Raw genomic sequence first — 54,913 nt, forward strand, 5'->3', positions numbered from 1 at the left:
TGGGGGGTGTTCGTTTGGCCCGGGCTGGGGGGCGGCTCGGCGGCGGGGGCGACCCCCACGCCGATCACGTCAGGACGCGCTGGGGGTCCAGTCCCCCAGCCAGTCCGCGACCTCCTGGTTGGCGGCCTGCGCGTCGGTGAGCTGAGGGCGGTCGGTGCTCGCGGCGCCGGCCCCCGCGCCCTTGTTCCGGTACTCGGCGAACCGGTCGTCCTTCCAGGAGAAGCCGCTCATGTCGGTCCAGGGCGCGGTCCTGATCGCGGCGCTCAGGGTGGTGTTGCGGACGGTGGCCTGCGGGTCGAGGCTCGCGTCGCCGCCGGCGTGCCAGGGGCGGCCGAGGTAGAAACTGCGGTCGGAGACGTCGCCGTTCACCGTGGAGTTGGCGATCAGGATGCCCTTGCGGTTCGCGGCGGTGCTGGGGGCCGTGACATAACCGGCCGAGGTGCCGTTCCAGCGCTTCTTCAGCGTGATGACCGACTTGTCGATCACCGCGGTCGCGCGGCCGAAGATGAAGTCGACGTTGCCGACGACGTAGGAGTCGGAGATGTAGACGCGGCCCAGCTTGTCCTTGGACGCGGTGTCCACCAGCAGGGTGTCCTGGTCGCCGCTGACGATGACGCCGTCCAGGAACACCTTGTCGGCGGAGGTCCGCAGGGCGACCGCCTGGCCGGCGATGTCCTGGTGGGCGGCCTCGTCGAAGTCGTTGGAGATGGTCAGGTTACGGGCCTGGAAGTCGTCCGCGTCGACGGCGACGGTGGCGCTGCCCCCGGTGCCGTACGTGCCGGAACCGTCGGGCTTCGGCGTACCGGACGCGTTGTCGTAGACGATCGTGGTGTCCTTGCGGCTGCCGCCGGTGCCCTGGATGGTGACGTGCGGCTTGTTGGAGGGCACCTTGACGAGCTCGCGGTACGTGCCCGGTTTGACGGCGATCACGACGCGCGAGGGGTTGTTCGCCGGTACGGCGTTCACGGCGGCCTGCACGGTCGTGTACTGCCCGCTGCCGTCCTTGGCGACGGTGAGCGTGGTGGCGGCCGCCGCCTTCGTGGTGGCGGTCGTCGTCGTGGCAGCCGTCGTCCCGATGGAACTGCGCGGGCCCGCACCGGACTTGAGAAGCGCCGGCACGTCGGCCGCCTTGTCGAGGCTGTAGCCGTAGTACGTCTTCGGGTCCCAGGCGGCCCCCGTGCCCCCGCTCTCGTTCTTGCCGGTCGTGCCGGAGAACACGTTGCCGCGCTGGACGAGGGTGGCGGTGGCGTCCCGGACGACGGGGTTGGTCAGGCCCTGGAAGTAGGAGTTCTCCAGCACCATGTTCGTTTTGCCGCGCGAGTAGTTGCCGTAGGACGACTTGATGTCGGTCCCCGCCACGTCCTCCAGGAAGTTGTTGTACAGGTGCGCGTGGGCGACGTTGTCCGTGGAGGGATTGCGCTGCTCGGTCTCGCGGACCCAGTTGTGGTGGATCGTGATGTCGGCGGTGACGTTGTCGGTCCAGCCGATGCCGAACGCCTTGTTCTCCTGGCTCAGCTTGTTCCAGGAGACGGTCAGGTAGGTCGTGTCCTTGCGGCTGTCGATGAGCCCGTCGGCCATGTGCCGGATGTCGTTGTGGTCGATCCAGACGTGGTGGGCGCCGTCCATCTGGATGCCGTCGTAGTCGTGTTCCTTGTCGTTCCAGACGCCCTGGTACGCGTCCCGGATCGTCAGGTTCCGGATGATGACGTTGTGGACGCCCTGGCCGAGGAAGAAGCCGCCGCCGACGATCTGCCCCGAGGTCCCCGACCCGACGATCGTCTTGTCCGACTGGACCTTGATCTCTTTCCCGACCGGGTCCATGGTGATCGTCGCGGCGACGACGATGACGTACGGCTCGGCGGCGGTCGCGTACTTCTCCAGGTCGGCGAGCGTCTTCACGGTGACGGTCTTGCCGTCCCGGCCACCGTAAGTGCCGTTCTGCCCCAGGGCGTTGACAGAGGCGAAGCCGTCGGCGGTGGCGGTGGCCCAGGCGGGCGTGGCGGCGGTCGCGGCCGAGGCCTTCGCCTGCCCGGCCGCGCCGAAGAGGCCGAGGTCCGTGCCGTAGGCGAGGGTGCCTGCGGCGGTGAGGACGAGGGGTACGCCGATCGCGAGGGCGGTCCTGCGCCTGCGGTGACGGGGCTTGGTCCTCGTCGTCCTGGCCGACGAGGTCATGTCGGCCGACGAGGTGGCGTCGTCCGATGCGGCCGTGTCGGCTGACGTGGTCGTCGTGGACGACGAGGTCGTGTCGGCCGACCGGGTCGACCGGCGGCGGTGCTCGCTCATGCGGCTGCCTTCCGTGCGGGGTGGGGGAGTTGATCGCTCCTGGGTCGCCGCCCGGATCGGAAAGGTTGCCGAACTCACGGAAATGGTCGAGGAGATTACCGCCCGAGGGCCGTCCGCCCCCCGCACGGCCTATACGGCGGTGGCGGGATCCTCCGGCGGAGGGGTCGGTGCCCCCGGCATCCGGACCGTCGCCACCGTGCCGCCACCGTCCGCGCGGGCCAGGGTGACCTGCCCACCGGCCTGTTCCACGGTACGGGCGACGATCGAGAGCCCGAGGCCCGAGCCCGGGAGGGCCCTCGCGCTCGGAGAGCGCCAGAAGCGGTCGAAGACGTGCGGGAGTTCCTCGGCGGGGATGCCGGGGCCGTGGTCGCGGACGGTCAGCGTGCCATGGCTCAGCCGGACGTCGATCGTGCCGCCCTCGGGGCTGAACTTCACCGCGTTGTCCAGGATGTTGACCACCGCCCGCTCCAGCGCGGCCGGCTCCGCCCGGGTGTACCAGGGCTCCAGCGACGCCGTGATGGTCAGCTCCGGGCCACGCAGCCGGGCCCGGCGCAGCGCCGACTCCACCGCGTCCTCCAGCGGGACCACCTGCACGCGCTCGCCGCGCTGGCCTTCGGAACGGGACAGTTCCTGGAGGTCGCCGATGAGCGACGCCAGTTCGGTCATCTGCGCCTTCACGGAGGCGAGGAGCGCCTTGCGGTCCGCCTCGGGGATCGGACGGCCCGTCTCCTCGCTGCGGGTGAGGAGCTCGATGTTGGTGAGCAGGGAGGTGAGCGGGGTGCGGAGCTCGTGCCCGGCGTCCGCGATCAGCTGCTGCTGGAGCTCACGGGAGTTGGCGAGGGAGGCGGTCATGGAGTTGAAGGAACGGGAGAGACGCGCGATCTCGTCGTCGGTCTCGTCCTCGACGGGGATCCGGATGCTCAGGTCCTCCGTCCGGGCCACGTGCTCGACGGCCTCGGTGAGCTTGTCGACGGGCCGCAGCCCCGCACGCGCCACGGCGAGACCGGCGGCGCCGGCGCCGAGGACTCCGATGCCGGAGACGAGGAGGAGGATGAGTGCGAGGTCGTTGAGGGTCTTCTGGGTCTCCTTGAGGGACACACCGAGGACCAGCGCGTAGTCGGGGTAGAGCTGGGTGTTGGGTCCGAAGCCCACCGTGAGGGGAGTGGTGCGTACTCGCACGTCTTCACCATCGGCGTCGGTGCTGTCGTGGAAGGTACTCATACCCGGCTCGGGATCTGCGGCCATGCTCTTGTCATGACCGGTGACCTTGACCGTGCCCGCCGACTCGGGAAACACGCAGACGGTGCCGTCCGACTTCACCACCTGCACGTAGTAGTCCCTGGGACGGAAGCTGTTGGACGAATCGCTCGCGTCCTTCGGACAGGCAGCCAGCAGAGCCGTGACGTCCTGCGGTTTCAGGCTCACGTTGGCACTGTCGAGCTGCGTGTCGACCTGGTCGTACAGCTTCCCCTGCACGATGAACCAGCACGTCACCGAGACCGCCGCCACCGCGAAAGCCACAGCGGCAGCGACGAGCAGCGACAGCCGGGCCCTGATGGGAAGGGTCCGGAACCGCCGTACGACCTTGTTCACTCCGCCCCGCCCTGCCGCAACACGTACCCGACGCCCCGCACGGTGTGCACGAGGCGTGGCTCGCCGCCCGCTTCCGTCTTGCGGCGCAGGTACATCACGTACACGTCCAGGGAGTTGGACGACGGCTCGAAGTCGAAGCCCCAGACCGCCTTCAGGATCTGCTCACGCGTGAGGACCTGGCGCGGGTGTGCCATGAACATCTCCAGGAGGGTGAACTCCGTACGGGTCAGTTCCACGGGGCGTCCGGCACGGGTGACCTCACGGGTCGCGAGGTCCATGCGCAGATCGGCGAAGGTGAGGGCCTCGTCGTCCTCCACGGCGCCCGCCCCGGCCGCCGCCGCGTAGGAGCTGCGCCGCAGCAGGGCCCTTACGCGGGCGAACAGTTCGTCCAGTTCGAAGGGCTTGACCAGGTAGTCGTCCGCCCCGGCGTCCAGTCCGGTGACCCGGTCGCCGACCGTGTCGCGGGCCGTCAGCATCAGGATGGGCGTGGTGTCACCCGCCCCGCGGATGCGGCGCGCGGTGGTGAGGCCGTCCATCCGCGGCATCTGGATGTCCAGGACCAGCAGGTCGGGCCGGTAGGCCGTCGCCTTCTCCAGCGCGTCCGCGCCGTCCACGGCGACCTGCGTGTCGTAGCCCTCGAAGGCGAGGCTGCGCTGGAGTGCTTCGCGCACCGCCGGCTCGTCGTCGACGATCAGGATGCGCTGGGTGTCACGGTCGCCTTCGGCGGGGCTCATGGGCGTGGATTCCTCGGATGCGGTGGGACGACGGGAGGCCGGACCTGCTGAACGTGCTGAGTGTCCTCAGCCTCGCATGGTTCCCGGTGTGCGCGTAAAGGGTGGGTTGGGGCGGGATCAGCCGCGCGGAGATCAGCCGCGCATCGCCGCGAGCCGGTTCAGCGGCACCTTGCGCTGGTGCGGGCGGGCCGCCGTGGTGCGCAGGCCCATCAGCTGCGGGGCCGCCACCTCCGGCGCCCGGGTCGGCGCGACCGGAGGGTGCAGCTCGTACGCCACGTCGAGGGCCAGGCCGAGGTCGGCCGCACCGAAACCGGTCACCGTGTGCGAAACCTGCTTGATCATGACGTACTCCCTGGCTCGGTGGTGGTTGTTCAGCTGTCGGAGCCGCCGGCCCGCAGCATGGCGAGGTCGGCCTTGACGGTGTTGACCGGGATGGCGAAGCCGAGGCCGACGCTGCCGGCGTCGGAGGAGGACGAGTCCGCCGCGGCGGAGTACATCGCGGAGTTGATGCCGATGATGTTGCCGCCGGCGTCGATGAGCGCGCCGCCGGAGTTGCCGGGGTTCAGGGAGGCGTCCGTCTGGAGCGCCTTGTAGGTCGTCGTGGACGTACCCGTGTCACCGTTGAACTGCTGGCCGCCGAACTGGAACGGCCAGTTGCCGTCGCCGCCCTGGCCGCCCTGGCTCTGGCTCTGGCTCTCGTCGGTCGAGACGGTCACGTCGCGGCTCAGCGCGGAGACGATGCCGCTGGTGACGGTGCCGGTCAGGCCTTCGGGGGAGCCGATCGCCACGACCGTGTCGCCGACCTTGACGCCGTCGGAGTTGCCGAGGGTCGCCGGCTTCAGGCCGGACGCGTTCTCCAGCTTGATGAGCGCGAGGTCCTTCTTGCTGTCCGTGCCGACGACCTTGGCGGTGTACGACTTCCCGTCGCTCGTCGACACCTTGATCGAGGTGGCGCCGGAGATGACGTGGTTGTTGGTGACGATCTCACCGTCGCTGGTGATGATCACGCCGGAGCCGGTGGACGTCCCGTTGCTGAGCGTGGCGCTGACCTCGACGACGCTCGGGCTGACCGCCGCCGCGATGGTGGCCACGTCGCCCGTCTTGCTGGAGGGCACCACGCTGGTGGTGGTGGACGAGGAGACCACCTGGTCCTTGCCGGTCAGCTCCTGGATGCCGTAGGCCGTGCCGCCGCCTATCGCGGCCGCGACGATCGCCACGGCGGCGAGCAGCGCGAACGGGCCGCGGGCACGCTTCTTCCTGGCGCCAGGCGCGGGCTCCGAGGCCACGGGGGTGAGGAGAGCGGTTCCGCCGTGGCCGCCGCCGTTGCCGTCGCCGCCGGCTGCCTGGGTCTGCCACACCGCGGTGGGCTCGACGACCGGCTGCTGGTACGCGGGCTGCTGCTGCACCGACTGCTGCTGCACGGGCTGCGTGACCGGCTCGTACGCCGGCGGCGGCGGCCACTCCGGGTTCACCGGGGAGGAAGCCACGGGGGAGGCGGAGGCGTGCTGCTGGGCGCCCTCGTACGGGGCCTGGTACGGGTTCTCGAAGTTCTCGTACTCGCCGCTGCGGCGGATGCTCTCGGTCATGGAAAGAAGCTTCGCCCCCGACCATGAGAGCTCCCTGAGTGCTGGCTGAGAAGCCCGCCAGAACCTCGTATGCCCGATATGAAGAGCGATCCCGAAGTCTCGCGCAGCCTCTCAGACGCGTCTCATGCACGGCTCACCCGGGCCAGTCAGCGGTTCGCACATGACCGGAAACGGCCGGGAACGGCCGGAACCGCTGAGAGCGGTTGCAGCGGACCTACGGACCTACGGACCCGTGTGCGGGGCGGGTTACTCGCAGCCGCAGGACTGCCGGACCACCAGCCGCGACGGGAACACCTTCAGCCGCTCGCGCCGTGACCCGGCGACCCGCAGACCGTCGTCCAGGACGAGATCGACCGCCGCCCGGGCCATCGCCGAGCGGTCCGACGCGATCGTTGTCATGGGCGGGTCGGCCAGGGCCGCTTCCTTGATGTCGTCGAAGCCGATGACCGCCAGCTCGCCGGGCACGTCGATGCGCAGCTCGCGCGCCGCGCGCAGCAGACCGATCGCCTGGTCGTCGGTGGAGCAGAAGACGGCCGGCGGCCGGTGCGGGCCCGCCAGCAGTTCCAGGGAGACGCGGTAGGCGTCGTAGCGGTTGTACGGCGCCTCGAAGAGCCGGCCCTCCGTGCTGAGGCCGGCGTCGTCCATCGCGCGCCGCCAGCCCTCGACGTGGTCGGAGACCGGGTCGCCGACGGAGGGCGTGTCCGCGGTGCCGCCGACACAGGCCACGTACTCGTAGCCGTGCTCCAGGAGGTGGCGTACGGCGACCTGGGCGCCGCCCAGGTCGTCGGTGACGACGGCGACGTCGTCGATGGCCTCGGGGCGCTCGTGCAGCAGCACCACCCGGGCGTCCCAGGCGTCGATCTCCGCGGCCGCCAGGTCGTTCAGCGCGTGGCTGACGAGGATGAGGCCCGAGACGCGCATCCCGAGGAACGCCCGCAGATAGTGGACCTCGCGCTCGGCGACATAGTCGGTGTTGCCGACCAGCACCATCTTTCCGCGCTCGGAGGCGGCCTGCTCGACCGCGTGCGCCATCTCGCCGAAGAACGGCTGGCGGGCGTCCGGGATGATCAGGCCTATGAGGTCGGTGCGCCGCGACGCCATCGCCTGGGCGACCCGGTCGGGCCGGTACCCCAGCTCCTTGATGGCGGCGAGAACACGCTCGCGCGTGGCCGGTGCGACCGGCCGGGGTCCGTTGTTGATGACATAACTGACGACGGCGGTCGAAGTCCCCGCCAGCCGCGCCACATCATCCCGAGTCACCTTGGCCACCCGCGGAGTCTACGCGGATGGACCCGCTCTGGGCAGGGCGTACAGGTGCTTCCCTGTGCGCGGGCGACGCCCTTCCCGAGCGGATGCCGGGCCTACCGGCGGGTACTACGCCTCTGCCGGGATCTCTTCGGTGTCCAGGGCGGTCGCGTTGTCCGCATCCTCCGCGTTTGCCCGCTCCGACCGGTCCGCCTTGGCCTTCGCGTCGTCACTTCCGCGCTCCCCCTTCTCAGGGGTAACGAATCGATAACCGACGTTCCGGACGGTTCCGATCAGCGACTCGTGCTCGGGGCCGAGCTTGGCGCGCAGCCGCCGTACGTGCACGTCGACGGTCCGGGTGCCGCCGAAGTAGTCGTAGCCCCAGACCTCCTGGAGCAGCTGTGCGCGGGTGAAGACCCGGCCCGGGTGCTGGGCCAGGTACTTCAGCAGCTCGAACTCCTTGAAGGTGAGGTCCAGGACCCGTCCCTTGAGCTTCGCGCTGTAGGTCGCCTCGTCCACCGACAGGTCGCCGTTGCGGATCTCCATGGGGGAGTCGTCGTTGACGATCTGCTGGCGGCCCATGGCCAGCCGGAGCCGGGCCTCGACCTCGGCCGGTCCCGCGGTGTCCAGGAGCACGTCGTCGATGCCCCAGTCGGCGGTGACGGCGGCGAGGCCGCCCTCGGTCACGACCAGGATGAGCGGACAGCCGGGGCCGGTGGACCGCAGCAGCTGGCAGAGGCTGCGCACCTGGGGCAGGTCGCGGCGGCCGTCGATCAGGATGACGTCGGCGCCCGGGGTGTCGACGAGGGCGGGGCCTTCCGCCGGAGCCACGCGGACGTTGTGCAGCAGCAGGCCGAGGGCCGGAAGGACCTCCGTCGACGGCTGGAGAGCGTTGGTCAGGAGCAGCAGAGAACTCATACGTCTGGTTCCTCCTCGGTCCCTGCGAGGACATTGCGGCACTGCGGCTTTGCGGCACTGCTCTGCGATCCCGGGGGCCCGTACACCTGAGGTCACCTGGTGTTTCCCACCCGGTTCCCATTTCGTATACAACGCTTCCGAAAGCACAAAAGGACCCGGGGGCTACGCTGCCCGAGTCCTCTGTCCAGCAGAATAGCCCACATGAGCAGCGGTCCGGCAGGTCATGTGGCTCGTTCCACCGTTCGTCCGAATGCCGAGACGGGCACGTGTGCACCATTGCGGACGTTTCTGCCCACCGCCGACGGGATTTCCGTCGATTCCGTATACGAACCGGGTGCGGTCGTATACGACACCTCCGAGCCACCCGCCGATCACCCGGTGTTCGTCGTGGCCCACGGGTTCACCGGGGACGTGGACCGCGCCCGCACGTGCGGCGCGTGGCGTCCGCCCTCGCCCGGCACGGCGCCGTCGTGACCTTCTCCTTCCGGGGGCACGGCCGCTCCGGCGGACACTCGACGGTCGGCGACCGCGAGGTCCTCGACCTGGCCGCCGCGGTGGAGTGGGCGCGCTCGCTCGGGCACGCGCGTGTGGTGACCGTCGGCTTCTGGGGGCACCTCCCACGCCCTTGAGGCAGTGGGGGAGGGCGGCTCGGTGGTCCTGCGGCACGCGGCGCTGTACGAGGGGACGGTGGACGCCGTCGTCTCCGTGAGCGCCCCCGCCCGCTGGTACTACCGCGGCACGGCCCCGATGCGCCGGCTGCACTGGATGGTCACCCGCCCCGAGGGCCGCCTGGTCGGCCGCTGCGGTTTCCGCACCCGGATTCACCGCCGGGACTGGGACCCCGTTCCGCTGTCCCCGGTAGAGGCGGTCCCGAAGATCGCGCCGTCCCCGTTGCTGATCGTGCACGGCGACCAGGACGGCTACTTCTCCCTCGACCACCCCCGGATGCTGGCCGAGGCCGCCGCGGGGCACGGCGAACTCTGGGTGGAGCACGGCATGGGCCACGCCGAGCACGCGGCCGACGACGGCCTGCTGGCCCGCATCGGGGACTGGGCGGTCGCGCGCGCGGGCTAGCCTGACCGTGTACACAGCCGATCGATTGAGGAACCTGATGCCCAAGGTCACGGTGCGCTACTGGGCGGCCGCCAAGGCCGCGGCCGGGGTCGCCGAGGAGTCGCACGACGCGGCCACGCTCGCCGAGGCGCTCGACGCCGCGCGTGCGCGACACCCCGGCGAACTCGTGCGTGTCCTGCAGCGATGCTCGTTCCTCGTCGACGGTGATCCCGTGGGCACCCGCGAACATGAGACGGTACGGCTGGCCGACGGCGGCACGGTCGAGGTGCTCCCGCCGTTCGCAGGAGGTTGAGATGACCGACCAGCCGTACGACCACCAGGGCTACGAGGGGTACGAGGGCCACGACGGGTACCAGGACTACGACCCGTACGCCCAGCAGCAGCCCCGGCGAGCCCAGGAGCCCCAGCAGCAGGCGTGGCCCGGGCAGCAGCAGGGGCAGGGGTACGAGGACCCGCAGGCCCACCTCCAGCACACGCAGCAGTGGCAGGGCCAGACCTGGGAGACCAGCGTGCAGGCGCCGGTCACCCCGGCCGACCCGGCCCGGACCGCCTACCTGCCCCCGCAGACGGGCGAGACGCCGATCTACGGCGACCAGCAGTCCGCGTACGGCGACCAGCGACTCGTGTACGGCGACCAGCAGTCCGCGTACGGCGACCATCAAGCCGCGTACGGCAACGCCCCTGTGTACGGCGGCCCCGGGGCGGGCGCGGCTCTGCCGCCGGAGAACCACGCACAGGCGGGAAACCACGCGCAGCCGCAGAACCACCCTCACGCGCAGAACCACCCCCACGCGGGGAACCATGCCCAGGGGCAGAACCACGCCGAGGCGGGGAACTGGCAGACCCCGGGGCAGAACCACGCCGAGGCGGGGAGCTGGCAGACCCCGGGGTCTCAGCGGGCTCCTCAGGCCCCTCACGTACCCACCGCGCCCGCTCCGTCCTCTAACCGTGCCTTCGCCGCCGCCCCAGCGGGCGCCCCCGCGCACGACCAGGAACCTCGCACCGGGAGTACCGGCATGACCTACGGCCCCGCCACCCTCGCCGGCAACGCCCGCGTCACCGACGCCCAGCGGGCGCGCCTGGAGGGGCGTTCGCCGATCATCGAGCCGGGGATGCAGCCCGCGGCGCTCACCGCCGTCCTCGGTCTGCTCCTGTCCGGTGCGGCGGCCGTCGGCTCGTACGCCCTGCTCGTCCCGCTCGTCGCGCTCCAGGCCGTCACGGCGGCGGGCTGGTTCCGGCTGAACGGCATGTGGCCGGCCCGGCAGGGCATCGCGCTCGCGTTCCTGGGCGGGCTGGTGTCGGACGTGGCGCTCCTCGCGGCGGGCCGGGAGAACGCGCCCGCCGCGATCTTCGGCACCCTCGGCGTCTGGGTCCTGCTCTGTCTGGTGCTCCAGCTGCGCTCGCACGCCGACCCCGACGAGCGCATGTACGGCCTGATGGCGACCGTCACGTCCTCGGCGCTGGCCGTCCTCGCCACCGGGCACCTCGGTGCCGAGCCGGACGCGGTGACGGTCGGCGCGGCCGCGGTGGCGGTGGCGGTGCTGGCCCGGGCGCTGCCGTTGCCCACGCCGGCCTCCGTCGTGGTGGCCCTGGTCGCCGCGGCGGGCGCGGGCATCGCGGTCGGCGGGATGACCGGCCTGGGCGCCAAGGGCGCGCTGCTCGGCGCGGGCGCCGCGGTCTGCGCGCTCGTCGGCCACCGGGTCGCGAGCTACGACTACCCCTCCCGCTTCGTCCACCTCACGGCGGGCGTGGCCCTGCCGTTGGCCGCGGCCGCACCGGCGGTCTACGTGCTCGGGCGGGCGCTGGCGTAACGGGTAAGGAGCGAACAGCGGTGATGGTCTGTCACAGGTGATCGACAAAGCGGCGGCGCCGCCGCCGCGCGGGGTTACCTTGAACCGTTGTCAATGAACCGTTCAGGCCATCCGGGTGGGGGAACTACCGCATGCGTGCGCTTCGAATACTGCTGGTCGTCGTCGTGGTCCTGGGCGGCCTGTTCGTGCTCGCGGACCGCCTCGCCGTGAACTTCGCGGAGGGTGAGGCGGCCGACAAGCTGAAGGCCAACGAGGGCCTCGCCGCCACCCCGGACGTGTCCATCAAGGGCTTCCCGTTCCTCACCCAGGTCGTGGGGGGCTCGCTGGACGACGTCGAGGTCGGCATCAAGGACTACGAGGCGGCCACCGGCACCAGCGGGCAGACCATCCGTATCGACGACCTCCAGGCGGACATGAAGGGCGTCGAGTTCTCCGGCGACTACAGCTCCGCCACCGCCTCCAGCGCCACCGGCACCGCGTCCATCACCTACGCCGAGCTGCTGAAGACGGCGAAGTCCGAGCCGACGCAGGTGATGCAGGGTGTCACCGCCAACGTGGTCGGTCTCTCCGACGGCGGCAACGGGAAGATCAAGGTCGCCGTCGAGGCCACCGTGCTCGGCACCAAGCTGCCGCAGCCCGTCTACGTCCTGAGCACGGTCACCGTCCAGGGCGACACCGTCCGGGTGCACGCCGACTCGCTGCCCAGCTTCGGCGGGGTGCGGGCCGCCGAGAGCGAGGTGCGCTCGATCACCGACTTCCAGCAGAAGATCGACGACCTTCCCGGCGGGATCCAGCTGGACAAGGTGCAGGCGGGGAAGAACGGTGTGGACATCTCGGTGAAGGGTTCGAACGTCAAGCTGACCGGGTAAGGCTGACCGCTGGAGCGGCCGGTATCGGCCAGGACCGGCCAGGACCGGCCAGAACCGGTCAGGCTGGCCTCCGTCCACCTGGATCGAGCTCCGGTGGACGGTGAGTGTCCGACAGGCGAGACACCGCCGTCCGCACCGTAGAGGTGACGACGGACACAAGCGCCCGGAAGCCGTGGGACGGCGGCTCGGGCGCTTGTTGCGTCCCATTATCCGGACGATCGCATCTCACCATTCGGCTTGCTGGTGACATGCCCACCTGTCCGTCCCTACGATCGTCGGCATGATGCAGCGACAGGCGGATCTCACGAAGCGGCGGGCAGTAGACCTGTGCCGCGTCGCCGCCATGCTCTGTCGCACCTTCTGAGCGGAAGCGCCGCCGGCCTTCCGCGCCTCCAGGCGCCCTCGTCCGAGGGCATCCGTGCGCCGGCCGCCGGCGAGACCCGGCCGCGCACCTCTCTTTCTTGCACACCCCCGCCGCAACTGCCCCGGAGGAGAACGAGCATGAGCCGCAGTGACGTCCTGGTTGACGCCGACTGGGTCGAGGCCAACCTCGACAACGCCGACATCGCCATCGTCGAGGTCGACGAGGACACGTCCGCGTACGAGAAGAACCACATCCGGAACGCCATCCGGATCGACTGGACCAAGGACCTCCAGGACCCGGTCCGCCGTGACTTCGTCGACCAGGAGGGCTTCGAGAAGCTCCTGTCGGCCAAGGGCATCGCCAACGACACGCTGGTGATCCTCTACGGCGGCAACAACAACTGGTTCGCGTCCTACGCCTACTGGTACTTCAAGCTGTACGGCCACGACAACGTCAAGCTTCTCGACGGTGGCCGCAAGAAGTGGGAGCTGGACGCCCGCGAGCTGGTCGAAGAGGTGCCCGAGCGCCCCGAGACCTCCTACCAGGCCAAGCCGCAGAACAAGTCCATCCGCGCCTTCCGCGACGACGTCGTGGCGGCCATCGGCTCGCAGAACCTGGTCGACGTCCGCTCGCCCGACGAGTTCAGCGGCAAGCTGCTCGCTCCCGCGCACCTGCCGCAGGAGCAGTCGCAGCGTCCGGGCCACGTCCCGTCCGCCCGCAACATCCCGTGGTCGAAGAACGCCAACGACGACGGCACCTTCAAGTCGGACGACGAGCTCAAGGAGCTCTACGCCGACGAGCAGGTCGACCTGGCCAAGGACACCATCGCGTACTGCCGCATCGGCGAGCGCTCGGCCCTGACCTGGTTCGTGCTGCACGAGCTGCTGGGCGTGGAGAACGTCAAGAACTACGACGGCTCCTGGACCGAGTACGGCTCCCTCGTCGGCGTCCCGATCGAGCTCGGCGCCAACAAGTAATCATCCCAAGACCGACCTGAACGACCTCTGGAGAAGCACATGTGTGGAGCGAAGGCCGGCGGCCCGGACGCCTCGACGATCAAGCCCGGTGAGACCACGATCCAGGGTCAGGTGACCCGGGACGGTGAGCCGGTGACGGGCTACGTCCGTCTGCTGGACTCGACCGGCGAGTTCACCGCGGAGGTCCCGACCTCCGCCACCGGACAGTTCCGCTTCTACGCGGCCGAGGGCACCTGGACCGTTCGCGCCCTCGTTCCCGGCGCCACCGCCGACCGCACGGTCGTCGCCCAGCAGGGCGGCCTCGCGGAGGTCGCGATCGCGGTCTGAGCCCAGCCTCCGACCACGAACAGACGGAAGGGCCGTGCCCACGGGTGGAACACCCGGGAGCACGGCCCTTCCGCCGTTCCCGGCCCCGCCGGATCCGCCGCGACGGTTCTACCCTGGACATATGTACGCCCGCCGCAAGCACGCCTACTTCGCGATGATGGGGATCTGCATCGCGCTGTTCGTCCTGGCCTGGGGAGTCGTGCGGATCTGGTCGATGCCCGTGGCCGTCGGGATGTGTGTGGTGGCCATGGTCATCCCGCCGCTCGCCGCGATGGTCGCCAACCGGCGCGGCCCCGAGGACCGCTGGTGGGACGACCCCTCCGGCGACCCGAAGTCCGACGAGTGGTGGGACGAGCTGGACGGCAAGAAACGCCGGCCCCAGGACCGGCCCTAGTACGACCCTCCTGGCACGGCCCTAGTACACGAGCGCCTGGGTGCCGTCGGCCAGCGCCTCCTGCACGAACACCTGCGCTCCCGCGATCCGTACGCCCTCGATGACGTCCTTCTCCGTGATGTCCCGGCGGGCCGCGCACTGGGTGCACAGGGTGAGGCGGCCACCGGCCAGGATCGAGTCGAGCAGGCCGGGCAGCGGCGCCGCGTGCGGGAGCTCGAACTCGGCGGCCCGGCCCGGCAGCGCGAACCAGGCGGACTCCCCGGTCAGCCAGAGGGAGACCTCGACCCCACTGGCCACGGCGACGGCCGCGACAGTGAACGCCTGAGAACACCGCTCGGGGGCATCGGCCCCCGCCGTCACCTTGATCACGAGCTTCTTCGCCATACCTGAATCGTAATCAACTCGACTACAACTGCTGATGTTGACCATGGGTCTCCTGTGAAGCGCGAGACGGAATACGCGCTGCACGCTTCTTAGGGGGATGTTGTGGAAGGTCCAGAAAGGGCCGAAGAGGTAGTGGGTGCAATTGGGGTCGTCGAGGCAGACGGAGTCCCGGGGGCAGAAGCGGTCACAGAGGCAGAAGCGGTCACAGAGGCAGACGCCGAGCCTGCGGCAGGCGCCGAGGCAGAGGCAGACGCGGAGGCGGAGGCAGACGCCGAGGCAGAGGCAGAGGCAGGCTGTGAGCTCGGGGCAGGGGTCGGGGCAACCGTCGCGGTGGGTGCCGCGGCCGACATGCCTCATCCGCGGCCCCGCCGTCGCCGCGGCCGTACGGCGTCGATGATCGCCGGAGCCGCAGTGCTCGGTGTCGTCGTCGGCGCCTGCGCCGGTCTCCTGGTCCAGGCCGACCGCGAACCGACCGCGCTGCCACCGCTCTCCCAGCCCGTGGTCGGACAGGCCAAGGGCGAGGTCGAGCCGCTGTCGGCGGCGCAGGACCGGCGGGTCAAAACGGACGGTGACCTGCGCAAGCTGTTGATCACGCGCCCCAAGGGGGCCAAGGACAACCTGTTCGCGGTGGACGACGACGGCTGGGCGGATCTGGCCAGGTACGCGGAGCGGTACAAGGGGCCGGCCAACACGTTCAACAGCCTCGTCGACGACGAGTTCCGCCGCGCGGCCGTGACCTCGTGGCAGGTGGGCGAGTCGTACACCGTCGACATCGCGCTCGTGCAGTTCCGCCAGGAGAGCAAGGCGGCGGCGTCCGAGTGGGCCGAGAACGGCGACTACTGGGCGGACGAAGAGGACGACACCCGCAGCTGGCCGATTCCCGGCACGGGCGAGGGCAACGGGACGGTGTACGTGCACGACTCACCCGAGCAGAAGGCGGGCTACCTCCCGATGCACTCGGCCGAGGCGCACGCCTGGCGCGGTGACATCTACGTGGAGATCCACGTCTACGGCAGCAAACCGATCTCCAAGGCGAAGATCATGGACCTGGCCGAGCGGCAGGTGGGCAAGCTGTGAGCGAGAACCCCGTGAGCCCTGTGGACCCCGTGAGCCCCGTGAACCCCGAGCCCGTCGTCGTGAAGCCGGCCCGCAGGGCTCCCCGGCCCGGCCGGATCGTCGCCGTGGCGGGATCAGCGCTGCTGGCCTGCGCCCTGCTCGGCGGTGTGGGCTACACCGTCGTGACCGTCCAGGACGCCGACCGCGCACCCGGCAAGCCGACGTGGAAGTTCCCGCCGCCCGCCCAGGACGACGAGAAGCCCGAGAAGGACGCTGCGGCGGGGGCGGGGCTCAGCGCCCTGCTGGTGCCGTTCGGCACCGACGGCTACGACCGCGGCCCCGACCTCAGGGAGTTCGGCGCGGACGCCGAGTTCAGCGGAGCGCAGGCCACCGCCCTGCGCAAGGAGTCGATCAAGGATCTGCCGAGCTCGTCGCGCCGGCAACTGGAGAAACTGATCGACAAGGAGCGCATCAAGGGCATGGCGATGCGCAGTTACGTCGTCGAACGGCTGGATTACAACACCACCGACGCGATCTCGTTCGACGTCACGTTGTCGCGGCTGGAGAGCAGCACCGCCGTGCGTCGGTCGGCGACGTCCTACAACGCCTTTCTCGCTTCCACGGACGTCTTCCGCAAGGGTCCGAAGATCGAGGGCTACAAAGACGCCCAGTGCTTCCTGACGCCCAAGAGCAAGGGCGAGGAGCTGGGCGTCGCGCTCTGTACCGCCTACGTGGGAGACGTGCTGGTCAGCGTCACCGCGGACGCCCCCGATCCGCTCGACGGGAAGTTCGTCGCGAAGTTCTTCACCGCCCAACTCGACCGCATCGACGACCCGGGACAGGCCGTATGACCACCGACCGACCACAGAAGCCCGACACGGACGCGACGGCCGCCCCCGAGGTCACCTCCGAGGCGGCCGATGTGACGGCCCCCGCGACGGACGGCGGGACGGCCCCCGAGACGGACGGCGGGACGGCCCCCGAGACGGACGGCGGTCCGCAGAAGCCGGTCGAGCCGGTCGTCCCGGAGCCGGTCGAGCCGGTCGTCCCGCTGGCGCCGGTCGCGCCGAAGGACCGGCGGGTCCTGCGGGCCGTTCTGCGCTGGACCGCCGTCGTCACGGTGTTCGCCACGCTCGGGGCCGGGACGGCGTACGGGATCACGCGCATGGAGCGCACGGACGTGCCCGGTCTCGCGACCGGGTCCGACGGTCGCTGGGCGTACCCGGAGATCACCAGGCCGCCGCTGCCCTCCGGCAGCCCCCGCCCGTTCGACACCAAGAACTGGGCGATGGCCCACTACGCGGACCTGCGCGGGCTGCTGCTGCCCGCGCCCGAGGGGGCGACGGACGACAAGGCGCTGCGCGGCGCCGACGGCTGGCTGCCGACCAAGGACTTCCTGAACGTGTTCGAGGCGAAGGAGGACCGGGACCAGGTCGGCCAGTTGCTCACCGACAACGGGCTGCGGCACACGGCGGCCCGGGGCTGGACCACCCCGGACGGCACCGGCACCCGTGTCTATCTGCTCCAGTTCGACACGGGGACGGTGGCCGACCGCGTCTACGGCAAGCTCACGTCCTACGGCGGTCCCCTGTACGCGGTGCGCGGTGCCACCGAGGCGCAGTTCGACGACGAGTACCCCACCGCCGCCGACCCCGGGAGCCTCATCCGTTACTCGTACGACGAGGTGAAGCCGTACGGCGCGGAGCAGCTGCGGCAGGCCTACCTCCGCGCGGGCGACGTCATCGCCCTGGTCCTCCAGTCCCGTAAGGGCACCGCCGAGGCCGTCCCCTTCCAGCAGACCGTCACCCTCCAGAGCCAGCTGCTGGGCTGACCCCCGTAAGGGAGTACCTCACAAGGAGGGCCGGCCCCCGGCCGCGTAAGCTGGGGGCCGGCCCTGTCGTAGTACGTACCCCGAAGCACGCTCATCCGAGGAGCACCCCGTGGAGATCTTCTTCGAAGCCCTGCTGGTCCTGGTCTGCGTAGGCGTCCTCGCCTTCGCCGGTCTGACCGTGAAGAAGCTTTACCAGGGCCAGCGCTGACCGACCACGTCCAGGAACTGTCACTCATGATCGAGATTCCGTCCGACCTCCACAAGGACCTCGTCCCCCTCGCCTTCCTGCTGGGCGCCTGGGCGGGCGCGGGCGTGCACGACTTCCCCGGTTCGGAGAAGTGCAACTTCGGGCAGGAGGTCACCTTCGGCCACGACGGCCGGGACTTCCTGGAGTACCACTCCCACACCTGGGTCCTGGACGACGAGGGCAACAAGGTCCGGCCCCTGGAGTCGGAGTCCGGCTTCTGGCGCATCGACGCCGACCGCAAGGTCGAGGTGACCATGGTCCGCGACGACGGCGTGGTCGAGATCTGGTACGGCGAGCTCGCCGACAAGAAGCCGCAGATCGACCTCGTCACGGACGCGGTGGCCCGCACGGCGGCCTCCGGCCCCTACACCGGCGGCAAGCGGCTGTACGGCTACGTCAAGAGCGACCTCATGTGGGTCGGCGAGAAGCAGACCCCCGAGGTGGAGCTGCGCCCCTACATGTCGGCGCACCTGAAGAAGGTCGTCACTCCGGAGGAGGTCGAGCGCTGGGCCAAGGCCCTCCCCGACGACATGCCGGACGACGGGATCGCCTTCTTCAAGTAGTTCTAGACTCTTCGGTGTGGTGAGCACTGAAAGCACTGACTGGAAGAGCGACCTGCGGCAGCGCGGCTACCGGCTGACGCCGCAGCGCCAGCTTGTCCTCGAAGCCGTGGACACCCTGGAGCACGCGACCCCCGACGACATCCTCGTGGAAGTGAGGAAGACGGCGTCGGGGGTCAACATTTCCACCGTGTACCGGACCCTGGAGCTCCTGGAGGAGCTCGAGCTGGTCAGCCACGCGCACCTGGGGCACGGGGCGCCGACGTACCACCTGGCGGACCGGCACCACCACATCCACCTCGTCTGCCGGGACTGCGGCAACGTCATCGAGGCGGATGTGCAGGTGGCCGCCGAGTTCCGGGACAAACTGCGCGAGACCTTCGGCTTCGACACCGACATGAAGCACTTCGCGATCTTCGGCCGCTGCAAGGACTGCACGCTCAAGGGTTCAATTACCAAGTCGTAGGCTTGGGCCCATGAAGAGCCCCCTGCTGTCCCTGCCCGGCGCCGTCCCCGCCGAGGGGGTCGACGAAGGCGTCGCCGGTCACTACGGCGACCTGTTCCGCGAGCAGCGCGCCCTCGCCGACGGCACCGGCTTCGTCGACCTCTCGCACCGCGGAGTCATCGCGGTCACCGGCGAGGACCGGCTGAGCTGGCTGCACCTTCTCCTCACCCAGCACGTCACCGACCTCCCCGTCGGCGAGGCCACCGAGGCGCTGATCCTCTCGGCGAACGGCCACATCGAGCACGCGCTCTACCTGGTGGACGACGGTCTGACGGTCTGGGCGCACGTCGAACCCGGCACCCAGGAGGCGCTGATCTCCTACCTGGAGTCGATGAAGTTCTTCTACCGGGTCGAGGTCGCCGACCGCACCGCCGACCTCGCGGTCGTGTACCTCCCCGCGGGCTCCATCGCACCCGTCCCGCCGGGTGTCGTCGTCCGGGAGACCGCGTACGGCCGTGAGCTGTTCCTCCCGCGCGCCGATCTGGAGGCGTTCGCCGGGAAGGCGGGGCCGCCGGCCGGGCTCCTCGCCCACGAGGCCCTCCGCGTCGAGCACCACCGCCCGCGGCTCGGCTTCGAGACCGACCACCGCACCATCCCGCACGAGCTCGGCTGGATCGGCACCGCCGTGCATCTGCAGAAGGGCTGCTACCGCGGCCAGGAGACGGTCGCCCGGGTGCAGAACCTCGGCAAGCCGCCCCGCCGTCTGGTCTTCCTCCACCTCGACGGCAGCGAGGTGTACCTCCCGGCCGCCGGCACCGAGCTCCGCGTCGCCGACGGGGACCCCGACGGACGCAAGATCGGCTTCATCACCACGTCCGTACGCCACCACGAACTCGGCCCGGTGGCCCTGGCCCTGGTGAAGCGGAACGTGCCGGTGGACGCGCCGCTGCTGGCCGGGACGACGGCAGCCGCTCAAGAAGTGGTCGTGGAGCCCTAGATCAGCCCTGGATCAGCCCTGGATCCCGGCGGTGCCCTGGATCTGCCCTAGATCTCGATCAGTACGGTGAACGGGCCGTCGTTCGTCAGTGACACGCGCATCTGCGCGCCGAACCGGCCCGTCGCCACCGTCGCGCCCAGGGCGCGCAACTGGGCCACGACCTCGTCGACGAGCGGCTCGGCGACATCGCCGGGTGCGGCCGCGTTCCAGGTGGGGCGGCGCCCCTTGCGCGCGTCCCCGTACAGCGTGAACTGGCTGATCACCAGCAGCGGGGCGTCGATGTCGCTGCAGGACTTCTCGTCGTGCAGCATGCGCACCGACCAGAGCTTGCGGGCGAGCTGAGCCGCCTTCTCCTTCGTGTCCTCGTGGGTGACCCCGACCAGGACGCACAGTCCCTCGCCGCTGATCTCCCCGACCGTCCCGCCGTCCACGACGACGCTCGCGCCGTCCACCCTCTGCACCACCGCTCGCATGCGGACCATGATGCCGGGTGCCGGGTGCCGGGTGCCGGGTGCGGACCCGCGAGGGACCCAATTTTGCTCCTTAAGCCCCTATCTGGGGCCGTTCGGGGGGACTCGGTAACTCAGCGGGCATTTGGAGTGGCACGATGCTTCCCACACGCCGGTCGAGGGGACGGTAGAAGGACATGAGCACACCGAGTACCGGGCGGCCTGCGACACATCGGCCGCCGACACAGCGCAACGACAGCCACGTGCTGCCCGCGGAACCATCCCAGCACGACCTGATCCGGCTGAGCCTGCCCGAACTGCGCACCCTGCGCCGGGACGCCCAGCGCGACGAGGCCGACCTCAGCTACGTACGACGGCTGCTCCAGGGCCGTATCGACATCCTGCGCGCGGAGCTGGCCCGGCGCTCTCCGACGGGCGCGGCCTCCGTGGTGGAGCGGCTGTCGGAGATCCTCACCGACGCCCCGGCCCGGCACCGTTCTTCGGCCCGCCACGTCACCCTGGGCACCCCGCACAGCGAGGAGTCCCGGCGCCTGGCCGCCGACATGCTCGCCGACGTCGAACTCTCCGACCTCGACGCCCGCACCGATCCCGAACTCAACGAGGCGATGGCCCGTCTGGTCCGCTACGAACAGCAGGTCTCGAGCCGCCGCCAGCACCTCCAGCGGACGGCCGACGAGTCGGGCGCGGAGATCACGAGGAGGTACCGGGAGGGGGAGGCGCAGGTGGAGGATCTGCTGGTGTGACTCCGGCGAGGTCCCGGGGGCCGGGGCCGGGGGGCGGGCCAGGGCGGCGGAGGCGGGAAGAAAGCTCCGCGCCACCCGCCCGCCCCTGCCTACGGTGATCCCATGACCCGCCTCGCCACCCGGCACCCCGTAGACGTCCGCCCGATCACCGATGCCGAGCTGCCCGACTGGACGCGCGCCGTGAACAGGGGCTTCCTGCGCCCGCCCACCGTCCCCGACCGGATGCTCGCCGACCGCCGTACCGCGTTCTCCGACTCCCGTTTCTCCGGCGCGTTCGACGCGGGCCGGTGCGTGGCGACGTTCCGCTCGTTCGACCAGGAGCTCACGGCGGTCGGCGGCGCCGCCGTCCCCGCCGACGCCATCTCCAACGTCACCGTCGCGCCCACACACCGCCGCCGCGGACTTCTCACCCGCCTGATGGCCGACGACCTCACGGCGGCGAAGGAACGCGGGGACGTCGTGGCCACCCTCATAGCCGCCGAGTACCGGATCTACGGCCGGTACGGATTCGGCCCGGCCACCACGATGACCGAGTGGTCCATCGACGTACCGCGCGCCGGCCTCGATCCGCAGTGGTCGGGTCCCCGGGACGGCGGCCGTGTCGACTTCGCCGACGCCGAGGAGATCCGCCGGATCGGTCCCGAACTGCATGAGCGGCTGCGTCGCGCCCAGCCGGGCGTGATCGACCGGGACGAGCACTGGTGGGCGGCGCGCACCGGGCTGCTGTGGCTGCACGGCAGTGCGTGGGTCGAGCCGTTCTTCGTGGTCTACCGCTCGGCGGACGGCGTGGTCGAGGGCATGGCCTCCTACCAGGCGGACGAGGAGTGGAGCGACGCGAAGCAGCCGCTGAACACGGCGACGGTGAACTGGCTGAGCGCGGTGACCCCGGCCGCGGGGCGCGCCCTGTGGCACTACCTCTGTTCCATCGACTGGATCACCCGGGTGAAGACGGACCGGCGCTCACCGGACGATCTGCTGCCCCACTACCTGCCGGACCCGCGCGCCGCGAGCATCACCACGCAGGCGGACTGGCTGTGGGTGCGGATCCTGGACGTCGTACGGGCCCTGGAGGCGCGGACGTACGACGCGTCGGGCTCGCTGGTCCTCGAGGTCGTCGACCGGGCGGGCCTGGCCGGGGGCCGCTTCCTGCTGGACGCGACCCCCGACGGTGCCTCCTGCACGCCGACCGCCCGCGGTGCCGATCTCACCCTGGACGTGGCCGAACTGGCGACGCTGTGGCTGGGCGACGAGTCGGCGGGGCGGCTGGCGGCGCTGGGCCGCCTCCGGGAAGAACGAGCGGGCGCCGCCCGAGAGGCCGACGCCCTGCTGCGCACGTCCGGGCGTCCTTGGTGCCCGGACATGTTCTGACGGCTCCTCTCTGCTCGTCGCCTGCCTGCGTACCTGCGTACCTGCGTACCTGCGGTACCTGTGTGTCGGTGTTTCGGTGTGAATGCGTATCCGTAGCTGTTCAGTTGTGGCTGTGCGATCACTTTGAAGTTGTGGCTGTGCGTGCGATGTTCAGTTGTGGCTGTACGTCGGTGCCGACTGCTCGGGCTCCCGGCTCCCCTCCGGAAGGAAGCCCGACCGGCCAACCGTCTGAAAGTTTGACCATGTTGTTGAAGTTGGCTGCCAACTTCACTGTACTTATGTCCTCTTGGAAGCGTCCTATAACCATCTCTCTTTGAACTGCCTAAAGATGGCGGGAAGTTGTAGTGTGCGGACGTGGAGCCGGAACATGCCTCCGTCAATGGGCGGAGGAGGGCGGAGCGGCCGCAGCGGTCACACCGCGAGGTGGCCGACGAGCTGCGCACCCGGATCAGAACCGGCGTGCTGCGGCCGGGTCAGCGCATGCCGACGCAGGCCAAGCTGGCGGACGAGTTCGGCGTCGAGCGGGGTGCCGTACGGCAGGCGCTGCGCATTCTCCAGTCGGAGCAGCTGCTCACCAACGTCTCCAAAGGCAGCCCGGCCACGGTCGCCGCGCGCCCCGGTACGGCCGGCTTCCCGCTCGGGGCCGCCATGGCGCCGCAGCCCGCGATGGTGGCGCTTCCGCCGAAAATCACCGAGGCCTTCGCGGCGGAACATGTCGAGGTCGACGCCCTGTGCCTGACCGCGGTCTCGCTGACGGCCGCGATCGGCGAGGTCCTGCGGCAGATCCACGCGGGGCAGCTGAATCCGGCCAAGATCGACGTCCGTGTCCTGTTGCCGTCCCGGAACATCGAACTCGCCTTCCCGGCCCCGGTGGACATCTCGGAGACCGGACGGCTTCAGCGGCACTGGCTGGCCCACCGCAACGCCCAGGGCCAGGTGCTGCGGCACAACCTGCTTACCCTGCGCTCCACGCACGGCATCGATGTGCACGTCACCTTCCGCGCGCTGCCCTTCACCCCGCCCGTCAAGCTGTACCTCCTCAACGGCACGCAAGCGCTGTTCGCCTACTACACGGTCAAGAGGCGCGAGCAGACGGTCGATCAGGAGCAACTGGAGATGTACGACGCCGAGGGCACGCGGTCGGTGCTGTTCGCCTTCGAGCAGGGCGCCGGACCGCGCGACACGACGTTCGTGGAACAGTCCCGCCTGTGGTTCGACGCACTGTGGGAGACGATCAGTTCGGAGCTGGTGCTCACGAGCTGACTGCGGGGCCGGTGGCGAGGAGGGCGAGGATCACGGCGCCGGCGGAGCTGATGACCGGGCTCTTGGCCTTGATGCCGACGCTGAGCAGGAGCAGGCCGAGGGCGCCGGCGGTGCCGTACTTCCACTGGATGGTCTGCTCGACACCGACGACGAAGGCGGCGCAGAGGAGGACGAGGACGGGCATGGTGGTTCCCCCCTTCGGAGTCTGGAGCGGGATGGCAATCTTTCGCCAACTCACTCAAGTTGGTTACCAACTATGACTATGTTGTCCCCACTTGGTGGCAACTGCTAAACAGCTTTCAAACAACTCCCGCCAGATTGATGTAAGTTGTAGCGTTTGGTCGTGACTCAGGAGAACGTGGCAGTGAACGGCAGCAGCAGGTTCTCACCCCGTGACATCGCCGATGTCCTGCGCGAACGCATCCGCGTCGGGGATCTCAGGGCCGGCGACCGGCTGCCGACCCAGGCCGAGCTCGCCGACGAGTTCGGCGTGGAGCGCGGCGCCGTACGCCAGGCCCTGCGGACACTCCAGGACGACGGGCTGCTCACCAACGTGAGCAAGGGCAGCCCGCCGCGTATCGCGGAGCCGCCGGCGCCGGACCGCGGTGAGCCCCAGCCCACGATGGTGGGCCTCGCGCCACGGCTGACCGCGGCCTTCTCGGCCCCGCACGTGCGCATCGACGCGGCCTGTCTGACCGCCGAGAGCCTCATCCCGGCCCTGGGGGAACCACTGCGGCTGATCCACGCCGGCAGTGTCCGGCCCCAGAAGATCGACGTCCGTATCCTGCTGCCGTCCCGGGACATCAGTCTCGCCTTCCCGGTCCCGGTCGAGGCGCTCGGCGCCGACGACGAGGACCCGGTCCACCAGCGCTGGCTGGCGATGCGCAACGCCCAGGGGCACGTGCTGCGCCACAACCTCCAGACACTGCGCTCGCACGGCATCGAGGTCAGCATCGCCTTCCGCGCTTTGCCCTTCACCCCGCCGGTGAAGCTTTACCTCCTCAACGGCCAGGAGGCGCTGATGGCGTACTACATGGTCACGCGCCGGGAGGAGGCCACCGACCTCGGGACCCTCGACATGTACGACGTGCTCGGCACCGAGTCCCTCCTCTTCTCCTTCGACAAGGCCGCCGGTCAGCGCGACGCCGCGTTCGTGGAGGAATCCCAGAAGTGGTTCGACGCCCTCTGGGAAACCATCACGACGGACCTGACACTCTCCTAGTGACTCCTGATACGACGCAGACTGAACCGGTGGCAGCCAACACCGGGAACGAGACGGCCGACGACGCGGGGAACGCAACGGGGAACGGCAAGGGGACCGGCACGGGGAACGGGACCGCGGATCTGCGGGAGTTGATCACCCGCGCGCGGGTCGTCCTGTGGGACTTCGACGGGCCGATCTGCCGGCTCTTCGCCGGTCACTCGGCGGAAGGGGTGGCCGACGGTCTCGTGGAGTGGCTCGAAGGGCGGGGCCTGCACGGCCTGCTGACGGAGTCCGAGCGGGAGTCGCTTGACCCGCACGTCGTGCTGCGCGCGGTGGACCGCCGGCATCCGGGCAGCGACCTGGTCACAGAGCTGGAGGAACGCCTCACCCAGGAGGAGCTGAAAGCCACGGCCACGGCGATGCCCACCGCGTGGGCCGACCCCCTGATACGCACGCTGGTCGCGCTGAACCTGCGGCTGGCCATCACCACGAACAACTCCCCGCAGGTGGCGACCACCTACCTGGCGGGCCGCGGGCTCACCTCCTGCTTCGCGCCCCACATCTACGGGCGCACCCAGGAACTGCGCCACCTCAAGCCCGACCCGCACTGTCTGAACCGCGCCCTGCGCGCCATGGGATCGGCACCGGACACCGCCCTGATGATCGGCGACACCCCGTCCGACTTCCTGGCGGCCCGCGAGGCCGGCGTGCCCTTCCTGGGCTACGCGCGTAACGAGCGCAAGGAGAAGCTGCTCAGGGGAGCAGGCGCCACGGCGGTGGTGGACTCGCTGGAGTCGCTGCTGAACGCGGTCAGGCAGCTCTGAGCAGCAGGAGCACGAGCACGACGGCCGCCCCGACGGCGAGCACGTCGTGCCGGGCCCGCACGCCCACGGTCACGGTGAACAGCAGCATCAGGCCCACCGCCCCCAGCTTGGCCTGGACCGTCAACCCCGCGAAGAACGCGAGGAGTTCCCAGAGTGCCGATAACAGGAGCACGACCTTCCACCTCCCTGCCATTCTCGGTGAAGCATGCAAGTCCCGGTCCAATTGGACTGGTTGACTTGAAATGGATTTCCCCTGGCCGATTGATCCTTAATCGGCCCGTACTGTCCGGGACTTGACGGAGATTGGTTTGTCATTGGATGGATAGCGGTACGGTCGCTGTGTGGACGCGCAGCAGAGCGGTGACAGCGGCGGCCGGGAGTTTCACCGGGTCGCCGACGATCTACGTGCCCGGATGGCGAACGGGACGTATCCGCTGCGTTCCTTCCTGCCGTCTCAGCGGGACCTGGCCGAGGAGTTCGGCGTCTCCCGGGACACCGTTTCCCGCGTGATGCGGGAACTGGCCCACGAGGGCTGGATCGAGTCCCGTCAGGGCAGCGGATCCCGGGTGGTCAAGACGCAGCGGATACAGTCCTCCACACCGAAAGCCACCCGGCAGCTCCAGGGAGCGACACTGGGACCGCTGCTCAGCGAGGCCTTCGAGCAGCCGGAAGTCACCCTGGACGTCTACACGTTGACGTCCGAGTCGCTGGACGCGCACATCCGGCTGCAGGCCGAGCGGATCCACCGCCGTTCCATCGCCCCCCAGCACATCGGCCTGCGGATGATCCTGCCCTCCGAGGAACTGGTCCTGCCCTATCCGAGGGTCAAGGACGACAAGGACGACGACAGGCTGCGCAACCGGCTGCACGACATCACCAACCGGCACACCGAGTCATTGCGCGGGGTGCTGAGGGACCTGCGGACCGAGAAACTCGTGCCGTCCGTCGACATTCAGATCCGGCACGCCCCGCTGGCCCCCACCCTCAAGCTCTACCTCTTCAACGGAGCCGAGGCGCTGCACGGACCGTACGAGGTGATCCAACGGCAGATCGACGTGGGCTCGGACGACGAGATCGAGGAGATCACCGCCCTCGACGTGCTGGGTCTCGGTGCCACCCTCAGCCATCAGGTGAAGGACGCGGACCCGAACTCCCAGGGCACCGTCTTCGTCGACACCTGGCAGTCGTGGTTCGACTCCGTGTGGAACTTCCTCGCCGAATAGCCGGGGCGGGGTGCGCTAGCATGCCTCAATCGCGCGAGCAATAGCTCCCGTCCATACGTATGAGAAGGCGAACAAGCCGGTCTCGAACGGCCTGACGTGGGCGAGTGGCAAAACCACCGAATGGCTCAGCTGATCATCACTCCGGTCGTGCGGCGCGTTTACCCTTTGCCCTACCCTGCCCAGCGCGAGTACCGGAGCGGCCAGTGGTCGACCACCTTGTTCCCCCTCGTCACCTCGGGGAACGAGCCGCCGAGGACGTGCCCGGAGTGCTGCGGGCCTTCGTCAGGGCGGCCGAATCGACCCAGGAGTCCAGCGGCCATCACAATCGCAACTATGTGCTGCCGCTGACGGAAGGCGTCGCGTCCTTGGCGGGCCGGGCCCCGGGGACCTCGGTGATCGTGCGCATCAGGCGGTCCGACGCGCTGCCCGTGGTGATCAGGACCTGGCCGGAGGAGGCGGCGATCCTCGACGCCGTCCGCAGCGCCCTGCCGCACGCGCCCGAGTGCCTGATCAAGACACGGGACTACTCCATCCACAGCCATGTGGAAGGCGTACCGCTCTCCACGATCTGCGGAAACGGTAAGCCTGTCGACACCCTGCTGATGAAGGCGCTGGCCGGGCTGCTGGCCCAGATGACCCAGGTGCGCCGGCAGGCACTGCCGCCGCTGCCCGGTTCCTGGCCCGCCAACCACAGCGACAGCCGGGCCTTCCTGAAGACCCTGGCCCTGTGTGCCGACGAACAGATCCGCAAGCCCAACTGGAAAGAGTTCGGCGGCCTGTTCAAGGCGCTCGGCATCTCCGACGACGCCCTGCTGAGGCTGGCCGATCGGGTGCCCGCGATGACCCGGCGGCCGTACAGCCTGCTCCACGCGGACCTGCACCGGGACAACCTGATCGTGTCGTACGACGGTGACCCGCCGCTCGTCTGCGTCGACTGGGAACTGGCCACCTACGGTGACCCGCTGCACGACCTCGCCACCCACCTGGTGCGCATGCGGTACCCGGCCCACCAGTGGGACGAGGTGATCGACGCCTGGACGGAGGCCATGTGGCAGTGCCGGCCCAGCGCGGTCAAGGGGCTGGACAAGGATCTGCGCCACTACATCGACTTCGAGCGGGCGCAGTCCGTCTACCCGGACGTCATGCGGGCCGCGCGGTCGTTGCAGCAGTCGTCCATGCGCAAGAGCAGGGACGAGGCCACGGCGGAGGTGCGCCGCGCCCTGGAGACCGCGGCGGAACACCTGCGGCTCAGCAACGTTCCCCAGAACGACGAGATCGAGCGCGCACTCTTCCGATGGCTGGCGTCGCGCCAGGACGGAGGCGCCAGCGGTCAGCACTGGGAGAAGACGGCCTCCGCCTGGCAGCCGGACCGGCGCCTTCCCCAGAACCCCCGCTTCCCGGAGTCGGCCGTACGGGAGGCCCTGCTCGCCGAGGGAGCCGCTCCGGCGGGCCGGGTGTTCAAGGGGACCGCCCACCTCAACTCCGTCGTCTGTGTGGAAGGCATGCCGACCCCCGTCGTCGTACGCCGCAGGCTGCCCGGTGTCTCGCGGCTCGAACCGAGTTACCTCAGCGAGCACACCGTCCTGCAGGCCATCCAGGAGTCAGGTGTCCTGGTGGCGGCGCCGAAGGTGCTGGCGCTGGGCGAGAGCTACCCGGACGACGCCTTCAGCATTCACACGTACGTCGGCACGCACATCGACCAGTCGCCCAGTCACCCGGAGCACGGTCTGCTCCCGCACGAGGCGGACGCGCTGGTGGACCAGCTGTGCGAACTCACCCGCGTGGACCCGTCGTCGGTCGACGCGGTCGCCGGTGTCGGTGACTTCTGCGAATGGCTCAAGGAACAACTGATCGGACTCGTACGGGACCTGCCGAAGGAGTCGCTGCAACTGGCGCGCACGCTCGGGCTGCCCGACGAATGGCGGCTGCGGGAGATCCTGTCGGGGTACCGGGTGAGCGACCGGGCCCCGGCCCTGCTGCACGGCGACCTCAACCCGTGGAACCTTGTGCGCCGTAACGACGACCTGGCGCTGACCATCATCGACTGGGAGATGGCCCTGGTCGGCGACCCGCTCTACGACCTGGTCCGGCACATGCACCTGACGCCGACGCGGCCGGAGATCCGGACCCGTATGTTCCGGCGATGGGAGAAGAAGCTGCCGAAGAAGTACACGAGGGACCGGCACAAGGACTGGACCGTCTACCGCCGGATCGAGACCATCCGCTCCGCGTACATCGACCTCGTCCGCCTGACGACCAGGGCGGGCCTGGACGCCCCCAACGTCCGGCGTGCCGTGGACTCCTACGCCGAGACTTTGGCCGCGGCCACCGCCTCCCTCGGCCTCCCCACCCCCCGAACCACCAACCCCTACCTCGAACTGGCTCTGACCCGGGGGCGGACCTGACCGGGGCGGACGTGGCTTGGGGTGGACGTGGCTTGGGGTGGGCCCGGCCTGGGGGTGGTCCTGATCCGGGGTGATCCTGACCTGGGGCCCGATTCGGGGGCCCGGCCTGGGGGTGGTCCTGATCCGGGGTGGGCTTGCCCAGGGTGGACCACCCTACTCGGGGTAAGCCTGGCCTTGGGTGGACCCGAGGCCTTGGGTGGGCCTGGCCCTGGGTGGACCCGAGGCCTTGGGCGGGCCTGGCCCGGGGTGGACCGGAGGCCCTGGGTGGGCCTGGCCCGGGGAGATCTGCCCGGGCCGACCTGACCGGAGGGCCGGCCCGGGGTGGGCAGCCGGGACCCGGGCCACGCACGCGCCCCGGGCCGCGCACGCGCCCGGCGCGTGAACGCCGGCGTCGGGTCACATCCCGAGCAGCACCTTCCCGATCAGCTCCCGCCCTTCGATCGCCGCATGCGCCTCGGCGGCCTCCGTCAGCGGGAACTGGGCGCCGATCACCGGCCGCAGCCGTCCCGCGGCCGCCTCCGCCAGCACCTGCGCGGTCAGGCGGCGCGCCTCGGCCTCACCGAACTGCACGTCGCCGATCCCGAACAGGGTGACGCCCCGGCGTTCCGCCTCGGCCACGTCCACCGCCGCGAAGCCGCCCGAGGGCGCGCCGTGAGCGGAGAAACGCCCGCCGGTGGCCGTCAACGGGAAGGCGGCGAGGCCGAGTTCACCGCCGACGCCGTCCAGTACGACATCGGCGGCGGCTTCGTCTCCGTCAGCGGCTTCGGCAGCCCCGGCGACGTCGGCGGTCAACGCCTCCCGCGCCCGCTCCACCCAGTCGCTCTCCGACACGTCCACCACCGCATGCGCCCCCAGGTCCCGCACCAGCGCCGACTTCCCGGCTCCCCTGGCCGCCGCCACCACCCGGGCGCCCCGGGCGCGGGCGAGCTGGATCAACAGGGTGCCCATGCCGCCCGAGGCGCCGAGGATCAGGACGCGGTCGCCGGGACCCACGGCGGTGAGTTCCAGCAGACCCGCGGCCGTCACTCCGTCGTGAACGAGGGCCGCGGCCGTGCGCAGGTCAAGGCCGTCCGGGACCGGCGTCGGCGCGGTGACCGGGGCCGTCACACGCTCGGCGTAGCTGCCGTCCACGAAGGACGTCACCCTGCGGCCCACCCACTCGGCGTCCACCCCCGCGCCGACCGCGGTGACCGTTCCGGAGACGCCGCCGCCGGGGACGTACGGTGGCTCGACGGGGAACCAGGCGCGGGCCTGGCCCGTGCGGATCTGGGTCTCCACGTAGATGGTGTCGGCGTGGGCGACCTCGATCAGTACCTCGCCGGGGCCCGGGACCGGGTCCGGCAGTTCCACCGTGGTCAGGACCTCCGGTCCGCCGAACGCCTTCACCTGTGCCGCTCGCATGACATACCTCCACTGCGGTGCCGTTTGATGCGTGTGCATGAAGTCTTCGACCTCAACCGCGGTTGAGGTCAAGCCGGGTCGGGCGAGTCGAAGTGAGTTCGAAGTGAGTTCGAGGCGAGGCCGACGCGACATCGGGACGAGGTCGGGGAGAGTTCGAGGCCAGGTCGGGACGAGGTAGCGCGGCGGGACGAGGTGGCGCGGCGACCGGCCCCGTAGGCTCGGCGCATGAGCGAGACGGGGCTGCGGGAGCGCAAGAGGCAGCGGATGTACCAGGCCGTGTCGGACATCGCCGTCCGGCTCTTCATGGAGCGCGGATTCGACGCGGTGTCCGTCGCCGAGGTGGCCGCGGCTGCCGAGATCTCCAAGCCGACCCTCTTCCGCTACTTCCCGGCCAAGGAGGACCTGGTCCTGCACCGGATCGCGGACCATGAGCAGGAGGCGGCACGGGTCGTCACGGCGGCGCGGGCCGAGGGAGTCGCAGCGCTCCCCGCCCTGCGCCGGCACTTCCTGGCGGGACTGGCGGCCGCCGACCCCGTCACCGGCCTCAACGACCACCCGAACGTCCGCGCCTTCTACGACCTCCTCTACGGCACCCCCTCCCTGGTGGCCCGACTGCACGGCTATCTGGAGCGCTCGGAGGCCTCCCTCGCCGACGCCCTCGGCGACGATCTGCCCAGCGCCCTCGAAGCGCGGCTGGCGGCCGGCCAGATCATCGCCGTCCGGCGGATCCTCGCCGAGGAGAACTGGCGGCGGATCGCTGCGGGGGAGCGGATGGAGGACGTACGGGAGGATGCGCAGACGGCGGCGGAGCGGGCGTTCGCGATGCTGGCGGCGGGGCTGCCGCAGCTGGGCTGAGGCGAGCTGCCGCAGCTGGCCGGCGGCGGGGTTGCGGCAGCCGAGCCGGAGCCGGGTTGCCGCAGCTGAGCCAGGGTCCGGCTTGCCATGGCTGAGCCGGGGGCGGACTGCCGTGGCCCAACGCTCTGATACTCGGTAAAAGATGTGACTCGGTCACGTTATTCGTTACCCTTGTCGTATGACGGCACCCGAGCTCGCCGCTGACGGCGACCCGAAGAGCCCGGCGGATCCCGGCACCGCGCTGCACCACGAGCGCGCCCACCACGACGCCTGCCGCGCCGCCCTCGCCGCGATGGTCGAGGGCGCCGACCTCCAGGTCGTGACCGGCGAGGACGTCTCCGCCTCCGGCGCCGACGCCGAGGTCCTCGGCTTCCGGCTGCGCAGCCATGCCAAGGCCCTGCACGAACTGCCCGAGGGCCCTCTGTTCTTCGGCCGGCTGGACTTCGCGCACGGCACGGGCGGCGACCACGAAGGCCTGGCCCACCACATCGGCCGGCTCCGCATCAGCGAGCACCCGGCCGCCCCGCCCCTCGTCGTCGACTGGCGCGCCCCCGTCTCGCGCGCCTTCTACCAGGCGAGCTCCCGCGACCCCCGGGGCGTGGCCGTACGGCGGCGGTTCGGCTGGGCGCCCGGCAGCCGGGGCGACTCCGCCGATCTCACCGGTCTGGAGGACGAGTGCCTCGACGGGGGCGGGCGCCCCGACGATGCCCCGCGCCCCGGCGCCGATGAGCCCGCCGGCCGGGGCGGGTCCGGGAGGCCGGGCGGGATCGTGGCCCGCGAGATCGAGCGTCCCCGCGTCGGCCCCATGCGGGACATCGCCGCGACCATCCAGCCCGAGCAGGACGAGCTCGTACGCGGCGACCTCGCCGAGTCCGTGTGCGTGCAGGGCGCTCCCGGCACCGGCAAGACCGCCGTTGGCCTGCACCGGGCGGCCTACCTCCTCTACACCCACCCGCGCCGCATCCAGCGCGGCGGACTGCTGATCCTCGGCCCCAACCGGACCTTCCTCTCCTATATCGCGGAGGTGCTCCCCTCCCTCGGGGAGACGGGCGTGCGGCAGTCGACCCTGCACGACGAGATCGCCCGCCGCCCGGCGACCGGGACGGACCCCGACGAGGCCGCCGCCGTCAAGCACGACGCCCGGATGGCCGAGGTGCTGCGCCGCGCGGTGTACGGACGGGTGACGGCCGACCGCGCCGAGGACCTGTCCGTACCCGACGGCTCCTACCGCTGGCGGATCGCCGGCGACGAACTGACGAGGATCGTCGCCGGCGTGCTCGACGAGGAGCCGCCGTACGAGGTCGGGCGCGAGCGGGTGCGCAGCCGGATCGTGCGCCGCGTCCAGGCACAGGTCGAACGCAGGAGCGGACCGCGTCCGGCCTCCTGGACCCGGAGTGTCGAACGGGCCCGGCCGGTGAGCGCGTGCGTGAAAGCGCTGTGGCCGAAGGCACGCCCGGAGGAGGTACTGGCCCAACTCCTCACCGACGGGTCGGAGTTGGCGCAAGCTGCGAACGGTCTCCTGGACCCCGGGGAGCAGCGGGCCCTGCTCTGGCCCCGCCCGCCCCGCTCGCCGAGGTCGGCGCGCTGGTCGTCCGCCGACCTGGTCCTCCTCGACGAGATCGCCGGCCTCCTGGAGCATCCCCAGGGGTACGGCCATGTCGTCCTCGACGAGGCCCAGGACCTCTCCCCGATGGAGTGCCGGGCGGTCGCCCGCCGGGTCCCCTTCGGCTCGCTCACGGTCCTCGGTGACCTGGCCCAGGGCACCACCCCCTGGGCGGCGGCCTCCTGGCGGGTGCAGATGGCCCACCTGGGCAAGCCGGACGCGACGATCGTCCCGCTGACCACGGGTTTCCGGGTCCCGGCCGCCGTCCTCACCCTCGCGGGCCGCCTTCTCGACCTCCTCGACATCGACGTGCCCCGCGCCGACTCCCTGCGCGGGGACGGCGAACTGCGCGTCCGCCGGGCCGAGGGCGATCTGCGCTCCGCGGTCGTCGCCGCCGTACGCGACGCACTCCCCCGGGAGGGCTCGATCGGCGTCATCGCCGCGGATGCCCAGCTCGACGAGGTCCGCGACGCCCTGACCGGGGCCGGCATCCCCACCTCCGGCCCGGACGACCCGGCCGCCCGGGTGACGCTGGTCCCGGCGACCCTCGTCAAGGGCCTCGAGTACGACCACGTCGTCGCCGTCGAACCGGCGGCCATCGCGCAGTCGGAGCGACGGGGCCTGAACCGGCTCTACGTGGTGCTGACCCGTGCGGTCTCCCGACTGGAGGTGGTGCACGAACGGGAGCTGCCGTGGGAGGGAGAGGAGGGGGAGAGGAGGGGACCGTGAAGGCGGCCGACGGACAGGCGCCGAAGAGCAGGGGGCGAGGGAGCTCGGCCTGGATCTGGACCTGGACCTGGACTTGTGCCCGGACCTGCGCCTTCCGATCCTTCGAGCTCAAACGAGCGGCGGGCGCTCCGCGGTCGGGAGGGGAGTACGGTGGCGCCACCGAGCGCACCTCGCACGCCGTCATCCATTTCGGCGTCGCCCTCGGGGAACGGCAATCCCGGAGCGCACCGCGTCCGGTCGGAAATGAGCCGCCCCACATGAGCCTGAAGAGCCTCGGAGTACTTGCCTCCTCCCGCAAGGAGAACGAGTTCCGGCTGCCGTTGCACCCCAGCCACCTCGAACGGATCGCCCCGGACGTACGCGAGAGGATCTTCCTCGAACAGGGCTACGGCCGGCGGTTCGGCGTAGCCGACGACGCGCTGCGACCACTCGTGGCCGGCCTGCGCTCCCGCGCGGAACTCCTCGCCGAGTGCGACGTCGTGCTGCTGCCCAAGCCGACGCACGGCGACATCGCCGAGCTGCGCGAGGGCCAGGTGCTGTGGGGATGGCCGCACTGCGTGCAGGACGAGAAGATGACCCAGATCGCCATTGACCGGCGGCTGACCCTGATCGCCTGGGAGGCCATGAACCACTGGACCCCCACGGGCGCCTTCAGCGTCCATGTGTTCCACAAGAACAACGAGCTCGCCGGGTACTGCTCGGTGCTGCACGCGCTGCAGCTCGGCGGGCTGACCGGCAGCTACGGGCGCCGCCTGCGCGCGGCGGTCATCAGCTTCGGGGCCACGGCGCGCGGGGCGGTCACGGGCCTCGGTGCCATGGGGGTTTCCGATGTCACGGTGCTCACCCAGCGCGCCGCCGCGGCGGTGGCCTCGCCGATGCCCTCGGTCGTGATGGGCCACTTCGAGGAGCAGGAGGAGGACCCCTCGCGCCTGCAGGTATCCACCGCGACCGGTCCCGTGCCGCTGGCGGAGTACCTGGCCGGGTTCGACATCATCGTCAACTGCATCCTGCAGGACACCGACGCGCCGCTCATGTTCGTCACCGACGAGGAACTCGCCCTGTTCCGGCCGGGTACCTTCTTCGTCGACGTCTCCTGCGACGAGGGCATGGGCTTCGAATGGGCCCGCCCGAGCACCTTCGGCGAACCCATGCTCGCGGTGGGGCCGGGTTGCCACTACTACGCGGTGGATCACAGCCCGTCCCACCTGTGGAACTCCGCCACCTGGGAGATCAGCGAGGCGCTCCTTCCCTATCTGCGCAAGGTCATGAGCGGTCCCGCGGCATGGGACCGCGACGTCACGGTCCAGAAGGCCATCGAGGTCCGCGACGGCGTCGTCCAGAACCCGAAGATCCTCTCCTTCCAGCACCGGCAAGCCTCCTATCCCCATGCTCCCGAGGTCCGGGCGAGCTCGCTGGGCCGACCAGGTCCGGACGCGGACTTCGCGGTGGAGGAGCAGCGGACCGGCGAGGTGTGAGACGGTCGGCGGCTCGCTTCCGGCGCGCAGGGAACCGGCTGGACAGGGCTCCTTACTGTGGCCGATGATCTCCGGCATGATCCGTGCCGCCGCCGTGGACGACGTCGCCGAGATCCGCGCGATGATCCGCGAACTCGCCGCGTACGAACGGTCGGCCGAGCAGGCCCGAGTGACCGGGGAGCAGCTCCGCGAGGCGCTGTTCGGCGAGCATCCCGCCGCGTTCGCGCTGCTCGCCGAGGACGACGAGACGGGCGAGCCCCTGGGCTTCGCTCTGTGGTTCCCCCGTTTCTCGACCTGGACCGGCACACGCGGCATGCATCTGGAGGACCTGTACGTCAGGCCGCAGGCCCGAGGCGGCGGACACGGCAAGGCTCTGCTCGCCGCCCTGGCCGCGATCTGTGAGCGACACGGCTACGAGCGCTTCGAGTGGTGGGTCCTGGCCTGGAACGAGCCGACGATCGCCTTCTACAAGTCCCTCGGCGTGGAGCTCCTGAACGAGTGGACCGTCTGCCGGCTGAGCGGTGAACCCCTCGCGAGACTCGCCGCGGCCTCGCCGGTGGCGGCAGAGGCGCTCCCGGCCCCGGCGTCCTGACCGCCCATCCGTCCCGGCTACCGGACCGCGGCGGTAGCGGTCATCCGGGCGCGTGCTCCAAGGATTCCCAGGCTGTGGGTCCGCCCGGGTGCGCCCCGTGAATTTCCGCCAGAACCGGGCCGTCGGCCGTAAGACTCCGTCTCCGGACTCCCTCACCGTCATTCGGGCTTCTGCGCCAGGAAGGTGGCGATCGTCCGGTTCGCCCCTTCGGCCGGCTCCTCCAGCAGTCGTGCGGTGAGGACGAGCCCGGCCCGGTCCAACATCGCGGCGATCCGATCCGCCGGGAGCAGATGGGACTCGTAGGACACCGGATGACCGCCGTACGCCCGCGTCGGACGCAGACAGACGTCGTCTCCCACATGACCGGCCATCATCAGACGGCCGCCGGGTGCGAGCGTGCGGTGGAACTCGGCGAACACGCGGGGCAACGACCCCGGCGGTGTGTGGTGCGTGGAGTAGTAGGCCAGGATGCCGCCGAGACAGTCGTCCCGAATCGCCGGCGAGGTCATCGAGCCCACCTCGAAGCGCAGACCCGGGTAGGCCTGTCGGGCCAGCTCGATCATCTTCGGGGACAGGTCGACGCCGAAGGCGGACACCCCCAGGTCCGCCAGATGCGCCGTGACCTTGCCAGGCCCGCATCCAAGGTCCGCGACCGGCCCTCGGCCGGCCACCCGCACGGTTTCGGCGAAGGCGGCCAACATCGCACGGGACAGCGGATCCAGCTCCGCGGGGGACTTGACGCGTTCCGCATAGTCGGCGGCGACGGTGTCGTACGACTCCTGGATCGCGGCAAGGTAGGAGGGCTCTATCACCTGGCGACTGTAGGGGGCGACACCGACAACCCGGGGACGGGCGCCCGTGAGGGGTGCGGGTGCGGGTGCGGGTGCGGGGCGGGTGACGGGGCCGGGTGACGGGTCGGGGTGACGGGGCCGGGTGACACGACACACTATTGCAAGCAGGTGCTTGCAATAGTTAGCGGCGTTGGTGCACAGTGGAGACATGGCATCGCTCAACGTCGGCAATCTCGGTGAGTACCTGCGCGAGCAGCGGCGCAACGCGCAGCTGTCGCTCCGGCAACTCGCCGACGCCGCCGGGGTGTCCAATCCGTATCTGAGCCAGATCGAGCGCGGGCTGCGCAAGCCGAGCGCGGAGGTGCTCCAGCAGGTCGCCAAGGCGCTGCGGATCTCCGCCGAGACGCTGTACGTGCGGGCCGGCATCCTCGACGCGGAACGGGACGGGGAAGAGCACCGACGGGACGGCGCGACCCGCGCGGTCGTCCTCGCCGACCCCACGCTGACCGAGCAGCAGAAGCAGGTGCTGCTCCAGATCTACGAGTCCTTCCGCAAGGAGAACGGATTCGTGGACGGCGACGGTGCGGCGGGCCCGCAGGGCCAGGAGAGCGACGCCGGTCCGCAGCAGACGGCCAGTTGACCGGACCAGGGGACCGGCCGCCCCGCTGCGAACCTGTATGACCCTCAGCCGAACAACGACGTAAGTGATGAACACGCCGTACGCGAAACATAAGACGCATACGGCACACACGACCAACACGACGAACGTGAATCCGGGAGGACCTTCACCATGGCCATCACCGACGACCTGCGCAAGACCTTCAGCGACCCGACTCCGTTCTACTTCGCCGCGGGCACCGCCGATCTGGCCCTCCAGCAGGCGAAGAAGGTGCCGGGTCTGGTGGAGCAGCTGCGCACCGAGGCCCCGGCCCGTTTCGAGGCCGTCCGCAACACCGACCCCAAGGTCGTGCAGGAGAAGGCCGGCGCCCGCGCCAAGGAGGCGACCGCCAGGGCCAAGGAGGCGACCGCCAAGGCCAAGGAGGCGCAGGAGGCGCTGCAGGCCAAGGTCACCGACTTCATCAGCAACCTCGACGGGGACATCAAGAAGATCGGCAGCACCCTCGACACCGATCTGAAGAAGTTCGGCGAGTCCGCCCAGGACTTCGCGCTGCGCGGTGTCGGCGTCGCCGCCGAGTACGCCGTCAAGGCCCGCGAGACGTACGAGAAGGTCGCCGAGCACGGTGAGCAGGCCGTGCGGACCTGGCGCGGCGAGGCCGCCGAGGAGATCGAGGAGCTCGCCATCGCGGTCGAGCCCGGCTCCGAGCCCAAGCCCGCGCCCGCGGCCTCGCCGGTCGTGGTCAAGGAGGAGCCGAAGCCCGCTCCGGCCACGGCCCAGGCCGAGCCCACCGAACTGAAGAAGCCCGTCGCCAAGAAGGCTCCGGTCCGCAAGCCCGCCGCGAAGAAGACGACGCCGCCGGCCAAGTGAGAACGAGAGCCGGGACGGACACGGCGGACACGGACATACGGTCACGGGCCGGGCACTCATGGAGTGCCCGGCCCGTTGTACGGGTAGCGGGAGTGCGGTTGCGGGTACGGTGACCGCGTAAGGACGAGCGAGTCGAATCGCGTCGAGTCGGGTGGTGGACGTTGTGCTGATCCAAGGCTTCGCCGGGCTGCTGTGGCTGCTCTACCTCGCCATGCTGGTCCTCGCCGTGGTGGCGCTGGTGATGGCCGCTCTGTTCCGCGACGACGCCTACCGGGCCGCCGACAAGCAGAACAAGGGCTTCTGGCTGATCATCCTCGGCATCGCGGTGGCGGTGAACCTTCTGGTACCGATGCTCTTCCTCCAGCTCGCGGGACTCGTCGCCACGATCGTCTTCTTCGTGGACGTACGACCGGCCCTCCGGCAGGTCGGCGGGGGCGGCGGCTGGGGTCGCAGGCGCGGCGGCAGCAGCAGCGACGGCCCGTACGGCCCCTACAACGGCGGCCGGTAGCGCGCGCGGCGCCGGACATCCGTCGGGCGCCCGGTCTCGTAACCCTGCCCGGTCATGGACAGGGCTACGGCTACGGCCTTGGAGCCGGGACCGCGACGGCTGGGGCTCCGGGGCCGGGACCATGACGGTTGCGGCTACGGAGCCGGGACCGCGACCCGGTCCAGCAGCACCACTGCCACGTCGTCGGTCAGCTCGCCCCCGTTGAGCTCACGCACCTCGTTCACCGCGGCCCGCAGCAAGGCCTCGCCGCGCAGCCCCTCGGAGAGCTGGCGGCGGATCATCTCCACCATGCCGTCCTGGCCCAGCCGCTCCCGGCCCTCGCCGATCCGTCCCTCGATCAGGCCGTCGGTGTAGAGCATCAGGCTCCACTCGGCGCCCAGTTCGACCTGCATCCGAGGCCAGCGGGCGCCCGGCAGCAGACCGAGGGCGGGGCCGTTGTTGTCGAACGGCAGCAGGCGCGCGGGCCGGTCCGGGCGGGCGATCAGCGGCGCCGGGTGCCCGGCCAGGCACAGGCCGGCCCGGCGGCCGTCGGGTGCGATGTCCACCGTGCACAGCGTCGCGAAGATCTCGTCGTCGTCGCGCTCGTGCTCCAGTACCTGCTGAAGCGTGTTCAGCAGTTCGTCCCCACACAGGCCCGCCAGCGTCAGCGCCCGCCAGGCGATACGCAGCTCCACGCCGAGCGCCGCCTCGTCCGGGCCGTGCCCGCAGACGTCGCCGATCATGGCGTGCACAGTGCCGTCGGGCGTACGGACCGTGTCGTAGAAGTCCCCGCCGAGCAGTGCGCGCGAACGGCCGGGGCGGTAGCGGGCGGCGAAGCGCAGCGGGGACCCCTCCAGCAGGGGCGTGGGCAGCAGGCCGCGTTCCAGGCGGGCGTTCTCCTGCGCGCGCAGCTTGCCCTCGGCGAGCCGCCGCTCCGCCGTGTCGGAACGTTTCCTCTCCACCGCGTAGCGGATCGCGCGGCTCAGCAGCCGGCCGTCCAGCTCGTCCTTGTAGAGATAGTCCTGGGCGCCCACGCGTACCGCCTCGGCGCCGCGTCCGGCGTCACCGGACGCGGTGAGCGCGAGCACGGCGTGCCGGGGCGCGAGCCGGAGCACATGGCGCAGGACGGCGAGCTCGTCGTCGGGCTCGCCCGCCTTGCCGGGGGCCGGCAGCGCGAGGTCCAGCAGGATGCAGTGGACGTCGTGGGTCAGCAGCCGCTCGGCCTCGGTGAGGTTGCGGGCGGTGCGCACCCGGATCGGCCTGCCGTCCGCGTCGAGCAGGTCGTGGACGATCGGCGCGGCCGTGGGGTCGTCCTCGATCAGCAGCAGCGTGAGGGTGGTGTGGGCGGTGCTCACGCCGGCGGCGCTCACGCCTGTGGTGCTCACGCCGGTGGCGCTCGGGCCGTCGGCGCTCACGCTGGTGGTGCTCACGCTGGTGGTGCTCACGCCATGGTGGACGCCGTCGGCGGGCGGGGCGTTGAGCGCGGTGTTGTGCGCGTTGTCGTCGTGCGCGGTGTTGTTCCCGGCCGTCGTCGCCTCGTTGCGAACGGTTTCCTTGCCGGAGGGGCCGCCGACTGCGGGCGCGGCCTGCGCCTGACCACTTTCCACGGCCGGGATCGCTCTCTGCCGCGGTACGGGTACGGGCATCGTCCTGGTTCCTTCCCTCCCCCCGAGGGCATGGCGGGGACGAGGGACCTCGACCCACCGACGGGGACCATAGCGGCAGAAGGCGCCGCAACGGAATGGTGTGAGACAGGCCGCTTGATCTCTGGCCACTGTCATATGCCGCGTTCTGTACCGCATTTGGGCAGGGCGGGTGTGACGCGGGGATGACGAACGTCACGTCCACGCGGCGTTTGCCGACGGGGCGAGGTGCCCTGGGTCACGTGGTGGGGGGCACCCCGAGGGATCGCCCGGGCGACCGGCCTTGACCCGGCCGCCCGCCGGGCCGCCCGCCCGGCCGCCGACGTGGCCACCGACGCGGCCAACCGCCCTGCCGCCCGCCGGGGCAACCGGCCGTCCGCTCTGCCGTCGGGCGACCTCACGCGTCCGGCCGGACCACCCCGAGTATCGGCATCGAACCCGCCCCCGCCAGCGTGACCGTACGGCCGGGGCGCGGGGCGTGGATGATCGAGCCGTCCCCCACGTACAGCGCGACATGGCTGGCGTCGTCGAAGTAGATGATCAGGTCGCCGGGCCGCATGTCCGCGACGGCGATGTGCGGCAGCTGCTTCCACTGCTCCTGCGAGGTACGCGGTATCGGCCGGCCGGCGCTCCTCCAGGCCTCGGAGGTCAGTCCGGAGCAGTCGAAGGAGTCCGGGCCCTCCGCGCCCCACACGTACGGCTTGCCGATCTGAGCGGTGGCGAACTGCACGGCCTGCTTGCCCTGTACGGACGCCGCGCTGTTGATCTCGTCGAGGACACCGGTGCCCAGCCAGGCGGTCTGCGCCTCCTGTGCCACCTTCGCCTCGAGCTGTTCGAGGCGCTTCTTCTCCTCCTTCTCGAGCTGGGACTGGAGTTTCTCGGCCGCCGCGATCTGCTTCTCGATCTTCTTCTGGGCCGTCGCCTTCGTCTTGCGGCCCGCCTCCAGCTTTTTCCACTGAGTGGAGGCGTCCTTGGAGTACTGCTCCAAGTCCTGCTGGGCGCGGGTGAGTTCGACGATCAGGCCCTTGGTCGCGCGCTCACCCTGGCGTACCCGGCCGGCTCCGTCGAGGAACTCCGACGGGTCATCGCTCAGCATCAACTGCGCCTCGTCCGGCAGGCCACCGGTGCGGTACTGGGCGCGGGCGGCGGCGCCCGCACGGTTCTTGAGGTCGTCCAGCTTCTCCTGGCCCGCGACGATCTTCTTGGCCAGTTCCACGATCTCCGCGGACTGCTTCTTCGCCGCTTCCTCGGCCGCGTTGTAGGCGTCGGTGGCGACCGCGGCGTCGTGGTAGAGCGCTTCGAGCTTGGTGCGGACGGCCTCGAGGTCCTTGTTGGACGCGGTGGAGGGGAGCGGCGGGGTCGTCGAACTCGCCGTCGGCGACGGTGTGGGGCCCGGGTCGGCGAACGCGGTACCGGGTGCGCCCAGCACGGTGACCGCGCAGACCACCGCCACAGCCGCCGCGAGCAGGCCGCGCTTGCCCGTTCCCATACCCCGTCCCCCAACCCCTGATTAACCGTCAGTAACTTACGGTGCCCGGGGGATCGTGCCACGTCACAGCCGAAAACTACAGAGGTGGCGACGGAACGACAGGGCGGCTCCCAGCCGCAACAGTCCTTCCCCTCTTCCCCACCCGCTCATGACGATCTCCCCGCCTGTGTGACGAACGACTCACGGAGATCGTTCCCTACGGCCCTGCGGGACTTCCGCCGGCAGGGCCCGGCCGGGGGCCCCGGTCAGTTGCGGGGTGCCAACGCCCCCCACCGCACCGTCACTTCCCCCTGCCGCCACCGCACCGGCCCGTCCGTCACCGGCCAGTCGGCCGTCAGGTCGCGCACCGTGCGGATCCAGCGCTGGCGGGCGCCGTACGACGCGTAGGGCGCGGCGGCCGCCCAGGCGCGGTCGAAGTCGCGGAGGAAGGCGTGCACCGGCTCACCCGGGACATTGCGGTGGATCAGGGCCTTGGGCAACCGCTCCGCCAGGTCCGAGGGCCGTTCCAGGGATCCCAGCCGGGTCGCGAAGGTGACCGTGCGCGGCCCCTCCGGTCCGAGCGCGACCCACACGTGCCTGCGTCCGATCTCGTCGCAGGTCCCCTCGACGAGCAGTCCGCCACGGGACCCGGTCACCGGATCGGCCGGCGTGAGCCGCGCGCACAGCCGCTCCCAGACGGCGGCGACCTCGACCTCGTCGTACTGCCGCAGCACGTTGGCGGCGCGTACGAGGTGCGGCCGTCCGGGCACCGGGATCTCGAACCCGCCGTGCCGGAAGACCAGCCCGTCCCGCTCGTAGGGCCGGGCGGCCGCCACCCGGGCCGGTTCGATCTCGACGCCCACGACACACGCGCGTGGCGCGACGGAACGCAGCCGCCGCAGCAATTCCACGGCCGTCCAGGGCGCGGCCCCGTACCCGAGGTCGACGGCGAGCGGATCGGCGGCGCGCCGCAGCTCGGCGCCGTACGTCGCGGCGATCCAGCGGTCCATGCGGCGCAGCCGGTTGGGGTTCGTCGTCCCGCGCGTGACCGTGCCCACGGGGCGGGCAGGGGTGCGGGATGTCATGCCTACGAGGGTAATGCGGCACCGCGATCAGCCCGTCCGGCGTCCCAAGCCGTCCGGTGTCCGAGCCCGAGAACCGCTCGGACACCCCACGCGGCGCACACGGCGCACGTGACGCACACACACCTCGAACGGTTGAGCGAAACGCGGTAATGACTGAGCAAAAACCGCCCCTTTCCGTAACCCGCCAGGAATGGGAACGCATTCCTCCGGTGTTGCACCCCCTTGGAGGGCCCCACACCCTCCTTCCGGCATGCCCGCAGCAAGGAGGAACGCCCGTGAGCCAGTACGCCAACAGGCTCGGGCGTCGCTCTTCGGCGGCACCTTCGCGGCTCAGGCTCCACCGCCGCCCCCGCCGCGTCGCGATGCTCTCCGTGCACACCTCTCCGCTCCACCAGCCCGGCACCGGCGACGCGGGCGGCATGAACGTCTACATCGTCGAACTCGCGCAGCGCCTCGCCGCGATCAACATCGAGGTCGAGATCTTCACGCGCGCCACCACCGGCGGCCTCCCGCCGACCGTCGAGCTGGCCCCCGGAGTCCTCGTGCGGCATGTCGACGCCGGCCCCTACGAGGGCCTCGCCAAGGAGGACCTCCCGGCCCAGCTGTGCGCCTTCACGCACGGCGTGATGCAGGCCTGGGCCGGTCACCGGCCCGGCTACTACGACCTCGTGCACTCCCACTACTGGCTCTCCGGCCACGTCGGCTGGCTGGCCGCCCAGCGCTGGGGTGCCCCTCTGGTGCACGCCATGCACACCATGGCCAAGGTCAAGAACGCCAACCTGGCCGACGGCGACACCCCCGAGCCCGCCGCCCGTGTCATCGGTGAGACCCAGATCGTCGCCGCCGCCGACCGCCTCATCGCCAACACGGCGGAGGAGGCCGACGAACTCGTACGGCACTACGACGCCGGCCCCGGCAAGGTCGCCGTGGTGCACCCGGGCGTCAACCTCGACCGCTTCGCCCCGGCGGACGGCCGGGCCGCCGCCCGCGCCCGGCTCGACCTGCCCCAGGACGCGCTGGTCCCCCTCTTCGCAGGCCGCATCCAGCCCCTGAAGGCTCCGGACATCCTCCTGCGCGCGGTGGCCGTCCTGCTCGACGAGCGCCCCGAGCTCCGCTCCCGCATCGTCGTCCCGGTCGTCGGAGGCCCCAGCGGCAGCGGCCTGGCCAAGCCCGAGGGACTGCAGAAACTGGCCGCGCGGCTCGGCATCGCGGACGTCGTACGGTTCCGGCCGCCGGTCGGCCAGGATCAGCTCGCGGACTGGTTCCGGGCGGCGTCGCTGCTGGTCGTGCCCTCCTACAGCGAGTCCTTCGGCCTGGTCGCCATAGAGGCGCAGGCAGCGGGCACCCCGGTGCTGGCGGCCTCCGTCGGCGGGCTCCCGGTGGCCGTCCGGGACGGCGAGACGGGCTTCCTGGTGCAGGGCCACGACCCGGCCGCCTACGCGCGCGTGCTCGCACGTTTCGCCGACGGTCCCGACCTGCCCGCCCGGATGGGCGCGGCCGCGACCGCGCACGCCCAGTCCTTCGGCTGGGACACGGCAGCAGCCGCCACCGCCGACGTCTACGCGGCCGCGACCCAGTCCCACCGCCGTCGCGTACGCTCCGAGCATGGGTGACGTGGAGAAGACGGCCGCACAGGTCATCGAGGGTTTCCTGGAGGACGCGGAACTGGAGTGGGAGAGCCCGGCCCCCGGCACCTACGTGGTCCAGCTCCCCGGTACCCGCAAACTCAAGACGACCGTCTCCCTCATCGTCGGCCGCCACTCCCTCTCCCTGAACGCCTTCGTCATCCGTCATCCCGACGAGAACGAGTCCGGCGTCCACCGCTGGCTCCTGGAGCGCAACCTCAAGCTGTACGGCGTGAGTTACGCCGTCGACCGGCTCGGCGACGTCTACGTCACGGCACGCCTCCCGCTCGCCACGGTCACCGCCGACGAGATCGACCGCCTCATGGGCCAGGTACTGGAGGCCGCCGACGGCGCCTTCAACACCCTGCTGGAGCTGGGCTTCGCGAGCGCCATCCGCAGGGAGTACGAGTGGCGGGTCTCCCGGGGCGAACCGACCCGCAACCTGGACGCGTTCACGCATCTGACGCACCGGCCGACCGACCCGACCGACCCGACCGACCCGAAGGGCCCGACCGACCCGAAGGGCCCGACGAACCCGACGGACTCAGCGGATCGGCCGGGCTCGGCCGACTGACCCCGGGAACGGTCAGGAAGCGCCGGCGTTGGAGCCGGCGTCCGGGTCAGGGGCAGCAGTAGGGCTAGGGGTACGGGTAGGCGGAGAGTCGAGCTGATCGGCGAAGGCGCGCAGGGCGTCGGCCAGTTCCCGCTTGGTGGGCAGCTGGTCCAGCTTGTCGTCGAGTTCCGTGAGGCGCCGGTTGATCTCGTCCAGGTCGGCCGGTGCGGTGGGCGTTGGGGTGGGCGGGTGCGCGGTATCCGTCGGGTCGGGACCGGTGCCGACGCTGGTCCCGCCGTCGACGCCCGCGCTGGTCCCGCCGTCGACGCCCGCGCTGGTCCCGCCGTCGACGCCGCCGGTGGTTCCGCCGGAGATGTCGCTCCCCGTGTCGCCCCCGGTCTCGGCGGGTGCCTCGGTGACCGGCTGCTGGGTGGACGCGCTCGGTATGGGGGTGGCGGGTTCCTCGTCCGAACCGGCCGCGAGGGCGATGCCGACGCTCAGAGCCACGAGGGCCGCCGCTCCCGCGACGGCGACCGAGATCCGTCTCGCGTGTAAGGCGCCCCGGGCGGACGGGACGTGGGGTTCCTGCGGGTCTGGTGTGCCGGAGGCGTGCTGTGTCTCATCCATGGCTGCGACGCTATCCACCGGTGATCAGCGGACGGAGGCCTTCCGTCGATCCCGGTACCGCCCCGGCGTGACTCCCACCAACCTCCGGAAATGGCGGGTGAGATGAGCCTGGTCGTAGAAGCCGGCCGCCGCCGCGACCTCCCCCGGCGGCCGCCCGTCGAGCAGCAGCCGACGGGCGAGGTCGACGCGCCGGGCGGTGAGGTACTGGTGCGGCGCGATGCCGTACGCCGTGCTGAACGCCCGTACCAGGTGGGCCGGATGGGCCCGTACGAGCCCCGCGGCCTCGCCCAGCGTCAGGCCCTGGACGAGGCGTTCGTCCAGCAGTTCACGCAGGCGGCCCGCGAGGGCGGGATCGCGGCGCTGGGCTGTGGCGCCCTGTCCCGTTCGCAGGTGGTCCCGCAGCCGCTCACCGATCAGTGTCAGCCGGCTGTCGGCCTCCAACTCGTCGCCGGGCCGGGCGAGTGAGGAGTGCAGCTGTCCGACCCGCCGACGCAGCACGGGATCGCGCAGGTCGGGTGCGTCGACGGCGGCTCCGATGAGGTTTTCGCCGAGCACGCCGACGTCGAGGTACAGGACCCGCTTGCGGAAGCCCCCCGAGGTGGCCGGCGAACCGTTGTGCGGCACGTGCGGCGGCAGCAGGGACACGGTGTCGTGCGGGGTGCCGTGCTGGTGCCGGTCGAGGTCGTACCGTACGGCGCCGTCGTCGACGATGAGCAGCGTCCAGGCCTCGTGGACATGCATCGGGTACGCGTACTCGGTGAAGTGGGCGTGGAAGACCTCCACGACACCCGGGACGGCCGGGCGCCAGGCGGAGACTTCCTGCCGGGGGGCCATGCAAAGAACGTACAAGACGTCGTCGTACGGCAACCGGCAGTCTCACCGCATGACCACGAGCACGAGCATCACCATGAGCACAGCCGCCGGGGCCACCGCGAGCACGAGCCCGAGCACGAGCCCGAGCACGAGCACGAGCCCGAGCCCGAGCCCGAGCACCGAACCCGTCCGCTTCGATACGAAGATCGCCGTCCTGCTGCGCGAGGACCTGGCGACCTGGCAGCGCCTGAACGTCACCGCGTTCCTGGTCAGCGGCCTCGGGACGGCGCTCCCCGAGGTGATCGGGGAGCCGTACGAGGACGCGGACGGCGTGCGCTGCCTCTCGATGTTCCGTCAGCCGGTGCTGGTCTTCGAAGGCACGAAGGAGACGCTCACGGCCGCCCACGCGCGCGTGCTCTCCCGGTCCCTGCCGCGCGCGGTGTTCACCAGCGACCTCTTCGCCACCGGCAACGACCGCGACAACCGCGCGGCGGTACGCGCCGTACCGACGGCCGACCTGGACCTCGTGGGCCTGGCGCTGTACGGACCGAGGAACGCGGTGGACAAGGCGCTGAAGGGCGCACGGATGCACCCGTAGCGGACGTCGGCAGAGGTCAGGCGGCGCTGGTCTCCGGCTCCGGGGCGGCGGCCGCACGGTCGCGGGAGGAGAGCTCGCCGGAGGAAGGGGAGGAGGCGGCCTTCCGGGCGGACGATTCCTCGGTCGCCGGCGGTTGCCGCATCAGCACGGCGTAGCCGACCCCCGCCGTCGTGCCGACCACCGCGCACATGCCCCACAGCCACGCCGCCCCGAACCGGTCGATGACGAAGCCGGACATCACCGGGGCGACCAGGGAGGCCAGGGCCCAGGAAAGCGTGTACATGCCCTGGTAGCGCCCGCGCCCGTGGGTGGGGGAGAGGCGGACGACGAGCCCGGTCTGGGTCGGCGCGTTGACGATCTCCGCCAGGGTCCACACGCAGACGGTCAGCGCGAAGACGCCGACCGACCCGGCGAAGGCGGTGAGTCCGAACCCGTACCCGGCGAGCACCGAGGAGACGACCAGCAGCCGTCGCGGGTCCCGGTGCTCGATGAACCGGGTGACGGGGATCTGCAACGCGACGATGAGCACACCGTTGACGGCGATCGCCATGCCGTAGTCGGCAGGTGTGAACCCGGCCGCGCCCATCGCCACTGGCAGCCCCACGGATCCCTGCTGGAAGACGAGCGCGACGAGGAAGGACAGCCCCACGACGCCCATGAACCGCCCGTCGCGCAGCACGGTCCCCATCCCGACGGTGTCCTCCCGTACGGCCTTCTCATCCCGTTCCGGCCGGGACTCGGGCAGCTTGAGGAAGACGACGACCGCGCAGACGAGGGTCATCCCCGACTCGATGAGGAACCCGGCGCGGTAGCTGACCTCGGCGATGAACCCAGCGGCCATGGAGGAGACGGCGAACCCGAGGTTGATGGCCCAGTAGTTGAGCGAGAAGGCGCGGACCCGGTCCTCGGGCCGCACGATGTCGGCCATCATCGCCTGCACGGCCGGCCGGGAGGCGTTGGAGGCCATCCCGACGAGGAAGGCGACGCCGGCGATGGCGACGGGGTGCTCCACGAACCCGAGCAGCGCCACCGCGGCGGCGGTCGAGGTCTGTGCCACGAGCAGGGTGGGCCGCCGCCCCAGCCGGTCCGCCATGACCCCGCCGCCGAGCGACGAGACGACCCCGCCGAGCCCGAGCAGGGAGGCGACGAGTCCGGCGTAGGAGGCGGAGTACCCTCGGTCGAGTGTCAGGTACAGCGCCATGAAGGTGGCGACGAAGCCGCCGAGCCGGTTGACGAGGGTGCTGGTCCACAGCCACCAGAACTCGCGGGGCAGCCCGGAGAGGGTCTCGCGGGCGGCACGTCTCAGGACGGCGACGGACATGGCGGATCCCCCGGAAAGAAAGCGGTCGGTGCGAACGGCTGATGTAAGTGGCTCAGGCGGCGCTCAGAACTTACGAGAGGAGAAGCGCGGGAGGCCACTCAATTAACAGATCCCGTCAACCGTCAGGGGGCCTGTCCGCTGTACGAGCGGGCGCACAACGGATCGGAGCGGTGGATTACGCTCATACGCATGGCCGACGCACCGTACAAGCTGATCCTCCTCCGTCACGGCGAGAGCGAGTGGAACGCGAAGAACCTGTTCACCGGCTGGGTGGACGTCAACCTCAACGAGAAGGGCGAGAAGGAGGCGGTCCGCGGTGGCGAACTCCTGAAGGATGCCGACCTCCTCCCCGACGTGGTCCACACGTCCCTCCAGAAGCGCGCGATCCGCACGGCCCAGCTGGCCCTCGAATCCGCCGACCGCCACTGGATCCCGGTGCACCGCTCCTGGCGCCTGAACGAGCGCCACTACGGCGCCCTCCAGGGCAAGGACAAGGCGCAGACCCTCGCGGAGTTCGGCGAGGAGCAGTTCATGCTCTGGCGCCGCTCCTACGACACCCCGCCCCCGCCGCTGTCGGACGACTCCGAGTTCTCCCAGGCCTCCGACCCCCGGTACGCCTCCATCCCCCCGGAGCTGCGCCCCCGCACGGAGTGCCTCAAGGACGTCGTCGTCCGCATGCTCCCGTACTGGTACGACGCCATCGTCCCGGACCTCCTGTCCGGCCGCACGGTCCTGGTCGCCGCCCACGGAAACTCGCTCCGAGCCCTCGTCAAGCACCTCGACGGCGTCTCCGACGCCGACATCGCGGGCCTGAACATCCCGACGGGCATCCCCCTCGCCTACGAACTCGACGCCGACTTCAAGCCGGTGACCCCGGGCGGAACCTACCTCGACCCGGAAGCGGCCGCAGCAGCGATCGAAGCAGTCAAAAACCAGGGCAAGAAGAAGTAACACGACACCGATAAGCCCCCGACCTGCGGTTTCTTGGCAGGTCGGGGGCTTTATGGTGGGGCTGGGCCGTCTCTGGGCCGTCAGGTGCGACGACGCCAGCGGCGGACCCGGATGTCGAGGACGATCAGAAGCGCCACGGGGACGGCGATCTCGGCGGGTGCGTCGGCCCAGAGGGCGAGTGCACCGCCGGCCGTGCCGATGAGTGCGAGCGGCAAGTCACGGGGACAGATGTCGACGGTGACACCTGCGCGTGGGACCATGTGGCCTCCATCTGTGGTCGGTTCCTGGCAAGGGTTCCGGGTGCGGAAATGGAAACGAATGCCGCCCCTGTACGGGCGGCATTCGCATGCTGCTGGAACTTTCCCATAGTCCTCACGCGCTGGACAAACGTGCAGCTAAAAGCCCTCTTGTTCGTTTGCGTGGACGGACTGTCCACGATCGTGGACAGTCAGACGCGCTGCTGCTTACGACAACGCTGGCTTTTCCCAACCTTTCCAGAAGTCGCCGGGTGGGTTCCGGTGCCCTCGCTGTACTGCGGTGTACTGCGGTGCCTTTGGTGTGCTCACCCCGGCCGGGCTGCGGCCTAGCGGGCCTCTCTCGTCTAGGTCTCTTCGAGGCGAGCAATATCCCTTCCTTGCTAGGGAGGGATATTGGGTTAGCTGTTATGCCTTCTCGTTTCCTTGTAGGTCTTCCGTGAACTCTTTACGTTTTCCGTAGGTGCTTGTTATTGCCTTGCGTGTGCGCTCTTGGCTCGACGGCATGAGATGCGCGTACACGCGGAGCGTCAGACCCGGGTCCAAGTGGCCGAGGTACTCGGCGAGAGCCTTGATGTTCTCCCCGGCGTCCAGGAGCACCGAGGCGTAGAAGTGTCGGAGCGCGTGCATGCCGTTCTCGCGGGACTCGGCGTACGGCTCGCCGGGCTTCCGCTCGGGGATCACCCCGGCCGAGGCCAGCGCCCGCTTCCACGCCTCCTCGTTGAGCGACGTCCGCCAGACGTGACCACCGCGCGGCCCGGTGAAGATCAGCCGCTTGGTGACCGGAGGCCCGTCCGCCACCTTCCACGGCAAGGTGATGCCGACCGGCGGGAACCGCTTCATGTGGGCCCGCAGGGCATCAGCGACCGGACCGGGCAGCGGCACGTCCCGGAGCTTGCCCCCCTTGGGCGGGGCGAAGACGGCCTTGCTTCGGCTCAGCTTGAGCTGCTGGACCACGTGGAGGGTGTCCGACTCGAAGTCGATCGCGTCGACGGCCACGCCGAGGATCTCGCCCTGTCGCAACCCGCAGCCGCCACCCAGGTCGACCATGGCCCGGAACCGCTCGGGCATGCCGGCCCGGACGGCGAAGACGCGTTCCGGCGTCCAGGGGGCGACGCGCCTGTCATCGACGGTGGGCGGCCGGACCGATCGAGCCGCACACGGGTTCCGGGGAAGGTGTCCGTCGTCCACGGCCGCGCTGAGGGCGGCACGGACGTTGGAGTAGATGGTGCGGGCGTACGACCCCCGGATGCCGTTTTCACTCAGCTGCCTCACCCAGTCCCGGATGTGCGCAGGTTGGAAGGAGCCGAGCGGGCGCGATCCCAGGTACGGGAAGGCGTGCAGCCGAAGCTGCGACTCCATCGAAGCCTGAGTGTTCGGGTCGGCCCCCTGCGTGGATACCCATGTCTCGGCGTACTGCTGAAAGGTGACCCGGGCGGCACGCGGGTCGATGTACTGCCCGCGGGCCATGTCCGCCTCGGTGTGGGCGAGCCACTGGTCAGCAAGTCGCTTCTGTCTGTCGGGGAAGCTCTTGGACTTCTCCGTACCGTCTGGGCCGACGTACCGAGCGCGGTAGCGCGCGCCCGAGCCATAGCGCTCGCTTTTCACTCTGCGGGCCGTGCCGTCCGGACCGACCTCGGTCTTGTACCAGCGGTCTTGGATGTGCCCGGCCATTAGGCAGCCGCCCTCTCACGCTGAGAGTCCACCCAGGCGCGCACGTCGGCCGGGTCGAAGCGCAGGTGCCGGCCGACGCGGAACCCACGGGGACCAGTCCGCTTCCGACGCCACTGGTAGACCGTCTCGACGCTGGGCAGCTCGAACATTTCCACCAGGTCCTCAGGGGTCAGGTACCGCGAGGGCAGGGCGCGCGGTTCGGCGGCCACGTCGGCCAGGGCGAGGCGTCGGCTAGCCACGGGTGGGTTCTCCTTCTGTTCCGAGGGCGGGTTCGAGGGATGCGGCGAGCCAGGCTTCGGCGTCGGAGAGCCCGGTTCCGGCGAAGACCCAGTGAGCGAGCACGTAAGTCGTCTCGGGGGAGGGTTCCTTCGCCGCTGCCTGTGTTCGTCGCCATTCGGCGCGGGCGTCGCGGAGTGCGCCGAGGGTGGTGGAGTAGCGGCGGGACTTGGTGGAGAAGTGGCCGCGGAAGCCGAGCATGTGAGCCCAGGCACGCAGGCGGAGGTGGTCGAGATCCTTACGAGCGCCGAGGGCCCAGGCGGTTCGGATCAGGCGTCGGGCGTGCTCGCTAGTGTCGAGCTGGGCGAGTTCGGCGACGAACTTCAGCGGACGGTCGAGAGCTCCCGTTGCCGTCTCCGCTCCCTTGGTGGCGTACTTGGCGATGTAGGCGGCGACGGCGCGTTCGGTGAGCTCCTGGCCGTCGTTGAAGTCGGCGGATCGGATGGTGCGGACGTCGAGTTGGCGGCCAAAGGCGAAGGTGTGGGCTCGACCGTCGATGGTCGGGCCGTCGACCTGGACCTTGGACGCGGCAGCGCCGATGGCGTCGGTCAGCAGATCGGCGGTGGCCCAGGCCGGGGGTGGAGTCTCGCCGCCGCCGGGGCCATCGAGGCGTATGACCGCGTGAAAGTGGACCGCACCGCGCTTCTGGTATTCGGCGACCTTGGCGAAGGAGACGCGGGCGTGGTCGCGGAGTTCCCGTTGCGACAGGCCGGCGTGCTTGGCGACCTCCCGGCGCAGGTAGGTCGAGAAGCGGCGCCAGAGGGGACCGGCGTGCGCGTTCCAGAGGACGGCGGCTTCGTAGTCATAGGTGTCCGGGTCGAGCGGGGAGCCGAGGGCTGCGTCCTCCTGGTCGTGGTGGGTGCCGCAGCGGCAGGGGCGTCCGTCGGTGCGGCGGTTGTGGACCGGGCCGAAGCCGGGGGCGGTGAAGGTGGCGAAGACGCGGGGGTGCGTGGCGACGTGTTCCGGAGTGCCCTTGCCGCCGCGCAGCCCGGCGGTGATCAGTTGGAAGGTGTCGCGGCGATAGACCTCGGAGCAGGCCGCGCAGCGGGTCGTGCGGCGGTTGTTGCAGCGGACGAGGAGTTGGCCGGCGGGGAGGTCGCCCGAGTTGAGCTGGTGGAGGACGCGGCCGATCTCGCCGGTTGCGGTGTCGACGTCGTATTCGGTGCGGTGGCCGTCGAGGCGGATCGGGTGGGTGCAGCCGCCGAGGCCGGAGAGCTGGCGGAGGATACCGGGCAGGGTGCCGCCTGCGGCGAGGTTGCTGAGTTCCGGGAGTGGGGGCGGGGTGGCGCGGGTGAAGATGACGGTTCTCCTTCTGACGAGCACTTCGGGAGGAGTGGGCCTCCGGGGCGGCGAGTACGTGGCGGTGTCGCGCCGCCCCGGTGGCCAGGCCGCAGGTCAGCGGCGGTGGTGGTCGCGGAGCAACGAGCGGAGGACCACGGCGGCGACGGCGACCGAGATGGCCGTGACGGCGACGGCGGCCAGAAGCGCGGTGAGGACGACTCCGCCGACGAGCACGGCTGCGACGGTCTTCTGGTCGACGGAGACCGACGGGAGCGGGCGCCGCACCGGGAGGGGGGCCGAGTCGGTCGGGGCGTGGGTGTGCGCGGGCGGCGGGGTGGGGTTGTCCGGGTACTTGGGCAGGAACACGGCGAACTCCTTATCTACTCGTCTAGTCATGTGAGTCGTTTACGACGTCGACACCGGTACGCGTGCCGGACTCGATGGCGGGGGCGAGGAAGGTGCGCGAGAGCCAGAAGCCGAAGAGGGTGATCAGGACGACGATCCAGACGCGGACGCCGAGGAACTTGACCGCCGCCCAGGCGAAAAAGCCGAGGACGACGACGAGCGGCAGGCTGACGGTCACGGGGTAGGGGGTCCTTTCAACGGACGGGGCAGCGGTGGGTGCGGGCGGCCAGCTCGGCGGCGGCTCGGCTGTCGTAGTCGGCGGAGAAGTTGCAGCGCGGGGCGGTGCAGGCGGCGGTGTGCTTCTCGCGGCCGCGGTGGTCGTAGGCGGTTCCGACCTGCACGGGACCGATGCGGGTGACGTTGCGGAAGCGGCGGTTGGCGGTCATCAGAGCTCCCTTCAGAGGTGGGTGGCGATGGCTTCGGCCATGGGCGCCGGGACGCCGAGGCGGGCGCGCAGGGTGGTGACGTCCATGGGGGTGCCGGTTCGGGTGTGGTGCTCGGCGGCGACCTTGCGGGCGTGGTCGATGAGGGCGGCCGGGACCGGGACGGCCGGGCGGTCCGACGGGGCCTCGATGGCGGGTGGAGCCGGGGCGGTCGGCTCGGGGGCCGTTTCGGGCTCGTCCTCCTGGTCCTCGATGGCCTCGGCGTCGTCAGCCGTCTTGGGTGTGGTGTGGGCGAGGAGGGTGCCGCCGAGGAAGGCGACGGCGGGCCAGCCCGCGACGAGGATGCGCAGCCAGGCCGGGACGTCGCCGAGGTCGAGGAGGCCGGCCGTGGCGACGTTCGCACCGAGCGAGGCGGCGAGCGCGATGACGAACCAGCACCAGGCCGCCCCTTTGGCCGAGCCGGAGCGCAGTCGACGCCAGGCGGCGACGAGCAACAGGTCGACGGAGACGGGATAGGCCCAGGCCTTCCAACCGTCCTGTCCGGCCGCCACCGCGACGTCGTGAATGTGCGCGAAGGACAGCGCGGCGGCGATGAGCGCCTGGACGAGTACCGCGTCGATGCGGGCCAGTTGAGCGCGCATGAGGACGCCTCCTTTCTGGTTCAGGCATGGGAGGGGTAGGGACGTGGCGCGAGACGGTCACGCCGACCGGAGTGCGGTGAGGCTCAGTCCGTGAGGGGGCTCGGCTGAACAGCGGGCCCCGGCCGCTCGACGGAGGACAGAGGAACGGGCACGCAGGGCCGGAACGGCTTCAGCGCGGGGAGATTCGGCACCAGATGGGCCGTCTCCCGGCAGACGTCAGCGGCGTCGCCGAGGGAGAGATACGGGGTGCGGATGCGGGACCAGCCGCCGGACGTGTCACCCGCGACGGCGAGACCGGGACGTTCGGCGGGGATGGCGCATGCGGCGAGGACCGCTTCCGGCGCGATGTCACCCAGGGCCATCTTCGCGGAGGCCTCATCGTTCACGCGGTGGCAGACCCGGCCGGTGAGCTGGGCCCGGAGCATGGTCGCGCCCTTGCCGAGTTCGGCACCGAAGCGCTGTCCGCAGACTTCCAGGTAGATGCCGGCCGCGCGGCCGAGCTGGGCGAGGCGGATGAGCTGGGTGACCATCTCATCCCGGCGTTCCTCGTCCTTGCGGGTGGCGGTCAGGAACAGTTCGGCCACCTCGTCGACGAACAGCACGACGGGCACGGGCCGTTCGCTGTCGGGCAGGCCCCAGATGTCGGAGGTGATCTCCTCGTCCGGAGTGCTGGGGGCGATGCCCTGGCGGGCTTTGATCAG

58 protein-coding genes and 2 pseudogenes (1 of these 60 cut by a window edge) are annotated in these 54,913 nt (G+C 70.6%); 32 read left to right on the forward strand and 28 right to left on the reverse strand.

Features of this window, described 5'->3' with window-relative positions; translation table 11 throughout:
- Positions 1-69: 69 nt before the first annotated feature.
- From ACFWBB_RS25230 to ACFWBB_RS25260, 7 genes are all read right to left on the reverse strand, one after another.
- Positions 70-2,172 (reverse strand): pectinesterase family protein, encoded by a 2,103-nt coding sequence (locus tag ACFWBB_RS25230; protein ID WP_385276933.1) that lies wholly within the window; start codon positions 2,170-2,172, stop codon positions 70-72.
- 240 nt (positions 2,173-2,412) lie between these two features.
- Positions 2,413-3,876, reverse strand: coding sequence for an ATP-binding protein (locus ACFWBB_RS25235; RefSeq protein WP_385276742.1), 1,464 nt, complete (start codon positions 3,874-3,876; stop codon positions 2,413-2,415).
- Complete coding sequence (locus ACFWBB_RS25240; protein ID WP_385276745.1) at positions 3,873-4,610, reverse strand: response regulator transcription factor; 738 nt, start codon at positions 4,608-4,610, stop codon at positions 3,873-3,875. The genes ACFWBB_RS25235 and ACFWBB_RS25240 overlap by 4 nt, the downstream gene beginning before the upstream one ends.
- Before the next feature lie 132 nt (positions 4,611-4,742).
- Positions 4,743-4,952, reverse strand: coding sequence for a hypothetical protein (locus ACFWBB_RS25245; protein WP_054243831.1), 210 nt, complete (start codon positions 4,950-4,952; stop codon positions 4,743-4,745).
- Positions 4,953-4,981: 29 nt separating this feature from the next.
- Entirely contained in the window at positions 4,982-6,196 is a 1,215-nt protein-coding gene (locus ACFWBB_RS25250; RefSeq protein WP_385276749.1) for a S1C family serine protease, read from the reverse strand.
- A gap of 246 nt (positions 6,197-6,442) precedes the next feature.
- Positions 6,443-7,465 (reverse strand): LacI family DNA-binding transcriptional regulator, encoded by a 1,023-nt coding sequence (locus ACFWBB_RS25255; protein ID WP_385276752.1) that lies wholly within the window; start codon positions 7,463-7,465, stop codon positions 6,443-6,445.
- A 105-nt stretch (positions 7,466-7,570) separates the two neighbouring features.
- Complete coding sequence (locus ACFWBB_RS25260; protein WP_385276755.1) at positions 7,571-8,359, reverse strand: winged-helix domain-containing protein; 789 nt, start codon at positions 8,357-8,359, stop codon at positions 7,571-7,573.
- A 201-nt stretch (positions 8,360-8,560) separates the two neighbouring features.
- On the opposite strand from ACFWBB_RS25260, the pseudogene ACFWBB_RS25265 reads away from it, so the two are divergent.
- The 8 genes and pseudogenes from ACFWBB_RS25265 (at position 8,561) to ACFWBB_RS25300 (ending at position 14,175) form a co-directional block, all read left to right on the forward strand.
- Positions 8,561-9,433 (forward strand): annotated as a pseudogene (locus ACFWBB_RS25265) (alpha/beta hydrolase).
- Between the two features lie 37 nt (positions 9,434-9,470).
- Positions 9,471-9,725 (forward strand): MoaD/ThiS family protein, encoded by a 255-nt coding sequence (locus ACFWBB_RS25270; RefSeq protein WP_385276758.1) that lies wholly within the window; start codon positions 9,471-9,473, stop codon positions 9,723-9,725.
- Between the two features lies 1 nt (position 9,726).
- Positions 9,727-11,244, forward strand: coding sequence for a hypothetical protein (locus ACFWBB_RS25275; protein ID WP_385276760.1), 1,518 nt, complete (start codon positions 9,727-9,729; stop codon positions 11,242-11,244).
- Positions 11,245-11,375: 131 nt separating this feature from the next.
- A complete protein-coding gene (locus tag ACFWBB_RS25280; protein WP_385276762.1) occupies positions 11,376-12,113 on the forward strand; it encodes a DUF2993 domain-containing protein in 738 nt (245 codons plus the stop codon).
- Positions 12,114-12,396: 283 nt separating this feature from the next.
- On the forward strand, positions 12,397-12,477 hold the full coding sequence (locus ACFWBB_RS25285) for a putative leader peptide (protein ID WP_351007875.1): 81 nt from the start codon (positions 12,397-12,399) through the stop codon (positions 12,475-12,477).
- Positions 12,478-12,614: 137 nt separating this feature from the next.
- On the forward strand, positions 12,615-13,454 hold the full coding sequence (locus tag ACFWBB_RS25290) for a sulfurtransferase (protein WP_020130363.1): 840 nt from the start codon (positions 12,615-12,617) through the stop codon (positions 13,452-13,454).
- 39 nt (positions 13,455-13,493) lie between these two features.
- The gene (locus tag ACFWBB_RS25295; RefSeq protein WP_010351646.1) at positions 13,494-13,781 is read left to right on the forward strand and encodes a DUF1416 domain-containing protein; all 288 of its coding nucleotides are present in this window, start codon (positions 13,494-13,496) and stop codon (positions 13,779-13,781) included.
- Between the two features lie 121 nt (positions 13,782-13,902).
- On the forward strand, positions 13,903-14,175 hold the full coding sequence (locus tag ACFWBB_RS25300) for a DUF3099 domain-containing protein (RefSeq protein WP_385276766.1): 273 nt from the start codon (positions 13,903-13,905) through the stop codon (positions 14,173-14,175).
- 21 nt (positions 14,176-14,196) lie between these two features.
- On the opposite strand, the gene ACFWBB_RS25305 is transcribed toward ACFWBB_RS25300, so the two are convergent.
- Positions 14,197-14,559 (reverse strand): DsrE family protein, encoded by a 363-nt coding sequence (locus tag ACFWBB_RS25305; protein WP_328481138.1) that lies wholly within the window; start codon positions 14,557-14,559, stop codon positions 14,197-14,199.
- Positions 14,560-14,907: 348 nt separating this feature from the next.
- Between ACFWBB_RS25305 and ACFWBB_RS25310 the strand changes: the two genes are divergently transcribed.
- The 6 genes from ACFWBB_RS25310 to ACFWBB_RS25335 all read left to right on the forward strand — a co-directional run bounded on the left by ACFWBB_RS25310 (position 14,908) and on the right by ACFWBB_RS25335 (position 19,695).
- A complete protein-coding gene (locus ACFWBB_RS25310; RefSeq protein ID WP_385276770.1) occupies positions 14,908-15,636 on the forward strand; it encodes a hypothetical protein in 729 nt (242 codons plus the stop codon).
- Entirely contained in the window at positions 15,633-16,466 is an 834-nt protein-coding gene (locus ACFWBB_RS25315; protein WP_385276773.1) for a hypothetical protein, read from the forward strand. Before ACFWBB_RS25310 ends, ACFWBB_RS25315 begins: the two co-directional genes overlap by 4 nt.
- Entirely contained in the window at positions 16,463-17,446 is a 984-nt protein-coding gene (locus tag ACFWBB_RS25320; RefSeq protein WP_385276776.1) for a hypothetical protein, read from the forward strand. Before ACFWBB_RS25315 ends, ACFWBB_RS25320 begins: the two co-directional genes overlap by 4 nt.
- 234 nt (positions 17,447-17,680) lie before the next feature.
- Positions 17,681-18,256: an FABP family protein gene (locus ACFWBB_RS25325; protein WP_385276779.1), complete on the forward strand. Its 576-nt coding sequence runs from the start codon at positions 17,681-17,683 to the stop codon at positions 18,254-18,256.
- 16 nt (positions 18,257-18,272) lie between these two features.
- Positions 18,273-18,719, forward strand: coding sequence for a Fur family transcriptional regulator (locus tag ACFWBB_RS25330; protein ID WP_020130354.1), 447 nt, complete (start codon positions 18,273-18,275; stop codon positions 18,717-18,719).
- 10 nt (positions 18,720-18,729) lie between these two features.
- Entirely contained in the window at positions 18,730-19,695 is a 966-nt protein-coding gene (locus ACFWBB_RS25335) for a YgfZ/GcvT domain-containing protein (protein ID WP_385276782.1), read from the forward strand.
- Between the two features lie 47 nt (positions 19,696-19,742).
- On the opposite strand, the gene dtd is transcribed toward ACFWBB_RS25335, so the two are convergent.
- A complete protein-coding gene (gene dtd, locus ACFWBB_RS25340; RefSeq protein ID WP_385276785.1) occupies positions 19,743-20,168 on the reverse strand; it encodes a D-aminoacyl-tRNA deacylase in 426 nt (141 codons plus the stop codon).
- Positions 20,169-20,341: 173 nt separating this feature from the next.
- Here dtd and ACFWBB_RS25345 point away from each other — a divergent pair, with 173 nt between their 5' ends.
- From ACFWBB_RS25345 to ACFWBB_RS25355, 3 genes are all read left to right on the forward strand, one after another.
- Complete coding sequence (locus ACFWBB_RS25345; protein WP_385276788.1) at positions 20,342-20,908, forward strand: aerial mycelium formation protein; 567 nt, start codon at positions 20,342-20,344, stop codon at positions 20,906-20,908.
- A gap of 102 nt (positions 20,909-21,010) precedes the next feature.
- A complete protein-coding gene (locus tag ACFWBB_RS25350) occupies positions 21,011-22,276 on the forward strand; it encodes a GNAT family N-acetyltransferase (protein WP_385276791.1) in 1,266 nt (421 codons plus the stop codon).
- A 354-nt stretch (positions 22,277-22,630) separates the two neighbouring features.
- Positions 22,631-23,539, forward strand: a complete 909-nt coding sequence (locus tag ACFWBB_RS25355; protein ID WP_385276794.1) for a FadR/GntR family transcriptional regulator — start codon at positions 22,631-22,633, stop codon at positions 23,537-23,539.
- Here the strand turns inward: ACFWBB_RS25355 and ACFWBB_RS25360 are convergent.
- Complete coding sequence (locus ACFWBB_RS25360) at positions 23,529-23,723, reverse strand: hypothetical protein (RefSeq protein WP_020130348.1); 195 nt, start codon at positions 23,721-23,723, stop codon at positions 23,529-23,531. The genes ACFWBB_RS25355 and ACFWBB_RS25360 overlap by 11 nt on opposite strands.
- A gap of 153 nt (positions 23,724-23,876) precedes the next feature.
- Here ACFWBB_RS25360 and ACFWBB_RS25365 point away from each other — a divergent pair, with 153 nt between their 5' ends.
- Together ACFWBB_RS25365 and ACFWBB_RS25370 are read left to right on the forward strand one after the other, a co-directional pair.
- Positions 23,877-24,761 (forward strand): winged helix-turn-helix domain-containing protein, encoded by an 885-nt coding sequence (locus ACFWBB_RS25365; protein WP_385276798.1) that lies wholly within the window; start codon positions 23,877-23,879, stop codon positions 24,759-24,761.
- Positions 24,710-25,567: an HAD family hydrolase gene (locus tag ACFWBB_RS25370; RefSeq protein ID WP_385276801.1), complete on the forward strand. Its 858-nt coding sequence runs from the start codon at positions 24,710-24,712 to the stop codon at positions 25,565-25,567. The genes ACFWBB_RS25365 and ACFWBB_RS25370 overlap by 52 nt, the downstream gene beginning before the upstream one ends.
- Here the strand turns inward: ACFWBB_RS25370 and ACFWBB_RS25375 are convergent.
- Positions 25,554-25,739: a hypothetical protein gene (locus ACFWBB_RS25375; RefSeq protein ID WP_385276804.1), complete on the reverse strand. Its 186-nt coding sequence runs from the start codon at positions 25,737-25,739 to the stop codon at positions 25,554-25,556. The two genes, ACFWBB_RS25370 and ACFWBB_RS25375, sit on opposite strands and share 14 nt — an antisense overlap.
- A 169-nt stretch (positions 25,740-25,908) precedes the next feature.
- Between ACFWBB_RS25375 and ACFWBB_RS25380 the strand changes: the two genes are divergently transcribed.
- Entirely contained in the window at positions 25,909-26,790 is an 882-nt protein-coding gene (locus ACFWBB_RS25380) for a winged helix-turn-helix domain-containing protein (protein WP_385276807.1), read from the forward strand.
- A 257-nt stretch (positions 26,791-27,047) separates the two neighbouring features.
- Positions 27,048-29,195, forward strand: coding sequence for a phosphotransferase (locus tag ACFWBB_RS25385; protein ID WP_385276810.1), 2,148 nt, complete (start codon positions 27,048-27,050; stop codon positions 29,193-29,195).
- Positions 29,196-29,591: 396 nt separating this feature from the next.
- Here ACFWBB_RS25385 and ACFWBB_RS25390 read toward each other — a convergent pair whose 3' ends face one another.
- Positions 29,592-30,596, reverse strand: a complete 1,005-nt coding sequence (locus ACFWBB_RS25390) for a zinc-binding dehydrogenase (RefSeq protein ID WP_385276813.1) — start codon at positions 30,594-30,596, stop codon at positions 29,592-29,594.
- A gap of 225 nt (positions 30,597-30,821) precedes the next feature.
- Here ACFWBB_RS25390 and ACFWBB_RS25395 point away from each other — a divergent pair, with 225 nt between their 5' ends.
- From ACFWBB_RS25395 to ACFWBB_RS25410, 4 genes are all read left to right on the forward strand, one after another.
- A complete protein-coding gene (locus ACFWBB_RS25395) occupies positions 30,822-31,451 on the forward strand; it encodes a TetR family transcriptional regulator (protein ID WP_385276816.1) in 630 nt (209 codons plus the stop codon).
- A 178-nt stretch (positions 31,452-31,629) separates the two neighbouring features.
- Entirely contained in the window at positions 31,630-33,783 is a 2,154-nt protein-coding gene (locus ACFWBB_RS25400; RefSeq protein WP_385276819.1) for a HelD family protein, read from the forward strand.
- Positions 33,784-34,040: 257 nt separating this feature from the next.
- A complete protein-coding gene (locus tag ACFWBB_RS25405; protein ID WP_385276822.1) occupies positions 34,041-35,258 on the forward strand; it encodes a N(5)-(carboxyethyl)ornithine synthase in 1,218 nt (405 codons plus the stop codon).
- A 76-nt stretch (positions 35,259-35,334) separates the two neighbouring features.
- The gene (locus ACFWBB_RS25410; RefSeq protein WP_385276825.1) at positions 35,335-35,850 is read left to right on the forward strand and encodes a GNAT family N-acetyltransferase; all 516 of its coding nucleotides are present in this window, start codon (positions 35,335-35,337) and stop codon (positions 35,848-35,850) included.
- 158 nt (positions 35,851-36,008) lie between these two features.
- Here the strand turns inward: ACFWBB_RS25410 and ACFWBB_RS25415 are convergent, their stop codons facing one another.
- Complete coding sequence (locus tag ACFWBB_RS25415) at positions 36,009-36,662, reverse strand: class I SAM-dependent methyltransferase (protein WP_385276828.1); 654 nt, start codon at positions 36,660-36,662, stop codon at positions 36,009-36,011.
- Positions 36,663-36,849: 187 nt separating this feature from the next.
- Here ACFWBB_RS25415 and ACFWBB_RS25420 point away from each other — a divergent pair, with 187 nt between their 5' ends.
- The 3 genes from ACFWBB_RS25420 to ACFWBB_RS25430 all read left to right on the forward strand — a co-directional run bounded on the left by ACFWBB_RS25420 (position 36,850) and on the right by ACFWBB_RS25430 (position 38,635).
- The gene (locus tag ACFWBB_RS25420; RefSeq protein ID WP_385276831.1) at positions 36,850-37,281 is read left to right on the forward strand and encodes a helix-turn-helix domain-containing protein; all 432 of its coding nucleotides are present in this window, start codon (positions 36,850-36,852) and stop codon (positions 37,279-37,281) included.
- Between the two features lie 150 nt (positions 37,282-37,431).
- On the forward strand, positions 37,432-38,127 hold the full coding sequence (locus ACFWBB_RS25425; RefSeq protein ID WP_385276834.1) for a hypothetical protein: 696 nt from the start codon (positions 37,432-37,434) through the stop codon (positions 38,125-38,127).
- Between the two features lie 163 nt (positions 38,128-38,290).
- On the forward strand, positions 38,291-38,635 hold the full coding sequence (locus ACFWBB_RS25430; RefSeq protein ID WP_328484594.1) for a DUF2516 family protein: 345 nt from the start codon (positions 38,291-38,293) through the stop codon (positions 38,633-38,635).
- 134 nt (positions 38,636-38,769) lie between these two features.
- Here the strand turns inward: ACFWBB_RS25430 and ACFWBB_RS25435 are convergent, their stop codons facing one another.
- The 3 genes from ACFWBB_RS25435 to ACFWBB_RS25445 all read right to left on the reverse strand — a co-directional run bounded on the left by ACFWBB_RS25435 (position 38,770) and on the right by ACFWBB_RS25445 (position 42,810).
- Positions 38,770-40,260, reverse strand: coding sequence for a PP2C family protein-serine/threonine phosphatase (locus tag ACFWBB_RS25435; protein WP_385276837.1), 1,491 nt, complete (start codon positions 40,258-40,260; stop codon positions 38,770-38,772).
- Between the two features lie 394 nt (positions 40,261-40,654).
- Positions 40,655-41,746 carry an NlpC/P60 family protein gene (locus tag ACFWBB_RS25440; protein WP_385276841.1) on the reverse strand — a complete coding sequence of 364 codons (1,092 nt, stop codon included), beginning with the start codon at positions 41,744-41,746 and terminating at the stop codon, positions 40,655-40,657.
- A 245-nt stretch (positions 41,747-41,991) separates the two neighbouring features.
- On the reverse strand, positions 41,992-42,810 hold the full coding sequence (locus ACFWBB_RS25445) for a class I SAM-dependent methyltransferase (RefSeq protein WP_385276844.1): 819 nt from the start codon (positions 42,808-42,810) through the stop codon (positions 41,992-41,994).
- A gap of 275 nt (positions 42,811-43,085) precedes the next feature.
- On the opposite strand from ACFWBB_RS25445, the gene mshA reads away from it, so the two are divergent.
- Positions 43,086-44,423 carry a D-inositol-3-phosphate glycosyltransferase gene (gene mshA, locus ACFWBB_RS25450; RefSeq protein ID WP_385276847.1) on the forward strand — a complete coding sequence of 446 codons (1,338 nt, stop codon included), beginning with the start codon at positions 43,086-43,088 and terminating at the stop codon, positions 44,421-44,423.
- Positions 44,416-44,916, forward strand: a pseudogene (locus ACFWBB_RS25455) (YbjN domain-containing protein); the annotation flags it as partial. The gene mshA and the pseudogene ACFWBB_RS25455, both read left to right, overlap by 8 nt.
- A 105-nt stretch (positions 44,917-45,021) precedes the next feature.
- Here the strand turns inward: ACFWBB_RS25455 and ACFWBB_RS25460 are convergent.
- Together ACFWBB_RS25460 and ACFWBB_RS25465 are read right to left on the reverse strand one after the other, a co-directional pair.
- On the reverse strand, positions 45,022-45,615 hold the full coding sequence (locus ACFWBB_RS25460) for a hypothetical protein (protein ID WP_385276850.1): 594 nt from the start codon (positions 45,613-45,615) through the stop codon (positions 45,022-45,024).
- Between the two features lie 24 nt (positions 45,616-45,639).
- Complete coding sequence (locus tag ACFWBB_RS25465) at positions 45,640-46,449, reverse strand: AraC family transcriptional regulator (RefSeq protein ID WP_385276853.1); 810 nt, start codon at positions 46,447-46,449, stop codon at positions 45,640-45,642.
- 49 nt (positions 46,450-46,498) lie between these two features.
- On the opposite strand from ACFWBB_RS25465, the gene ACFWBB_RS25470 reads away from it, so the two are divergent.
- Positions 46,499-47,026: a DUF2000 family protein gene (locus tag ACFWBB_RS25470; RefSeq protein ID WP_385276856.1), complete on the forward strand. Its 528-nt coding sequence runs from the start codon at positions 46,499-46,501 to the stop codon at positions 47,024-47,026.
- A gap of 16 nt (positions 47,027-47,042) precedes the next feature.
- On the opposite strand, the gene ACFWBB_RS25475 is transcribed toward ACFWBB_RS25470, so the two are convergent.
- Positions 47,043-48,347 carry an MDR family MFS transporter gene (locus ACFWBB_RS25475; protein ID WP_385276859.1) on the reverse strand — a complete coding sequence of 435 codons (1,305 nt, stop codon included), beginning with the start codon at positions 48,345-48,347 and terminating at the stop codon, positions 47,043-47,045.
- Positions 48,348-48,536: 189 nt separating this feature from the next.
- Between ACFWBB_RS25475 and ACFWBB_RS25480 the strand changes: the two genes are divergently transcribed.
- Positions 48,537-49,298, forward strand: coding sequence for a phosphoglyceromutase (locus ACFWBB_RS25480; RefSeq protein WP_385276862.1), 762 nt, complete (start codon positions 48,537-48,539; stop codon positions 49,296-49,298).
- Between the two features lie 80 nt (positions 49,299-49,378).
- Here ACFWBB_RS25480 and ACFWBB_RS25485 read toward each other — a convergent pair whose 3' ends face one another.
- The 9 genes from ACFWBB_RS25485 to ACFWBB_RS25525 form a co-directional block, all read right to left on the reverse strand.
- Positions 49,379-49,558: a hypothetical protein gene (locus tag ACFWBB_RS25485; RefSeq protein ID WP_200744950.1), complete on the reverse strand. Its 180-nt coding sequence runs from the start codon at positions 49,556-49,558 to the stop codon at positions 49,379-49,381.
- A gap of 402 nt (positions 49,559-49,960) precedes the next feature.
- On the reverse strand, positions 49,961-51,226 hold the full coding sequence (locus ACFWBB_RS25490) for a tyrosine-type recombinase/integrase (RefSeq protein WP_385276866.1): 1,266 nt from the start codon (positions 51,224-51,226) through the stop codon (positions 49,961-49,963).
- Positions 51,226-51,465: a helix-turn-helix transcriptional regulator gene (locus ACFWBB_RS25495; RefSeq protein ID WP_385276869.1), complete on the reverse strand. Its 240-nt coding sequence runs from the start codon at positions 51,463-51,465 to the stop codon at positions 51,226-51,228. The genes ACFWBB_RS25490 and ACFWBB_RS25495 overlap by 1 nt, the downstream gene beginning before the upstream one ends.
- A complete protein-coding gene (locus ACFWBB_RS25500; protein WP_385276938.1) occupies positions 51,458-52,738 on the reverse strand; it encodes a replication initiator in 1,281 nt (426 codons plus the stop codon). Before ACFWBB_RS25500 ends, ACFWBB_RS25495 begins: the two co-directional genes overlap by 8 nt.
- Before the next feature lie 159 nt (positions 52,739-52,897).
- Positions 52,898-53,149 (reverse strand): SpdD protein, encoded by a 252-nt coding sequence (locus ACFWBB_RS25505; RefSeq protein WP_385276941.1) that lies wholly within the window; start codon positions 53,147-53,149, stop codon positions 52,898-52,900.
- A 22-nt stretch (positions 53,150-53,171) separates the two neighbouring features.
- A complete protein-coding gene (locus ACFWBB_RS25510) occupies positions 53,172-53,366 on the reverse strand; it encodes a hypothetical protein (RefSeq protein WP_385276872.1) in 195 nt (64 codons plus the stop codon).
- A 16-nt stretch (positions 53,367-53,382) separates the two neighbouring features.
- Entirely contained in the window at positions 53,383-53,574 is a 192-nt protein-coding gene (locus ACFWBB_RS25515) for a mobile element transfer protein (protein ID WP_010985414.1), read from the reverse strand.
- An 11-nt stretch (positions 53,575-53,585) separates the two neighbouring features.
- Entirely contained in the window at positions 53,586-54,212 is a 627-nt protein-coding gene (locus tag ACFWBB_RS25520) for a DUF2637 domain-containing protein (protein WP_385276877.1), read from the reverse strand.
- A gap of 83 nt (positions 54,213-54,295) precedes the next feature.
- Positions 54,296-54,913, reverse strand: the end of a protein-coding gene (locus ACFWBB_RS25525) for an FtsK/SpoIIIE domain-containing protein (protein WP_385276880.1). It continues 765 nt past the right edge of the window; 618 of the gene's 1,383 nt are visible here — the last part of the coding sequence; the start codon falls outside the window, past its right edge; the stop codon is at positions 54,296-54,298.

Source organism: Streptomyces sp. NPDC060000 (genome assembly GCF_042737375.1).
Classification (GTDB): Bacteria; Actinomycetota; Actinomycetes; order Streptomycetales; family Streptomycetaceae; genus Streptomyces.

Excerpts from the sequence above, each read along its gene's own strand:
- ACFWBB_RS25230 (WP_385276933.1), bottom strand. The coding sequence starts at position 2,172 with ATGACCTCGTCGGCCAGGACGACGAGGACCAAGCCCCGTCACCGCAGG.
- ACFWBB_RS25240 (WP_385276745.1), bottom strand. The coding sequence starts at position 4,610 with ATGAGCCCCGCCGAAGGCGACCGTGACACCCAGCGCATCCTGATCGTC.
- ACFWBB_RS25245 (WP_054243831.1), bottom strand. The coding sequence starts at position 4,952 with ATGATCAAGCAGGTTTCGCACACGGTGACCGGTTTCGGTGCGGCCGAC.
- ACFWBB_RS25250 (WP_385276749.1), bottom strand. The coding sequence starts at position 6,196 with ATGACCGAGAGCATCCGCCGCAGCGGCGAGTACGAGAACTTCGAGAAC.
- ACFWBB_RS25260 (WP_385276755.1), bottom strand. The coding sequence starts at position 8,359 with ATGAGTTCTCTGCTGCTCCTGACCAACGCTCTCCAGCCGTCGACGGAG.
- ACFWBB_RS25270 (WP_385276758.1), top strand. The coding sequence starts at position 9,471 with ATGCCCAAGGTCACGGTGCGCTACTGGGCGGCCGCCAAGGCCGCGGCC.
- ACFWBB_RS25275 (WP_385276760.1), top strand. The coding sequence starts at position 9,727 with ATGACCGACCAGCCGTACGACCACCAGGGCTACGAGGGGTACGAGGGC.
- ACFWBB_RS25280 (WP_385276762.1), top strand. The coding sequence starts at position 11,376 with ATGCGTGCGCTTCGAATACTGCTGGTCGTCGTCGTGGTCCTGGGCGGC.
- ACFWBB_RS25285 (WP_351007875.1), top strand. The coding sequence starts at position 12,397 with ATGCAGCGACAGGCGGATCTCACGAAGCGGCGGGCAGTAGACCTGTGC.
- ACFWBB_RS25290 (WP_020130363.1), top strand. The coding sequence starts at position 12,615 with ATGAGCCGCAGTGACGTCCTGGTTGACGCCGACTGGGTCGAGGCCAAC.
- ACFWBB_RS25295 (WP_010351646.1), top strand. The coding sequence starts at position 13,494 with ATGTGTGGAGCGAAGGCCGGCGGCCCGGACGCCTCGACGATCAAGCCC.
- ACFWBB_RS25300 (WP_385276766.1), top strand. The coding sequence starts at position 13,903 with ATGTACGCCCGCCGCAAGCACGCCTACTTCGCGATGATGGGGATCTGC.
- ACFWBB_RS25305 (WP_328481138.1), bottom strand. The coding sequence starts at position 14,559 with ATGGCGAAGAAGCTCGTGATCAAGGTGACGGCGGGGGCCGATGCCCCC.
- ACFWBB_RS25310 (WP_385276770.1), top strand. The coding sequence starts at position 14,908 with ATGCCTCATCCGCGGCCCCGCCGTCGCCGCGGCCGTACGGCGTCGATG.
- ACFWBB_RS25320 (WP_385276776.1), top strand. The coding sequence starts at position 16,463 with ATGACCACCGACCGACCACAGAAGCCCGACACGGACGCGACGGCCGCC.
- ACFWBB_RS25325 (WP_385276779.1), top strand. The coding sequence starts at position 17,681 with ATGATCGAGATTCCGTCCGACCTCCACAAGGACCTCGTCCCCCTCGCC.
- ACFWBB_RS25335 (WP_385276782.1), top strand. The coding sequence starts at position 18,730 with ATGAAGAGCCCCCTGCTGTCCCTGCCCGGCGCCGTCCCCGCCGAGGGG.
- dtd (WP_385276785.1), bottom strand. The coding sequence starts at position 20,168 with ATGCGAGCGGTGGTGCAGAGGGTGGACGGCGCGAGCGTCGTCGTGGAC.
- ACFWBB_RS25345 (WP_385276788.1), top strand. The coding sequence starts at position 20,342 with ATGAGCACACCGAGTACCGGGCGGCCTGCGACACATCGGCCGCCGACA.
- ACFWBB_RS25350 (WP_385276791.1), top strand. The coding sequence starts at position 21,011 with ATGACCCGCCTCGCCACCCGGCACCCCGTAGACGTCCGCCCGATCACC.
- ACFWBB_RS25360 (WP_020130348.1), bottom strand. The coding sequence starts at position 23,723 with ATGCCCGTCCTCGTCCTCCTCTGCGCCGCCTTCGTCGTCGGTGTCGAG.
- ACFWBB_RS25390 (WP_385276813.1), bottom strand. The coding sequence starts at position 30,596 with ATGCGAGCGGCACAGGTGAAGGCGTTCGGCGGACCGGAGGTCCTGACC.
- ACFWBB_RS25395 (WP_385276816.1), top strand. The coding sequence starts at position 30,822 with ATGAGCGAGACGGGGCTGCGGGAGCGCAAGAGGCAGCGGATGTACCAG.
- ACFWBB_RS25400 (WP_385276819.1), top strand. The coding sequence starts at position 31,630 with ATGACGGCACCCGAGCTCGCCGCTGACGGCGACCCGAAGAGCCCGGCG.
- ACFWBB_RS25405 (WP_385276822.1), top strand. The coding sequence starts at position 34,041 with ATGAGCCTGAAGAGCCTCGGAGTACTTGCCTCCTCCCGCAAGGAGAAC.
- ACFWBB_RS25410 (WP_385276825.1), top strand. The coding sequence starts at position 35,335 with ATGATCCGTGCCGCCGCCGTGGACGACGTCGCCGAGATCCGCGCGATG.
- ACFWBB_RS25420 (WP_385276831.1), top strand. The coding sequence starts at position 36,850 with ATGGCATCGCTCAACGTCGGCAATCTCGGTGAGTACCTGCGCGAGCAG.
- ACFWBB_RS25425 (WP_385276834.1), top strand. The coding sequence starts at position 37,432 with ATGGCCATCACCGACGACCTGCGCAAGACCTTCAGCGACCCGACTCCG.
- ACFWBB_RS25435 (WP_385276837.1), bottom strand. The coding sequence starts at position 40,260 with ATGCCCGTACCCGTACCGCGGCAGAGAGCGATCCCGGCCGTGGAAAGT.
- ACFWBB_RS25440 (WP_385276841.1), bottom strand. The coding sequence starts at position 41,746 with ATGGGAACGGGCAAGCGCGGCCTGCTCGCGGCGGCTGTGGCGGTGGTC.
- ACFWBB_RS25445 (WP_385276844.1), bottom strand. The coding sequence starts at position 42,810 with ATGACATCCCGCACCCCTGCCCGCCCCGTGGGCACGGTCACGCGCGGG.
- ACFWBB_RS25460 (WP_385276850.1), bottom strand. The coding sequence starts at position 45,615 with ATGGATGAGACACAGCACGCCTCCGGCACACCAGACCCGCAGGAACCC.
- ACFWBB_RS25465 (WP_385276853.1), bottom strand. The coding sequence starts at position 46,449 with ATGGCCCCCCGGCAGGAAGTCTCCGCCTGGCGCCCGGCCGTCCCGGGT.
- ACFWBB_RS25470 (WP_385276856.1), top strand. The coding sequence starts at position 46,499 with ATGACCACGAGCACGAGCATCACCATGAGCACAGCCGCCGGGGCCACC.
- ACFWBB_RS25475 (WP_385276859.1), bottom strand. The coding sequence starts at position 48,347 with ATGTCCGTCGCCGTCCTGAGACGTGCCGCCCGCGAGACCCTCTCCGGG.
- ACFWBB_RS25480 (WP_385276862.1), top strand. The coding sequence starts at position 48,537 with ATGGCCGACGCACCGTACAAGCTGATCCTCCTCCGTCACGGCGAGAGC.
- ACFWBB_RS25485 (WP_200744950.1), bottom strand. The coding sequence starts at position 49,558 with ATGGTCCCACGCGCAGGTGTCACCGTCGACATCTGTCCCCGTGACTTG.
- ACFWBB_RS25490 (WP_385276866.1), bottom strand. The coding sequence starts at position 51,226 with ATGGCCGGGCACATCCAAGACCGCTGGTACAAGACCGAGGTCGGTCCG.
- ACFWBB_RS25515 (WP_010985414.1), bottom strand. The coding sequence starts at position 53,574 with ATGACCGCCAACCGCCGCTTCCGCAACGTCACCCGCATCGGTCCCGTG.
- ACFWBB_RS25520 (WP_385276877.1), bottom strand. The coding sequence starts at position 54,212 with ATGCGCGCTCAACTGGCCCGCATCGACGCGGTACTCGTCCAGGCGCTC.